The sequence below is a fragment of the Flagellimonas okinawensis genome, from assembly GCF_029194005.1.
Lineage (GTDB): Bacteria > Bacteroidota > Bacteroidia > Flavobacteriales > Flavobacteriaceae > Flagellimonas > Flagellimonas okinawensis.
Window position 1 is genome coordinate 748,959 of record NZ_JARFVA010000002.1, and the last position, 57,671, is coordinate 806,629.

Sequence of the window (57,671 nt, forward strand, 5' to 3'; positions counted from 1 at the left end):
TTGCAAGCTGACATCAAAACTACCGAGCAAGAGGTATTGAAAACCCTATTGGAAGGTGAGTTGACAGAAGCTGTGTCCTTGACCAACTTTGCAAGTTCTTTGTCCGCTCCCAAAACCGCTTATTACGCAGGTGAAAAATATGATGGTAAAGTAATTGTTAGTAAAACTGACAAGACTTCCACTCCTGTAAAAGCTGAATTGACTTTGGACGGAAGACCATTGACAGAAGGTAAGGATTACGAATTGGAAGCTGGTGGTATCAAAATGTTGATCAGTGCCGGTACTCCAGGTGACCACACCATTAAAGGAACCATGACGTTTATGCAGGACGGTGAAGAGGTGCCAGTAGAAGTGAACAATACTTTTGCAACAATCTCCATGCCTAACGCAGCAGTAATTTCTGCTGATAAAATGAACGTGGTTTACCGAGGTGTTTCCAACCCAATGACGATTTCCATTCCTGGTATTCCTGATAATAAGGTAACTGCAAATGCTCCTGGTTTGAGCAGAAGAAGCGGAAGCCAGTACGTTATGAACCCAGGTACAGGAAGATCTGTGACCATTACAGCTTCTGGTACATTGCCAGATGGTAAAGGTATCTCTACCAAGTCTGAGTTCCGTATCAAGGATATTCCAAGACCAAGCGGTACTGTGCGTGGAGAGTCCGGTAGCATTAAAATGCCAAGAAACAACCTAGAGATTTCTACGGTTAGCGCTATGTTGGAAGACTTTGATTTTGACTTGAACCTTGCTGTTAGCGAGTTCAAATTTAAAGTGCCAGGTCAACCTACAGTAGTGGTTAAAGGCAACAAATTGGATGCAAGGGCCAAATCTGCACTTAAAAGAGCAGGTAGAGGAGAGTCCGTACAGATATTCGATATCCAAGCTTACATCACCAACAACAAGAGCTACAAGTTGAAAAAAGTATCTCCTGTAGTGGTTGAGCTTACAAACTAAGAAGTATAAAAAGTATACAAGTGATCATGAATTGGAAAAACGCATTATTAATTGGATTGCTGGGCATACTGCCAGTATCTATGATGGCTCAGGCAAATATTTTAAATGCCAAGTTGCCCGAAGATATCGGTAAGAAAACCCAAGCTCAAATTGAGTCGGATGCCGATGAACCGCTAGAGTACGGTTATGTGGATGATAGGGACATCCTATGGTCCAAGACCGTCTGGGAAATCGTTGATCTTGATGAGAGAGTTAACTTTCCATTATATTACCCGACCGATACCATTGGTATTGGAAAGGACAGAAGGTCGCTGTACCATGTTTTGATGAAAAACATCAAAAATGGAAACCTTACCGAGGTTTATACAGATTCCTACTTTACCGAAAAAAGGAAGTTGGAAGACCTTTCTGCAACCTTGAGCAAAGTCGATACCACAGATTTAGGGTACGAACAATTGAATGCTGGAGAGCAGGTTTCCCCAGAGTTTATCAACAAAAGGGATCTGACTGCAGCTGATATTGAGGAGTACCGTATAAAAGGAATCTGGTATTTCGACAAGCGTCAAGGAGAACTTAAGTATCGTTTATTGGGGATTGCACCTGTTGCTCCTGATGTGAACTTCATCGATGATGAGTCCATTGATCCGGGAGAGAACAAAGTTGAATTGTTCTGGATTTGGTACCCTGCGGCACGTAAAATTTTACACGATGCCAAGGTGTACAACCAACGCAACTCCGCAAGACCAATTTCTTTTGATATGTTATTGAACGCACGTCGATTCAATGGTGTTATCTATAAAGAGGAGAACGTACACGAAGATCGTGAGATAAGCGATTATATTTTCGATAATGCATTGTTCCAATTATTGGAGGCCCAAAGAATAAAAGAGGGTATCCGAGACAGGGAGCAGGATATGTGGGCTTATTAAGAGTTCATAGAATATTTCCAATTCAATAAAGTAAAACGCCGCACTTAGTGCGGCGTTTTTTTTTGTATTTATCCATACACCAGGTAGTCCTAAACTCGGCCAGATGTCTAATTTTGTATTATGTTGGATTATATAGTAGTTGGATTAGGTTTGGCGGGAATCACTTTTAGTGAAGTCCTAGAAAAAAATGGAAAAACTTTCAAGGTGATTTCCGATGGTTCGCAACAGGCGTCACAAGTGGCGGGTGGTTTGTACAATCCTGTTATCCTAAAGCGGTTTACAATGGCGTGGAACGCAAGAAACCAGTTGGAAACAGCTAAGCCATTTTATCAAAGTTTAGAGGAGAAATTAAGCGTAAAACTGGATTATGAACTTCCCGTTTTGCGAAAATTTGCATCCATTGAGGAGCAAAATTCATGGTTCGAAGCCGCTGACCGACCCGATTTGGATTATTTTTTGTCTGCCCGGATAATCCAGAACAACAACGCCGCGATTGATGCTCCATATGGTTTTGGTGAGGTGAAATATACGGGTAGAATTGATACCGGTGCGTTGGTGGATTCGTATAGATCCTACCTTATTGGCAAGGAACAATTTGCTTCCGAATCATTCGATTTTGATGCACTCTCCATTTCTGATGGATACGTAACTTATAAGGATATCACTGCGAAGCACATTGTATTTGCATGTGGTTACGGTCTCAAACAAAACCCTTATTTTGAATATTTGCCCTTAAATGGCACCAAAGGGGAATTGCTTATAATCCATGCTCCTGAGTATAAGGAAGAAAACGTCGTTAAATCTTCCGTTTTTACGATTCCCATGGAAAACGACAAATATCTGGTCGGTGCTACTTACAAATGGAAAGATAAATCTAACGAGCCTACCGAGGAATCCAAGAATGAACTTTTAGAAAAACTAAAAACATTATTAAGATGTGATTTTAATGTTGTGGATCACGTTGCAGGTATCCGACCTACCGTTGTGGACCGCAGACCGCTTTTGGGCAAGCACCCCAAGTATCAAAACCTGTATGTTTTGAATGGATTTGGATCTAGAGGGGTGATGATAGGTCCTTATGCCTCAACACAATTGTTCGATCATATCGAATATCAAAAGGAGTTGGACCCAGAAATGGATATCCAAAGGTTTACTAAAAAGTACTTTCGTGATTAGCCTTTAACGGCTTCATGCTTTTGAACGGAAGTAGGGTCGTATTTCACAAAAAAGTTGATCCAAATATTTCTGGACAACCTAATAATTACCGGCATAAACACAACCAATGTTCCTACAATGGCAATAAAGGTCGTAGGCAAAGAGGTACCCAAAAACAAAAATGAAATTACAAAAGCGGCAACCGCAAAAGCAATGCCCACAGCGTAACTAACGTACATGGCACCATAAAAAAAGGAAGGTTCAATTTTGTATTTCAAACCACAATGCGAGCACCTTTCGTTCATACTGAAAATTTTGGATAACGCATATGGGTTGGACTTTTCGTACATGCTCTCCTCTTGGCATCTTGGACAGTTTCCTGTTAAAATGCTGTACATTTTGGTTCCTTTTTTTAACATTTGCACCTAATTTGATGCAAAAATAAGGATTCGTCCAAATTTGTTGTGTAATTCAGGTCACATATAATGTTAAACATTCATAATCTTTCTGTAGCCTTTGGAGGTGAATATCTGTTCGAGGAAATATCATTTCGACTAAATGGAGGGGACAGGGTTGGTCTTATAGGAAAGAATGGTGCAGGTAAGTCTACCATGCTTAAGATCTTGGCCAAGGAAATGCCTTTGGATGAAGGCGCCATAGCTACCGAAAAGAATATCAAAATCGGATTTTTAAAGCAGGATATAGATTTTGAAGAGGGTCGTACCGTACTGGAAGAATCGTATCAGGCATTTTCCGAAATAAAGGACTTGGAAGAGCAACTGGACCGCATAAATACAGCCCTGGCAGAACGCACGGATTACGAAAGTGACGGATACCATCAATTAATGGTAGACCTGAACGATGTTACTCACCGATACGAAATCCTTGGTGGTTACAATTATCAAGGTGATACGGAAAAGGTATTATTGGGTTTGGGTTTTAAGCGGGAAGATTTCAATAAGCTTACCGATACGTTTTCCGGTGGATGGAGAATGCGTATAGAGTTGGCCAAACTTTTGTTGCAGAGTAACGATGTGCTCCTTTTGGATGAGCCTACCAACCACCTGGATATTGAATCCATTATTTGGTTGGAACAGTTTCTTCGAAACTTCACTGGGGCGGTCGTCATCGTTTCCCACGATAAAATGTTCCTGGATAATGTTACCAATCGTACCATCGAAATTTCATTGGGGAGGATATACGATTACAGTAAACCCTATTCGGAGTTTCTGGTCCATCGCAAGGAAATCAAGGAACAACAGCTCAGTGCCCAAAAGAACCAAGAAAAGCAGATTCAGCAAACAGAGCGATTGATAGAAAAGTTCAGGGCAAAGTCCAGTAAGGCATCCATGGCCCAGTCATTGATCAAGAAGCTGGATAAAATGGAGCGTATTGAGGTGGACGAAGAGGACAACAGTGTAATGAATCTCCGATTTCCTGTTTCTGTAAACCCGGGTAAGGTGGTGGCAGAACTTCAAGAAGTCTCAAAAAGTTATGGTCCCAAGAAAGTGTTGGAATCAATCGATCTAATGGTGGAACGTGGTAGCAAAACCGCGTTTGTGGGCCAAAACGGACAAGGGAAAACTACCTTGGCCAAAATAATGGTCGGTGAACTCGATTATAAGGGTCACCTAAAAATTGGGCATAATGTACAACTGGGCTATTTTGCCCAAAACCAGGCCGAATATTTGGACGGGAACAAGACCATATTGGACACTATGATCGATGCCGCCAACGAAAGCAACCGTAGCAAGGTTAGAGACATTTTGGGTTCATTTTTGTTTAGGGGCGATGACGTGGACAAATATGTAAAAGTACTATCGGGAGGTGAACGGAACCGACTGGCCTTGGCCAAGATGCTTTTACAGCCCTTTAATGTGTTGGTGATGGATGAGCCTACCAACCATTTGGACATTAAATCCAAGAATGTACTTAAACAGGCCCTACAAAATTTTGAGGGTACCTTGATATTGGTTTCTCACGATAGGGACTTTCTTCAAGGATTGACGGATAGGGTCTATGAATTCAAGGATGGAGGCATCAAAGAGTATCTTGGAGATATAGATTTTTATCTGGAACAACGAAAAATGGACGATTTCCGTAGTGTTGAGAAGGGTGACCAAAAGAAAGAGGAAAAACCCCAAGAGAAAAGTAAGGAAAGCGATTACCATACCCAAAAGAAGCAGAAGTCCTTAAAGAACAAATTGAGTGGGGTCGAAAAAAGAATTTCCCAATTGGAAAAGGAAATTGCAGATATAGACCACGATTTATTGATGGACTACGATGCGACCATTGCAAAACCAGACTTTTTCGACAAATATGAAGGAAAAAAGAAGGATTTGGAATCTTTAATGGAAGACTGGGAAAGCCTTTCCCACGACCTTGAGGCGCTCGATTAGGCATTAGTGCAAATTTTACACAACGCTTTTTTGTTAATTCACAACAATATCGAGCGTATTCAACGATTATTTTTGTAGGATGTTTCTTCTTTTTATTACTTTGTAGGTAAATTCCTTACAGTTAAATAAGTAATAAATGATTCGTGTAGCTATATTTTTCTTTTACCTGATGTTCTCCACTGGGGTCACTTTAGCTAGTGGACAGGTATCCCTCAAAGAAAAATCTGCTTTGGTAGATCTTTTCAATAGTACCAAAGGTGAGGATTGGAATACGTCATGGGATTTGAATGCCCCGGTAAACACTTGGAAAGGTGTGGAGGTCAAAAATGGACATGTCGTTGGGATAACGCTTTTTATGAATAACCTAAACGGTTCACTTCCGGAGAGTATCGGAGATCTTAAACATTTGGTCAATCTAAATTTGGCATTTAACCAAATAACCGGAGTTCTGCCTAAAGACATTGTTCAACTGGAAGAGTTAAAAGTATTCCGGTTGGAAATGAACAGAATTAAAGGCAACATACCTCAAGAAGTAGGAAATTTTAAAAAATTGGAGATTTTCTCCATGTTCAACAATTTCTTGACCGGACCTATTCCGGAAACCTTTGGTGAACTCAAAAATTTAAAGGAACTCAACCTTTCGAGCAACAACTTAAAAGGGGCGATTCCAAAGTCCATTGGGAACCTTTCCAATTTAAAGGCACTGGGTTTGTTCGAAAATATGTTGGAAGGTCAAATTCCATCAGAAATAGGGAATTTGGCCCAATTAAAGGAGCTGGTCTTGTCCAATAACAGGTTGGGCGGAGATATTCCCGAGGAGTTTGGGCAATTGGCAAGTTTGGAAATCCTACAACTTCAAAACAACCAGTTCAACTCCTTGAACGCACTTCACAAAATGGATACGAAACAATTTTTGGTTTTTGATACCGACGATAAATCGTTAAATCCAAGATTCAAGGAAATACAATTTGAGCGCACTCGTATGGCAGATACCAAATTCGAGGACGAGAACGAAAACGAGTAGTTAGTTATTACTTTAGTTTGTTTGGTTTGGGGGTACAGGCGTGTATCCCCATTTTTTTTACAACAAAGTTTTTGTTGGATTTTATGAAATATTTAACCATTGCAAAAAATGTAGGGAATAGATTTGCAGTGATTAAACCAACTAACAAATGCGAAAGCTTATTATATCGGCGGTTGCCGGTGGCGTCATAATTTTTGCATCCTTGTATTTTGCAGGGCTTATTGCAGATAGCAAGGACAACAGAAGACCCCCTTCCCAAAAGGTGGTGAAGACCGTTTTTGTGGATACGGTATCCAATACCACTGTTCCGATAATGGTTCCCGCCAATGGTAATCTTCGAGCTAAAAAACGCGTAGAGCTCTATTCCGAAGTACAGGGTGTCTTTAGACCTGGCAGTAAACTTTTCCGAACAGGACAAGAGTATTCCGCAGGGCAAACACTAATTAAAATAGATGCCAATGAGTACTATGCCTCGGTGCAATCTGCGAAGAGTAACCTATACAATCTACTTACTTCCATAATGCCCGATCTTAGACTGGATTATCCCGAAATCTATCCAAAATGGCAATCCTACCTCAATGGGTTCGATTTGGAAAAAACGACCCCAGAGTTACCCAAAATGGAAAGTGAGAAAGAAAACTTCTTTATTACCGGAAGGGAAATAGTTTCCAACTATTACAATGTGAAAAATTTGGAGCAGCGATTGTCCAAATATACCATTACAGCTCCTTTTACCGGAATTTTAACGGAAGCCTTGGTCACCGAAGGAACTTTGATACGGACTGGGCAGAAACTGGGCGAGTTCATCAATACCGGTCTGTACGAGTTGGAAGTTTCCGTAAGTAAAACATATGCCGACTTTTTAAGGGTAGGAAAGAAAGTAGAGCTTTCCAATTTGGAGAAGACCAAGACCTATACCGGGCAAGTAACACGCGTCAATGGACGAGTGGACCAAAATTCGCAGACCATCACCGTTTACATCGAAGTTCAGGGAGAAGATCTTAAAGAAGGGCAATATCTAGAAGCCAACTTGGAAGCCAAGGAAGAAAATGATGCTATAGAAATAGATCGTTCCCTATTGTTGGAAAACAACCAGATTTTTGTGGTCAAGGACTCCATATTGGATTTGATGGATGTATCGCCCATATTCTTCACGGATAAGACCGTAGTGCTTAAAAATGTTCCCGACGGAGAAGTAATAGTGGCCAAGCCCATTACCGGTGCATACGCAGGTATGTTGGTAAAGACTTTTGACGAAAGTAAATCCTAAAAATCCTCAGCCGTGAGAAAGATCATCTCGTATTTTATTAAATACCACATGGCAGTGAATGTCTTTATATTGGCATTCTTTGTTTTTGGGATTGTGGGAATCTTTTCCCTGAAATCATCCTTTTTTCCACTCAATGAAGCTAGGAACATTACCATTGCCATAACTTACCCCGGTGCTTCACCACAAGAAATTGAAGAAGGTATTGTTCTAAAAATCGAGGATAACCTAAAGGGGTTGGAAGGAGTGGAAAGAGTAACATCTACCTCTCGAGAAAACAGCGGAACCATAAATGTTGAAATAGAGAAGGAAAGAAATGTGGATTTCATGCTGTTGGAGGTAAAGAACGCCGTAGACCGGGTACCTACCTTTCCAACGGGAATGGAACCTTTGATCGTGGCAAAACAAGAGCCGGTGCGTCCGACCATCAGTTTTGCAGTTAGCGGTAAGGATGTACCATTGGCCACCTTAAAACAAATTGGAAGACAAATAGAGAACGACCTTAGGGCGATCGATGGTATTTCCCAGATTTCCATAGCGGGGTATCCGGATGAGGAAATCGAAATAGCAGTGGACGAAAATAGTCTACTGGCCTATAACCTTTCCTTTAGCGAGGTGGCCCAGGCAGTTTCCAACGCCAATATCCTGGTCACTGGAGGTAATATAAAGACCGTTACAGAAGAATATTTGATACGGGCCAATAACCGTTCGTATTATGGAGATGAGCTATCCAATATCGTAGTTAGGGGAGATGCCGCTGGCCGTGCTGTCAGGTTGAAGGACGTGGCCGTGATACGTGACAGGTTCTCAGAAACACCCAATGCCTCGTATTTTAACGATAAGCTCGCCGTAAACATTACCATAACCAGTACCAATACTGAAGATTTGATGGGTTCCGCCGAAAATGTACGCCAGTATATTCAGGAATTCAATGAAAAATATACCAACGTACAACTGGATGTTATAGACGATCGATCTACAACCTTGACCCAACGTACGGAACTGTTGACCGAAAATGCGATTGTAGGTATGATCCTGGTATTGGTCTTCCTATCGTTGTTCTTGAATACGCGTTTGGCATTTTGGGTAGCTTTTGGACTTCCCATTGCATTTTTGGGAATGTTTGTGTTCGCACCTATGTTCAATGTGACCATTAATGTGCTTTCATTGTTCGGAATGATCATTGTTATCGGTATTCTGGTGGATGATGGGATTGTGATCGCAGAAAATATATATCAGCACTATGAGGATGGTAAACCTCCGGTAAAAGCAGCTATTGATGGGACCATGGAAGTGATTCCACCTATTATTTCGGCAATAATCACTACCATTCTGGCATTTTCTATTTTCCTTTTCTTGGATAGTAGGATCGGTGAATTCTTTAGTGAGGTTTCCGTAATCGTGATTTTGACCCTTGTTGTTTCCTTGGTGGAGGCCTTGATAATTTTACCGGCTCACTTGGCGCATTCCAAGGCATTGCACAAACAGAGTGATAAACCCAAGACGGGAATAGCAAAAGTGTTTGCCGAACTTAGGGCCATAAATAGGTTAGGGGACAGAATCATGAATTACATGAGGGACAAATGGTACAGTCCGGCCCTTAATTTTATGTTGAATTATAAGTTCCTCACCTTTGCGCTCTTTTTTATGGGACTGGCGCTTACCCTCGGATCTATCGGCGGAGGTGTTATTCGAACCTCTTTTTTCCCCAGGGTGGCCAGTGATCAGGTTTCCATAGAGCTGACCATGCCCAACGGAACCAACGAGAAGGTCACGGATTCCATAATAAGCTTGATACAGGACAAGGCACGTATCGTAAATCAAGAACTTACAGACAAGTATTTACAGGGTATGGATAAAATGCTCTATGTGAATATGATTAAGAATTTAGGACCAGGTTCGTCCTCAGCAAATTTGCAGATCAACCTTTTGCCAGGTGAAGAGAGACCGGATGGAATCAGAGCAGATATGGTGACCAACAGGCTCAGAGAATTGGTTGGACCTGTAATAGGTGTAGAAAGCTTGATCTATGGTTCCGGAGGAAATTTTGGAGGTAATCCCGTTTCCGTTTCCTTATTGGGCAATAATATTGCAGAACTTAAAGCCGCCAAGGAAGAACTTAAAGCTGCCATGGAGGCCAATGCCAATTTAAAGGATGTTGTGGACAACGACCCTGCGGGAATCAAGGAAATCAGATTGCAGCTTAAGGAGAATGCCTATTTGCTTGGATTGGATCTTAGAACGGTAATGAACCAAGTACGAGGTGGGTTCTTTGGGGCACAGGCACAACGATTTCAGAGAGGTCAGGATGAAATAAGGGTATGGGTGCGCTATGATAGAGAAAACCGATCGTCCATATCAGATTTGGATGAAATGAGGATTCTAGCTCCAAGTGGAGACCGTATCCCACTTAAGGAAATCGCTACATATACCATTGAAAGAGGAGATGTGGCCATCAATCACCTGGAAGGAAGAAGGGAAATCCAGGTATCTTCGGATTTGACCGATCCTGAAACAACCAGTGGAACCGATGCCATGTTATGGATAAGAAACGAGGTGTTGCCCGATATTCTTTCAAAATATCCGTCCATTTCACCTTCCTATGAAGGACAGAACAGGGAAGCCAATAAACTCATAGGATCTCTTGGATTTGTGGGGCCTATTGTGATTTTCCTGATTTTTATAACCATTGCCTTTACCTTTAGGAGCATCAGCCAGCCATTGCTTTTGATTTTTATGGTACCGTTCAGTTTAACTGCGGTGGCTTGGGGACATTATCTCCATGGTTTTCCAATCAATATACTCTCCATGTTGGGTATCATTGCCTTAATAGGGATCATGGTTAACGACGGCTTGGTTTTGATTGGTAAGTTCAATATCAATTTGAGGAACGGTATGAAATTCGATGATGCACTTTACGAAGCAGGACGTTCGCGTTTTAGGGCTATCTTTTTGACCTCCGTGACCACTATAGCAGGACTGGCGCCGTTGCTGTTGGAAAAGAGCCGTCAAGCCCAGTTCTTGAAGCCTATGGCCATATCCATCGCCTATGGTATTGCATTTGCTACGATATTGACATTGTTGATGTTGCCATTGCTATTATCCTTTGGTAATAGTGTAAAAGTATTTACCAAAAAATTATGGACAGGAGAAGAAGTGACGCCCGAAGAGGTGGAACGAGCTATTAGAGAGAAGCACGAAGAAGAGGAAATGGAGGCAGAAAGTATGGAGCATTTAAATGGCACGGAGAACACTAATATGTCCCAAAATGGAGAAGAAAATTCAAAAGTTGTAGAAGAAACCACATAATGAAAAACTTTTTTTATACAACAACCCTGATTTTATTGTTTTATGGTCCGGTAATGTTCGCTCAGGACCAGCTACTTTCCAAACAGGAAGCCATAGATATGGTGTTGGAGAACAATCTTGATATCCTGGTTGCAAGGAATACTAGAATTATCGATGAAAATAATGCGGATATCCTAAATTCAGGTTATTTGCCATCGGTAACAGGAAACGCAAGTGGGAGCATAGACAAACAAAATTCGGAAGGTGTCTTGGGAAATGGGGACACTAGGACAGCCGAGGGAGCGGAAACTAGAAGATACAGTGCTTCGGTAAATGTAAATTATACATTGTTCGATGGTCTCGGAAGATACTACAACTACAAAAGTTTTAAAGAAAGGTCCCAACAATCGGAATTGGAGGTGAGGCAGACCATTGAAACAACGATCTTACAGTTGTTCACGGTCTATTACGAAGCAGCGCGCTTAACCGAAAATACAGCAACACTTGAGCAGGCCTTGGCCATTTCAAAGGATAGGCTAAAAAGAGCGGAGTACCAGTTCGAATTCGGACAAAATACCGGATTGGATGTATTGAATGCAGAAGTTGATATCAATACGGATAGTATCAACCTTTTGAATTCCAGGCAGCTATTGCGAAATACCATGAGGGATCTGAACCTTATACTCAACAGGGACCTGTCGTCACAATTTTCAGCGGATACTACGGTAACCTTTGTTCCCGAATTACGTATGGAAAGTATGTACAATGAGGCCAAGATGAACAATGTAAGGCTTCAAATAGTGGAAAAGGACCTTAATATGGGTCTGAACGATATTCGAGTGGCTCGAAGTGGTTATTTGCCGACAATAGGTTTAACAGGTACATATGGTTGGAACGAATCCAACAACAACAGCCCACTGGCGTTCGTTTTACAAAATACCTCCACAGGAGTAACGGGAACGGTGAACTTGACTTGGAACCTATTTGATGGTGGCACCACCATTACGGGAATTAAAAACGCCAAAATTGCCTACAAAAACCAAGAAATAGCTAAAAAACAGATTGAACTGGAGGTAGAACGTGATATCCGAAATGCATGGGACAGTTATACCAATGCACTTTATGTACTAGAGGTACAGGAAAAAAACCTACAGACCAATCAAAATAACTTTAACAGAACTGACGAGCGCTATAAATTGGGTCAGGTGACCTCCATAGAATTTAGACAGGCGCAATTGAATCTGCTCAATGCTGAATTGGCCAAAAGTCAAGCTAAATACACCGCTAAATTGGCCGAATTACAAATGCTCCAAATTAGCGGACAGTTACTTAATGTTGATTTTTAGGCCATGTACGAGCATTTTTTTCAATGCCCGTACTGTTGGGAGGAAATTTCCTTTTTGTTGGATAACTCCATCGCCGAACAGACTTATGTCGAGGATTGTGAAGTATGCTGTAATCCCATAGAGGCGACCGCAGGTTTTAGGAACCAAGAATTGGTGTTGTTCAATGCCAAAGAGCTTGGCCAATAAAAAAGCCGAAGACAAATGCTCCGGCTTTGGTTGGAAATGCTCGATCTAAACCTTTCCAAGATCTTAAATTGATCAAATATCAGTAATCTAACTCTATCGGTCCTTTATTGGACCTTACTACTGATAAATTCGTACATAATCAATCTCAAAGGTATCCTCAGTAAAATTGGTAGGTACGTCACCTCCCAAGTTACCCCCGATGGCTACGTTGAGAATTAAATAGTGTTCTTCGTTAAACGGTTTATTGCTCGTATTCGGCAATTCAAAGACCAAAGTGTCGTCCACATAGGTCTTAATGCTGTTACCGTCCCATTCCATGGAATAGATGTGATATTCTCCGGAAGCATTTGCCACAGCGGTTTCACCTCCATCGTCCATATACTCCTCTGTGTTTAGATCGCCCCAATGAAAATGGGAAATAGTACTGTTCTTGTCCCATCCAGTTTGCTCCATAATATCGATTTCACCACAGAGCGGCCATCCAACGCTTCCGTATTGATCACCGAAGTAATTTCCCGTTTCATTTACATTGGCGCCCAAAGTCCAAATAGCGGGCCATGTACCAGCTGTGCTAGGAAGTTTGGCGCGTACCTCCACACGTCCGTAGGTAAAGGCGAATTTTGTGTTCAACCTTGCGGAAGTATACTCTTTGGTGCTGCCGTTATACGAATACTGTTCTTTTTTGGCCTTAATTTTTAAGGTTCCGTCACTTACAAAAGAATTGTCTTCACGATCGGTATAATGTTGAAGCTCCCCATTGTGCCAGCTTCCATTATTTGGCGGGATTATTTGATAATGCCATTTGTCACCATCTGGCCGCCCGGCACTTTCAAATTCATCGGAAAACACCAAAGTGGCAAATGCCTCATCAGACCTGTAAACCTCTACAGCATAACTTTCGTTTATAAAAGAACCTGATTGTGAATAAGCCCATACCACAATATTGTAGGTATTGGTCCCATTTTGGTAGAAAGTGTGTTCGAGCGTACCCGATTCACTCTCAATTTGATCTCCGTTGCCTATTCGAAAGGCATATCTAACTGCATTGTTTGCCGATGCTGTTATCTCAACCCTTCCAGAGCCGTCGCCATTTGGATTGTTTTCGTTGGCCCCGACAAGTGCAATGTCCACTGTTAAGTTGCTGGGTGTGGTGGCAGTATCGGAATCCCCGGAACTGCATGAAAGTGCAAATAACAAGGATAATAGGGATATATTAAAAATGCTCATTTTAACTATTTGATGAATACTCATTTCGTTTTTCATAGAAAACCTGACTTGGATTTATGCTCCTTTCCGCACAAAGAAAGGAGCTCATCCGTTTGCTTAATTAACTAACTCAAATCAATTTAAGATTTGTTTTTTGTTCACTATTTGTGGAAATAGACGTTGTCCACAAAAATGGTCATTGTTCCGGCCGGTTGTCCTGCATAGATCAGTTGTGCAATATTTGCCTTGGTGGTCAATCCTGCAAATTCCGATAGTGGGATGTCCAAAGAAATCCAAGTGTTTTGTTCGGGATTTGCAATGGTGATCTCGTGCTCAACGTCGTCACCGCCATCATAGGCCCCATCTGCTCCAAAATCTACGAGCTTTATTCTTATTTCCGTGGCATCGGCCGTCCAAACATCGGTATGTAAATGGGTCATTTCCGTTGCATCAATTTGATTGCCCACGGTTTCAACGCCCACAAAGTTCAGGTCACTGTACTTCTTCACATCATCACCTTCCACCAAAATATCCTCGAGGGTCGCAACGGACCAATCGGTTCTCCATGTATCCACAGGAACGTTGGTGTAAGCATTGCTGAAAAGGGATATTACATCTGCTTCGGCAAGGGCAGGGGTTGGAGCAGCCGCTGTTGGTTCCGTTGCAGGTGGTGAGTAGAAGTAGATATTGTCGAAATATATGGTGCCGTTACCATCGAACTTCAACTGAATCACATCGGTTAAATCAACTATATCGGAGAATTCGGTCAATGGAATGTCAACACTTGCCCACTCACCATTTACTATATTAAATGCATATGGGGTTTCTACTGGCCCTGAACTTATTAGTGACAAGTTGAGTGCTGAGGAATCAGCGGTCCAATAATCTACATGAACCATTGTCATTCCAGAAACATCCAATGGAGTCGCGAATTGTGTGCCTTGGTAGTTAAGGTTTTCGTATTTCAAAGTATTGTTGCCAGCAATATCTTCTTGTGTCACTATAGTGGCTTGGCCCCAATTTGGGTTGAAATCTGTTCCGGCCACATCAGCATAGGCATCGCTGAATACGGATATTACATTGGATTCCGGAATGGTTGGGTCGGGTGCTCCTGAAATAGGTGCGTTGGAAACACCCGCTTCGTTGTAGAAGAGTACATTATCCACATAAACAGTGTTAGCTCCTGAAGGTGCTCCCACAAAAATTAATTGAGCTATATGTCCTCTGGTGGTTAAACCTGTAAAGTCTGACAAAGGAATATCCAAGGTCACCCATTCTTGCTGGGCCGGTGCATCGAAAACCAATTCGTGCTCTACATCGTCACCGCCATCAAAAGCGCCATCTGCTCCGAAGTCTACCAATTTTATTCTGAATTCTGTGGCATCACCGGTCCAAATATCGGTTCGGAAATGGGTCATATTGGTCGCATCAATAGGAGCGGATACCGCTTCAACACCCACAAAGCTCAATTCGCTATATTTTTTAGCGGCATTTCCTTGAATATCAACATCCTCCAATGTGGCATTGGACCAATCTGTTCTCCAAGTATCTACGGTTACATCTGTGTAAACATCACTGAACAGGGATATTACTTCCATTGGGTCAATGGTTGGGTCGGGAGCAGGGGAAGTTGGTTCTCCGGTTGCTCCGGGTTCTTCCACCTCGCCACCTTCACTCATCACAATGTCATCAAAATAATGTGTGCTTTCCGCGCTCTTTTCTCCATTAAAATCAAAGAAAAGTACCATTCTGTCAAATTTGTCGGAATCGCTTGGAGAGAATACAAAGGATAATTCTTCCCATTCATTGGCAACTGTTGTTGTAGCTTGTACTTCTTTGGCAATGGAGCCATCTGAGCTATCCTCGAACTTTAAAAGTACGATTTGATCGGCCGCGGGAGCGTAAACTTTTATTTTGATGGTCTGCATCACGGTAAAATCCACTTTACTCGCAAGATCAAAGAAGAAACCGGACCATGGTTCTACACTTGGTGTTTGGGTATATGCTACCACTGTTTCAGAGGTGTTGATGCCCGATGGGTCGGGGTTTTCAATATATTCCAATGTGAACGAACCATCAATCTCACCGAAAAATTCTACTTCCGGTCCGCCGCATTCAAAATCCATTCCTTCGGAGAGTTCAGGAATTATGGTGGAAAAAGTACATCCTTCACCTGGTTCTGGCTCTGGTTCTGGTTCCGGTGCAACGTATGCCGAAGGAGGCGGTATATCGTCTTCCATCTCGCAGGATACAATGGAGCCCAAAATGCCTATGGCCATCAACAGGAACAAGATGGGCAATCTTGTGCTATTGAGGTTCTTATTGTTGTTATGCTTTTTCATCTTTCAATGTTATAAGTTAATTCTAGTTTGTGCCTAATTAGTTGTACCCATCGTTTTGTGGGTAATTTGGGCCTAAAAGGTCCATTTGCTGCTGTGGAATGGGCCAGTTTTGCATGTACTCTCTAAGAATATCTTTAGGATTTCCTTCAGGGTACGATTCGTTCATATTATCGTTGTTCATGTGGTCCAATAGGTAATCGAACAACAATCCGGTACGCTTTAGGGTGAACCAGCGCTGTCCTTCAAAAGCAAGTTCTCTGGCCCTTTCCTCTAAAATCGTCTCAAGGTCAATGCTGTTCACCGGAGCTGCGTTTGCCCTGGTGCGAACGGCATTTAGGTACTCCAAAGCCTTAGCGGAATTGTTCAGCATCATATGTGCTTCGGCACCAATGAGATAGGTTTCTGCCAAGCGATAGATCATAATGTTCTTGAAATGGTTCCTATCGGTAGGTTCCACGGTATCATCAAAAAATTTGAGAATACCTGGGTTCTGTCTTCTATAGTACAGCATAAACTCGTTTTGGTCCGTTTCGCTGTTTTCATAAAGATCTAGAGGGTCACCTAGTTCCTTACCTGCCGGCAAGGCTGTTTCATCGTTGTAGGCGTACTCAAAAATATAGTAGGTGTTGTCCTTTCTGTCATCATTTGGATCTTCATTGAGAAGGTCGATCGTGTATTGGTTCAAAGAAATAAATCCTGCTCCCGCACCTCCGTTTTCAACGGATTGAATCAAACCTGGGGCATCGGCATAGGATGAAACCATGTTCCAGTTCATGATATGTGGGCTACCCCCTCCGATGGTCTGCCTTTCAAAATTGATGGCAAAGAGTGTTTCCGAGTGGTTGAGCTCACCTGCAAATACTTCTGCTGTGGTTGAGGTCAAGCTATGACTTCCACTGGTGATCAATGCATCGGTTTGGGCCGCAGCCTCGGTCCAATCGTTTTCCCACATGGCCACTTTGGCCCTAAGGTGTCTAGCTGCTCCTTGTCCCCATCTTCCAAATTGGGCTGGGGCATAGTCCAAATTGGCTATGGCGAAGTCCAAATCGGAACGAAGTAGTGAGAATATCTCTTCCACAGACGATTTATCCTGAGGTACATCGAATGCATTTTCTGGTGTAGTAGGTTCCGTGGTAATGAAGATATTGTTGAACATACGGTAAAGCGTGAAGAAGGAATTGGCCCTCATACATTTGGCTTCAGCAATAATCTGGTTCCTTCTGCTTTCTTCAATATCCTCCAAGTTCTCTGCGCCTTGGATGATTGCATTGGCCCGGTCAACGATTCTATAGTAGTGTACCCAATGTGCGTTTATACCGGAAGTTGTTCCGTAGTCCCCTAAACTGGCACCCCATAACAGACGGCTATAAAGGGAAACCTCTCCGGTAATTCCAACTCCCAAATCGCTCTTGGCCTGTGGAATAAGTGGGTAAGTACCGTTAAGGCTCAAATCTTGATAAATGTTTCTGTTAAGGGTATACAGGCCGACCACTGCATTTTCCAATCCTTCAGGATTGGTGTACAAAAAGTCCACAGAGGTGTCGGACAATAGTTCGTCTTCCAACAGGTCTTTTTCACACGATGTGAATGTAGCAAGGACAAGGAGTATTGTCAGTGCCTTTTTTGATGTTATGTATTGAAATATATTTTTCATGACAATTTTTTTAGAATCCTAATTTTACACCTAGGGTTATATTTCTGGTCTCTGGGAAGGCCGATCCATTTTGATCGTTCGCCAATGGAGTTTGTTCCGGACTGTACGACCTGAAATCGGTAAAAGTGAACAGGTTGGTTCCCGTAACATATACCTTTGCCCTTTGCAGTCCCAATTTGGAGAATGCATCCTTTGGAATATTATATCCCAGGGTAAGTGTCCTCAACCTCAAATAGGAGGCATCTCTAACCGCAAAAGGAAACAGGTGAAGATGCGTATCCGGTTTTGGCCTTGGATATTCGGTCGATGGATATTCCGGTGTGTAATATTTGGTTCTGATACCGTTTATGGCACCTTTCCAAAGTTCACCGTTGGCAAGTACAGGATTTAACCTGGTAGCTCCCTGAACTATGTAAATATCCGCAAACAGGTCAAAATTCTTATAGGTAATGGTATTGGTGATAGAACCGTACCAATCTGGGTCGGTATTGGTGAACACGTTGTCCCTGTCATCAATCTGTCCGTTGCCATCTTGGTCGATTACACGAACGTCACCAGGTTGTGCCAATGGGTTACCAGATCCAGCGATGTCGTCACCTTCTTGATAGATGCCATCATATTTGGGCAACCAGATATTATTGATGGATTGTCCAATGGACAACCTTCTACCTGATGTATCGGTAATATCGATCGGGTTACCTTGATCGTCGGTCTCTCCGGTAAGGGAAATTACTTTGTTCCTGTTTCTGGAGAAAACCAATCCCAAGGACCAGCTAAAATCATCTTTTCTGATAATATTCGAAGTCAAAGAGGCTTCAATACCTTGGTTTTGTAATTCACCTGAGTTAAAACGAATCACATTGAAACCAGTGGTTCCCGCAATAGATCTATCCAATAAAAGGTCGGTAGTATTTGCTTTGTAGTATTCGAACGTTCCTTGGAAAAAGTTATTGAACAACCTAAAATCAACACCAGCGTTGAGGGTGGTTGTAGTCTCCCATTTTAGGTTCGGGTTGGGCAGACGGGAAGATGCTGTGGCACCTGCAACGGTTTCATCCCCAAATACATAGGGTAAATTGTCCGCTACCCCTAAAGATTCCAACGGATTGATTCCCTGGTTCCCTGTAGCACCATAGCTCACCCTAAATTTCATTTCGTTGATGGCATCTACATTTTCCATGAATGGTTCCATGTGCATTTTCCATGCTAAGGATACCGCGGGAAAGAACCCCCATTTGTTGTTCTCGGCAAATACGGATGCACCATCGGCACGAGCTGTGGCTTCCAAAAGGTATCTGTCCAGGTAGCCGTATCTCACCCTTCCGAGGAATGATAAAAGTCTACGTTGGGATACATTGCGAATATTGTTCAACAGTTCTGTGGCATCCCCATTGAACTTCAACGCATCATTGGTGAAGCCGGATTTATCCAATTGGGTGTATTCAGTTCTTTGCTCATCAAAAGCTTGAACAGCTGTAAGGTCCAGGCTATGGTCGTCGCTGATCTGTGGTGTGTAATTCAAGATGTTTTCCACCAACACCTGTTTAAACAATGTGTTGGACAACACCCCGATTCCATCGATTCCCTCATCACCTGCGGAGTGAAGTGAAGATCTATAAACGCCTTGGTTAGTGTTACGGTTCCTTAAAAAGGTTTTAAGGGTATAGCTTAGGTTCGGTGCAATATCGTAAATCAAGCTCAGGTTAACATCCGTAAGGTTGATTTTGGTCTCGTCCACGGATTCCCTTTGGTCCCATAATGGGTTTACCGCTGTGTTTGATGGGCCCAAATAAAATTTCTGTAGGTCGCCATCGGCAGTATAGGGTTGTGCAAGGGGTGTTATTGTGGTGAAGTTGATTCCTCCCGTTTCTCGGTCTTGTTTTGCATTTTGATAGTTGATGATTCCTCTGAACATCAATTTATCTGAAAGTTTTTGTTCTATGTTTAGTTTGAATGTGCCTCTGTCAAAACCTGAGTTCGGAATAATACCTTCTTGGGAAAAGTAGTTAACACTGGAGAACACCTTTGTTTTTTCGCTACCTGCAGAAAAACTCAAGGAATGGCTCTGGATAATCGCATCTTGAAGGACCAAATCTTCCCAATCCACGAAATTTTGGTTTTCAATGGCTTCCAGTTCAAATGGTGAGAATATGTTCTCATCACTTAAATAATCTCCAGTGAACCTATTTCTGTTCGCCTCTCTTCTAAGATCGATGAATTGTTGGCCGGTGTATTGATTGAAGTTTTTGGTCAACGATTGTACAGTGGTAAAGCCATGGTAATCTATGGTTGCTTTACCTTCTTTACCTCTTTTGGTTGTCACCAAAATTACCCCGTTTGATGCCCGGGAACCATAAATTGCAGTGGATGATGCATCCTTTAGGATTTCGATGTTTGCGATATCGTCAGGTGCAACATCATTAAGGTTGTCAAATGGCAGACCGTCCACAATAATCAAGGGAGAATTCCCTCCCGGAGCAACAGAAACGTTACCCCTGATTACAATGTTAGAGGTACCACCGGGTCGTGCATCTCCCAAATTTACCTGTACACCTGCGGCTCGCCCCCGTAACATTTCCGATACGTTTGTGGTGGGCACGTTGGTAGCTTCTTCAACTTCAACGCTCGCCACGGAGCCAATTACATTACTTTTCTTTTGGGTACCATAACCAACGACAACTACTTCGTCAAGAGCTTGGGTGTCTTCTTGGAGAACAATGTCGATTTGTTCTTGGGTACCAACGGGCACTTCTTGGGTCAGGAACCCAACATAGCTGAATACCAGTGTATCGCTGTTGGAAACATCATCAATGGTGAATTCTCCATCAAAATTGGTGACCACCCCATTGGTGGTTCCCTTTACAAGTACGTTTACACCCGGCATGGGCCCCATATTGTCAGAGACGGTACCGGTAACGGTTTTTCTTTGTGAATATCCATATGCGGTACATAAAAGCACCACTAGGGTTAAAATGCCATATCTCATTTTTGAGTCAATTTAATTTGAGATAAATGTAATCGGCTTAACGTATTCTTAACAAAGGATTCACCTCTATAAAAAATCTACATTGGTAATTTAAAAGTGTTAAAATTGAGTTTTTGCTATTTAAACCCTATAAAATATGAGGATATGTAAATTTTTCCACAGTGTTTATACAACCTTGAAACATGTTGTAAAAGTGGGTTTTTATGCTTTTGTAGTGTTGATGTAGGGGTAATTTTAAGAATTGTAGGGGACTGATGTATAAAAGTAGAGCTACTTAAAAGTTCAATATGTAGTCTATAAGGTTATCGTGGTGTGGAAGGTCGAATTTTTTACGCAGTCTGTAGCGCTTCATTTCCACACTTTTTACCGATATATTGAGCAAAGGTGCTATTTCTTTGGAAGAAAGGTTCAACCTTAAATATGCACATAATCTGAGGTCGTTGTTCGTTAGGCTATCATGTTTAGTCTTGATCCTTTTTAGAAAATCTTTGTCGGCATTGTTAAACGCATCCTCAAAGAACTTCCAATCGTCTTCACTATTGATATTACGATCGATCTCTTTGATTACCGATTTTATGTTTTTGTCTTTGTTGGGTACCTCTTTTAATTGTGATTTTAAGGAAGAAAGGAATTTGTTTTTCTTTACCAAACTCATGGTGGATATGGCCAGCTCACGATTTTTATTGTCAATTTCATTTTGTAGTTTCTCTGTCTGAATTTGAGCAATACGTTCTTTCTCCTCTAGCTCTCGTCGCTCGAGTTCTTTTTGGTTCTTCTTTATTAGTGATTGTTGTTTTCGTTTGTAGTAGGACTTGTAAATTCTGTGCACCAGTATAAATAAAGTGAATAGAATAAGAATGTAGATAACAACAGCAATATTGGAGAGGTACCACGGTCGTGATATGGTGAAAGTATAGGAAGCTTGGTTTTCACAAATATAATTGCCCACCATCGCCCTTACGGTGAACGTATAATCGCCAAAGGTCAAGTTTTTGAATATGGCCTCGGAAGATTCGGACCATTCACTCCATTCATCATAGAGATTTTCCATTTTATACTGGTACCGGACTTCTGTGTATTTATCAAATTCTGGTACACTGAACTCAAATTTGATGTTGTTGTTCGAATATTTGAACGTGCCTGTTGAGGTAATCGGAGTTTTCGCTAAAAATTCTTGATAACCACCATAATAAATGGAATTGATAAATACTTCACTGCTAGATGGTGATACCTTGGTAAGGTCCAATGAAACATATCCGTTCGAACTTCCGATCAAATATTTGTAATCATCTATCTTGGAAATGTTCTCAAATCCGGATACCCCCAAGTTGGTCCTGATATCCTGCGGTATGGAAATATTTGAACTACTCAATTTATTGCTCAAGGTACTTTGGGTAACATATTGAAGACCTGAATTGGTGAAGAACCACAAACGCTGCTCGGATTTTTCAGGAATAACAATACTTACTTGTCCATTGTTGTTGTCGAGCACCATGGAGGTCAAGGTACTGTCCACTGTAATGGTCCTATCATTTTTTATGCGATAAATTCCAGTATTGGTCTTATAGTAAATGTTGTTCTCAAAACTAAAAATATTGGAGCTATGGCCAAATGGATCCTTGTTCACAACTTGTTTTACCTTTGAGTAATCCGGTTCCAATTCAATAAAATACAAGCCTTTTTGTTCGTGGTTCACGACCACTTCCAACCCATCCATTTCAAAAAATCGGCTGGAAATATTGAACCCATCAATGGTGTTCCTGAATTGCCATTTGCCCTGTGATTTTTCAAGTATGCTTAGGCCATTGTAATTGCCCTGCAGCAGTAAGTTGTTTTTACCAGCAATTGGTTTTACAGCCCAAGTTCCGGGGAATGATGAAATTAATTCTGCATTCAAGTTTTCCAAAACAAAAGTACCGCTGTTATGGCCACAGAAGATAGTGTCGTCCACCAGTTGCAGATTCCAAACCTGTCCCTCTGTCCCCTCGATTATGCGAAAGGTGTCCTGCGAATCGATTTTTCGATAAAAAAGACCTTGATTGGTCCCCAAGTATAGTATGCCTTCGTGGCTCAATGCGGCATATACCAGCCCCAGATTTCCCAATTTATCAACATATTCGTTAAAGGGAGAGTATAGGTTTATTACACTGACACCGTTGTCCAGACCTAACCAAAGATTATTTTCTGAATCTTCAAAAAGGGATAAAACAGTATTGTTGTTCAATCCTTTTTCTTGGTCGATATTTTGAATTAAGCTCTTACCATCTGCCGAAATGTGATATAGTCCATTAGAGATACTTCCCAGAGCAAAAGTTCCATCCTTAAGTTGAATGCTACTATATAGTCTTACATTCAAAGAATCCAAAACCGTATTCCACGGTGTAAGGGTGCCCGAATCGAATCTGTAAAATTGTGAGCTTTCCGTTATTACGGCAAGTTCATTGTCCAAGGCATATAGACCAACAACGGATTGATCTTTAAATATGGATTCGTTGCTGACCAGCTCTGCATTTCCGTTTTGAATCGTAAATAGGCCTTCTCCCGCTATTTGGAAATACACATTGTTGTTGACCATACTTAGGTTGGCCTTATCCGAATTGGCTTTGATCATTTTAAAAGATTTCTCTGCCGTATCGTATATATAAATTCTGTCCAATGATTGGAAGAGAACCCATTGGTCAAGAACCAAAATGTCCCAAAACTCCTCATCTTCGGCCATGGATATATCCATTTGCTGTGAAAGGGAGTTATATGCCAAATCCCTATTGTCCGTTTTTGTCCAATAGCCAAATTCCCGATAAGAACCGGTATATATTTTATTCTCTACCGCTTGTACAGATCTAATGATGGGAGATGTTGGAAGTTTATACTGATGCCATCTACTGCCATCAAATTCCAAAAGACTGGTATGGTTTGCAATAAAGATATTCTTGGAGGGAGATTGGGTTATGCCCCAATTTTGGAACTCCCCATTATATTCTTTGGTGGTATAGTTCCGAATAGGGGGAAGTTCTTGGCCCATTAGGGTTGAACAAAAAAACAACAAGCACAATAGTAAATGGGGCTTCAAACTGAACAATTTTTATGGACAAGGCAACTTGCCAAGGATAAAGTTAAGCACTAAAATTAAAATCAGCCTTTTAAATCAAAGTGGGACATAAAAAATCAAGGGGCAGTGGATGCCCCTTGAGTTGTTTTAGGTGTTTTGCTATTTATGTTTTGGTTCCCAAATAAGCCTTAAAAACGAACTGAACCGCTCATTTTCCCTATTTACAGGTATACCGGCTATAATACCGATCATCATGTTGTCGGCAATGCCCAGTCGCATTTGTGGTCGCATGGTCATATCAAAATCGCTGCTTTCCCAGGTTTTATTGAACTCCACACCTATAAAGTTCCGAGTTCCAGGAATCATATAATGGAAACTGGTATTTACATCATAAGCTGTATGGACTTCGCCACTTTGGTATTCGTGACCGATCATGGGCCCTGTGTACACCAAGGAATGGAAATTGTTTCCCCAACGCTTGGCAATCACTAAAAACGGATTATATACATTTCCCGATATCAATGGTTTTCCAAAGTTTCTAAAATCGGAGAGCTCGAACTCATTTATATAGCCGATGGCCATGGATGTTGCCATCCGCTCATTTACAAAAAACGACCACTGTGTGGCGATCTTGATACTGTTCAAGCTGTTCGAAGGTGTTAGAGTATCTCCATTGCCACTTAGGGGAGAGTAAAATGTAAAAGGTAGTTCCACTTCTAACCCCAACCTGTCCATTGGAGCCCATTCGTACTCTATCAACGCTTCATAAGAGTCAAAGGTGAGTTCGTCGGTCAAACCAATCCCCAAGTTCCATTCTCTTTCCCCTTTTCGGGCACCTAGATCGCGTATAAGATCTATGTACAGGGGTTCGGCATGTAATACCTTGGCAGGTTGTTTCTTGTCCTCGACCTGAGCAATATACAGGCTGTCTTTTTCCGTTTTACTGATTTGGGCAAAGGATAGGGTGGATGATGCCAATAGCATGATCGGCATCAAAAAAAATATGTTTTTTTTCATGTGTTTTGATTTATTCGTTGAAAATGTAGCATCCCCGAGCCTTATTTAAATAAGGAAGGGCATTTGTGAAAGGAATAAATCAAACTTCGGGGGGCGGAGTGTCTTTTTGATAATGGTGTTGGATCAGCTCCGATGGGTATTCGGGGAACTTTTTTTTCTTTCTGTATGAGAGCATGATATTTGCTTCCGGACCAGCATCAGTAAAGAAGGTCAGCTGTATTTTAAAACTGCTGCCTCCATTGTGGTCTTCCTTGTCAGGGTCATCGTATTCTACGAAAACATCACCAAGTCCCATTACTTTTTCCACTAAGATCTCTATAACACTCTCTTGATCGTTGATGGATAGGTTTTCAGGAATGTAATCGGGGTACCTGTCCGGGGAGTCCACACTTACGTTCAATAGGTAGAGTCCCATTAAACACCAGAAATATTTTATTAAGGAGCTATTTCGTAAAAAGCGCATCACCATGTAAAACTACGATTCTTTTTTTCTTTTGGAATGTTTGTCCATATAAAGAATTGCAATTCCAATACACGCCCCGATGCAGGCCAGAATGCCTCCGACAACGCTGGCATAATTGAATCCGAGTCCATATACCATGGGAAGGCCACCAAAATAAGCTCCCGATGCATTACCCATGTTAAAGGCACTTTGGTTCATTGATGAGCCTAGTTTTTCTGCTCCTTTAGCCGCTTTTATTATGGCTATTTGGATAGGGGCCGTAATTGAAAAAGTAATTACGCCTACGATAAAGCTCAATATAAAAATAGCAATGTCACTACTGGCAAAAATGGCATTCAGTATTAGAATGGTAGTCATGCAAAGCATGCTTAGAACAACAGATTTTACTGGATTGAGTATTTCCACCATCCGAGCGCCAAGAAAGTTACCGAAGAACATACCAAGTCCAGCAACGATCATTACGTATCCAACATTGGCTTCAGGCAGTTTGGTTACATTGATTACCAGTGGGGCAATGTAGCTATACCAAGCAAAAAAGCCTCCAGTGCCCACAGTGGTCAAAACTATTAGTGCCCATAATTTTTTGTTCCTTAACCCTGGTGAAGCACCTTGGGTCTGAGGACTGTCCGCTTCCTCCAATTCCTTTTTAGGCATCCAAAAATATAAACTTGCCAGTGTGGCTATACCTGCAAAGCCTACAAGTATAAAGGAATAGCTCCAGTGTAATTCCTGACCAATGTACGTGCCCAAAGGAACCCCTAAGATATTGGCAACGGTTAATCCAGAAAACATAATGGCCATGGCCTGTGCTGCCTTATCCGGTTTTGCCAGATAGCCGGAGACAACCGCACCAATGCCAAAAAATGCACCATGTGGCATTCCCGATAAAAATCGGAATAGCATCATGATCCAATAATTTGGTGAAAACGCAGATAGCGTGTTAAAGAGGGTAAACCATAACATTAAGAACAGTAATGTTCTTTTGGGATTGAGGTTGTTTGTGATGCGGGCCATTATTGGAGCGCCCACCACAACGCCAAGTGCATAAATTGCAATGAAATGGCCAGCTTTTGGGATTGATATTTCCAAGGAATTGGCAATATTGGGCAAAATTCCCATGATAACGAATTCCGTAAGTCCAATTCCAAAACCGCCTATGGCGAGGGATAAAAGTGCTTTTTTGTTGGTTGATCGTGAAGTGTTGTTCAAGCTTGTTTTCTTAAGGTGCAAAGGTACATCCTAAAGAATGAAGGGAGCACAAGGATTTTTACTTAATTCTATTATGTATTACCCTGTAAAAATTAAAACAGCCTTGAAGATTGGACTAATTCAAATACACTCAAAAAATGAAACAAATAACTTTTGAAAGGATATTTTCGGGATCAAGGCTGTTTGTAAGAGGATTATGTTTTATATCCACTAAACTACATTGGTCTCCGTATTTTTTGGGAAATCCTCAACTACAAGTACCATTCCCGTTATATTAGAACCATATTTAGTAAAACGTAAAAGGCCCGATCCAATGGATCCGGGCCTTTTATTGAACAATATGTAAAAAAAATCAATTGATACAGGGGGCAGGATTAGGGCCAAACGGACCTAATACCTCACCATCCGGTGTTTCAATCGTGTAGACATGCTCTTCTTCAAAAGCTCCACTGGTGTATGAGATTACTAAAGAGCCCGTACCTTCTGGGACATCCACGTTAAATGTGGCGGCGTCACCTGCGGTAAAGGTATAGTCCGTAGCTACACCATCAATTTCAAACGTTACAAAGGCACCGTCCCATCCATCTCCGAACAGGTCTTGCATTTCTATGACCCAGGTTCCCGGTACCGTAGTTCCGGAAATAGGAGAGCATTTTACCAAAACTATAAAATTGAATGCCTGCAATTGTTCCGGTTGTCCGGTTACAGTGGCGCTATAGTTTTCTGCGGTGGTTTCCCTTCCGTCAACACCAGTGGATTTTCCTAAGAACCTTATAAAATCCCCACCGGAAATGTCATCCACGGTAATCCCGAGCGCACTTGCTATATCGGTGTATGGAATGGAAATATCACTGGGGAAATCTGTTATGGTGGCCAATTGTACCGTGTCGGAAGATACACCGCCCGATTCCAAGGTAACGCTGAGTTCCCATGAAGCCACATTGTCGCTAGGGTCATCCACTGTTCCAGATAAGGATGAGGTGGCCAAATCGCCTTTGGCAACAATAGTTTCGTCCAACAGAATTCGAACGTAAGGAGCCGCGGAATCTTCCAGTTCGAATACATTGAGCGGGTTTTTATCCTTGTCCTCGCATGCCGCAATTCCCAAAGTCAGGAGAACAAGACCGAATATATATTTAAAATTACTTTTCATCTGTATTGTTTTTAATTATGAATCAATCAACGAATCCTTCGGAGTTGGTATCCCAGAACACAGGAGTACTCGGAGCACTTTTCTGTGTAATATTGGTGTTGCTGTCCGCAGCAGTTTGTGAATACCACATTGATCTTAGGAATGGTCCTGGATCACTTGTGGTAAATGCTGGAGTTAGGTTATCCGGTTGACCGGTTCTTCTATAGGTGTTGTATGCCTCGATTCCATTGCACCAAAGGGCTATAAAATATTGCTCTGCAATGATGCGGAGCTTGTCCGTGTCGTCACCGGCATCATAGTTGGCCAATATTTCAGCTACATGATTATCAATGGCCGTTGAAGTCGGTACAAATCCGGAGCCGCTTGCCAAGGATGATCCAAAGTTTGTTACGGTACCAATGGATTGTCTTATTCCTGTTTCCAGATAATCTCTAGCGCTACCTGTGGTATTCAGTGTCAAGGCCGCTTCGGACAACATAAAATAAGTGTAGGAAGACATAAGTATGGGCGAGATGCCAGCTCCTGCCAACCCTTCGCTTACCGCACCGGAACCGGACACGTTTCTATAGGAATTGTCATCGAACGGTCCTCCAACCGGGTAGGTTCCATGTAATGTCCTAAAGGCATCATCTGGCGGAATACCATCGTCATCCAAGTGGTTTCTTCCCCAATAGCCGCTTAAACCATTGGTGGCCGGTACCAGGCAATAAGGCTCGGAGGGATCCCACCAGGCAGGTAGGGAAATTTCGGTGACACATTCCTTGGTGACCACATCGGCACCTGAGAAATCCTCTTGTTGACGGTAAAAGTAATATCTGATCCTAGGATCGGGCTCACTGTATTGATTGGCCATCAGGTTCATGTAATAATTACTGGTGTAGAAATCTGAACTTGGCCCAGCCCCATCATAATTTGCATCAAAATATGGATGTCTACTATCTGGCGAGGCATTGTTGGTGCCCCATTGAAAGAAGAAATCGTCCGATGCGTCCAAAATCAATTGGTTCCCGCTGATCAACTCATTGATACGGGCTGTAGAAACCGATGCGCCAAAACCATCTGCACTGGCCAAGCGGGTTTGCAAGTACAGTTTTAGTCGCATGGTATTGGCTACTTTTCTCCATTGGCTTTCATCACCATTATAAAAAAGATCATCTGTTGGCAGGGCAGTTTCGTTCTTGTTCAAATTGGCGATGGCTTCTATCAATAATTGATCTGCAGCTTGATAAATGGAAGCTCCCGAATCAACGGAAGGGTTAAGGATACCTTCTCCACCCGAAACTGCTTCAGAATACGGAACATCACCAAAGAAGTCCACCATGGACATCATAATATATGCTTCCAAAATCTGCCCTATGGCAATATGGGTGTGCTGTTCAGCTTCTTCCGCCAATGGGTTCATTGTTCTGATATCTATCAACGCCCTTGCATAAACATTGTCCCAAACCCTATCAAAATCCGATGGGTCGTAGTTCTCACGGTAGGTAGGCCCAAATCCGTGTTGCATTCTAACGGGTTCCATTCCAAATTGGCTAAGGCCATTTTCGTTTCGACCTTCTTCGCCAGAATGTATTTGAGCTGTCATAAGCTGAATTTGATTCAGAAAGAAATCAACACTCGCTTGCGACGGGTTTAATGCATTCGGACTCTCCACAACATCCAAGGATGTGGTCTCACAGCCCAACATGATAGTCAGTGCAGCGATTACGAGACTTAGTATATTTGATATTTTTTTCATAATATATTTTTTGATTCTAGTTAGCTGCTATTAAAATGATGCTCTTACGGTAAGTCCATACCTTCTAGTGGACGGTCCGGTAAAGAAATCGATTCCTTGTCCGTTTCCTACCCCTGTACTGGACGAGTTGGTATCGTAACGTACATCATCCGGGAAGTTCACCGCTTTGTACCATAGGTTGGAGCCAGAAACTGTTAATGAAAGACTGCCAAATGGTGTTTTGTCCAACATTTTCTTTGGTAGGGAATACCCTAGTGATGCCTCTTGCAACCTGATTGTGGTTCCGTCAAAAATGTTCACTTCGTTTATACCTCCGGCAAAGAATGTGTTGAATCCGAACTCGGTGGAAGATATGGCAACATCGTTAGGACTGCCATCTGCAAAAACACCGGGCAGCACATAATTGGACTCCCTGTGAATCGGGTCATCGGTGTCCACAACGCCACGACCAATCAGACCTGCAGTGGTAACGGAGTAAACATCTCCTCCATGTCGGTATTGCAAGTTGGCTGAAAGGGTGAAATTCTTGAATGAGATGGTCGGAATCAGTGCAGTAGTCCAGTCAGGGTTGGGGTCACCTATTTCGGTGATGTTGTTGTCGACTAAATAGCGACCGTTGCTTCCCACTACCTTATTTCCATTGTCATCTCTTTGTATAGTGCTCCCCAATAGTACACCAAAGGGTCTTCCTTCCACTGCATAGTTTGCAGCTTCACCGGAAACAGCAAATGTCAGCAGAATATTATTGGTCCCTTCGGCCAAATCGGTTACGGTTGTTTCACTTGCTGTAAAGTTTCCTGCTAGGTTAATACCGATTCCGGCTTCGCTCTCCCTTAATAAGGTAAGGTCATAATCAGCCTCAATACCTTTGGTCTCCACCTCACCAATGTTCACAAAAGTGGAACGGAAACCTGTTGAGCTATCCAAGGTTCTGTTGGTAATAAGGTCGGTGGTTGATTTTTGGTAAAGGCTCAGATTAAAGTTGAGCCTGTTGAACAAGCGTGTGTCCAGACCAACTTCCAATTCCTGTACTCTTTCAGGTGATAGATCACGGTTACCCAATACATCGGAAACTGTATTTCCTGATACTACATTACCATTGGCGTCCACAAAGGTTCTTGCCCCCAAAGAAAGTACATCCCTGGTGTTGAAAGGCGTTGGGAAACCGGCAGATGAACCGTATCCCAGCCTAAGTTTGGCGTAGTTGAGTACATTGCCCTGTAATGCAGGGAACGCTGTTGTGGGAATAAAGGAAAGACTGGCACCAGGATAAAACAAGGAATTGTTCTCTCTTTCCAAGGTGGAAGACCAATCGTTTCTGCCCACCACATTTAGGTAAAGCAAATCTTTATAGGATAACGTGGCATCCAAATACACACCAACCAGGTTTTCCTCAAAGTTCTGGTTCAAATTGGAACCGGAAAAGGAGTTGACCGATGATGGTGTTGTAAAGTTATAGTGCTCCAATACCCCAAAGACCAATTGCCCTTGACTTTCAATACCATCTTGTGCGTAAGTGTCCCTTCGACTGTTGGCTCCCAAAGTTGCCGTTAGGTTTAAATCATCTGAAAGACTTTTTTCTGCACTCAAAATAATATCGTGGTTCCAAATGGAGTTTCTAACGGAAGTTGTTCTCAAGATGCCCAAGGTTGGTCCATCTACACCTCCTTTATTCTGTCCATAGGAATTTAATTCCGTATAGGTGTCCAAACCTACCCGATAGGTAAGGTTCATCCAATCGTTTATAGCATAGCTCATGGAAACGTTTCCGGTAAATCGGTCGGTTTCCTGAGATGTTTTTGAATTGGCCACCGTCCAATAAGGGTTTTGGATATCGTTACCGGAACGATAATACAGACTTCTACCGTCTGCAGCTTGGAACGGAATATTTGTTAGGTCTACACTCCTTGGAGTATAAAGAACATCCCCGAATATAGCCGAACCATTAAAGGCAGCACCACTACCGGTACTAACAGCGTTCGGAGGAGATTTGTAACCAGTTCTTGCAAAATTGAAGACTCCGGACACCGTAAAGTTGTTGGATAAAACCGCATTGCCACCTAAACTAAAATTATTACGTAGTAATCTGTTGCCTGGTGTAACCCCAATATCCTCGGTACGTCCGTAATTGGCATTGAAATTGACTTTTTCCGAACCTCCTCTAACATTAATGGAAGTACTGTAAACGTATCCTGTTCTAAAGAATTCTTCAACGCCGTTATATGGTTTGTACGGGTATTCGTCATCCAATAGGTCTTCGTAGCCTGCAATTAATGAAGGATCTGCAATATAATTGAACGGGTGTCGAAGAAGTGCTACGCCATTGGGTCCTGTTCTAATGAATTGTCCCGCTGTGGCCACACCATCATCATCGGTTCGGTCAAAGCGTGGTCCCCAGTTACTGAAGAAAAATCCGAACCCTTGGTGGAAACCACCACCATAATTATCTTGGAATTTGGGAAGCACTGCATTGGACATAAATACGGATTGTGTTACGGAAACTTCCGTTTTAGATGGTGCATCACCACTGGCCGCTCCTTTTGTTGTTATAAGGATAACACCATTTCTACCTCGGTTACCATATAGTACAGTTGCGCTCAATCCTTTTAATACACTTACACTTTCAATGTTGTTGGGGTCTAGGTCCAAGAATCGACTGGACTCTGTATTCCCATCCAAAAAGTTGGTTTGTGTGTTTGTTCCAGAATCAAACGGAATCCCATCAACAATAAACAAAGGTTGATTGGATTGGGTGGCAGAGGAGTAGCCCCTAATGATAATATTGGTTCCCGAACCGGACATTCCATTGTTGGAGGTGATGTTGACCCCCGCAACTTTTCCGTTCAGAACACGGGCGACATCGGCTTCTGGTCTGGATTCCACTTTTTCGGATTCCACTGTGGTCACGGAATACCCGAGAGAGCGTTTTTCCCTTACAATACCTTGCGCGGTCACTACAACTTCTTCAAGTTGTGAAGCGTCTTCCTCTAATTGTACATTAATTGTACTTGCGGTGCCTACACTTTGTTCCTGTGTTCTTTGGCCCAAATAGGAAAATACAAGGACATCTCCTTGATTGGCTTGAATGGCATAGTTGCCATCAAAATCGGATTGTGTACCGCGAACGGTTCCCTTGACAACGATATTTACACCGGGTAAGGGTACACCTTCTTGGTCGGTGACCGTTCCGGTAACCGTTTTTTCTTGAGCATGGGCATATGCAATCGATAAACACATCGCCAACAGAGCTCCAAACAGTTTCTTTACTTTCATACGAATAAAGTTTTGTTAGTAATTTGAAATGAGTTAGGGCAACTGAGAAAGGTGGACGGAGCTAGGAATATGATAGCTAATTCAAATAATACTTCTGGGAAGTGAACAAAACTCAATGGATTTTGTCTTTTAAAGAAGTAGAGCCTCTCACCGCCCTACCTTTACAATTGCATAGCAAATCAACCAATTAGTGGTGTGTGACAGGTACTCGTTAAACGGCAAGAACCTTAAAATACACGGCGCCCAACGGGAAGTACTGTTTTTAACAGCTGTGAAAGATGACTATAGGACATTAAAAAACCCCCTGATATCCAAGAGGTTTTTGTAAATAGCCTTCACGATTTAATGGGAGTGCTACGCCAGCTGTACTTCGTGTTGCCCTACGAATTCCATATTTGCGGCATTCCGATAATCGTTTGGGCTACACCCAGTAATTTTCTTAAAAGCGCTGTAAAAGCTGTTTTTACTATTGTAACCAACTTCGTACATGATCGCCTTTACACTAAGTGAAGGGTCGGAAACCAAAAGATACTTGGCCTCTTCTATTCTATATTCGTTCAAGAATGAATAGAAGTTCTTGGAGAAGTAAGTGTTGATCACCTGGGAAACCTTATAACGATTGTCCTCGATATGGTCAGAAAGGTCGTCGAGGCCAAGTGTATTGTTCCTGTAAATCTTGTCCTCTTCAAAGGCTTTTCTGATTTTTCCCCGAATAGAGCGTGCTTCGTCCTCCGTTAATCCGGACTTCCTGTACTTTTCATGACTGTTTGTTGGGGCCAATGTCCGTTCTTGCGACCCAACATACTTGAAAACGAATTGTTTTAGTAGTCGTTTCATATGATTGATGATTTTTGATTGATGACTACTAGTTAGCAAGAAAACCTTTGTATATCGGTGTTCCCGATAAGAGTTTACCCTTGTTTTAGGTGGTTCAGGTATTGGCTAGGGGTAAGTTGAGTGTCTTTTTTGAATGCTTTATTGAAAGATACCTTGTTGTTGTAGCCGACCTCGTAAGCGATATCGATAATATTGAGTTCGTTTTCCTTTTCAAGAAGTTCTTTGGCTTCTTGAATGCGGTGCGAGTTCACAAATTCACGAAAACTCATTTTAAAATGTTCATTGATAAGTTGTGAAGCATTGTGTCTTGTTGTGTCCAGTTTCTCCGCGACCATATCAAGGTTAATATCGTTTTTCCGATATAACTTCTCTTTTAGGAACAAGTCGTTCAGATTTTGTTTCAGTTCATGGGATAGGCTTTCTGTTAACCCTGACTTTACATATTTGGGAAATAATCGATTTATGTAAGCATATTGTCCACTGAACACATCGGGCTGAACATTCGCTGCATAGCCTATATATATAACCATTGCACTCATAAGAACAATAGGGGCTTGATAAAATATGCCGCTGTTGATACCGGAAATAATGTAGGCGCCATAAATCATGTAGACCACTACATAGCTCACATGGATCAGATAGATGTTATTCTGCCAGATTCTGGTTTTTTTGTTCAAATCCGATTTATGCTTTTTTAAAATTAAATGCACAAAAAAAGCATAAACGGCCAATGAGATTGCTTTTAAGGATACCAAAAGCAATAGCTTGGTCGAATCACCGGGATTAAGACCCTCTTCCAATCTCTGCAACATTTGGTTTACTTTTTCGGTTCCGGTAAACCCATAGACGGTAAATATGAGATATACCGTTAAGACTATAGTAGGGAAGAAATGCCAAAGGTCTTTTTTGTCCAACTCTGTAGGTTTGGACACTCGTTTAAAGTAAAGGAACAATAAGGGGCCATATAAAAATGAAGACCATGTGGACATAAGGTAGGTGTGGGGAAACTCGAAAACATAATTGGTCTGGTTCACACATATATTCAAAATGAACAAGGAATGTATGAATACAAAAGATGCAATAAGTATCCTTGCCTGTTTGTCAATTTTCTTATTGATCAAAAGCACAAAAGTGACATAAAAGCCTATCAGTGAAACAAAAAAATAAAAAACGGACCAAGCAGTAATTTTAGGAAGTACAGTGCCGGAAAGTTTTGCGAATTTTTCATTCTCCCTGATTAAATCAAAATCCTCGTGTAAAAGAAAGGCGGGATGAAAGTCTATTTTAAAATAGTCATATATATAGTTAATGGACTCCTCGGGCTCTTGTAGCGCTGCCTGGCTCAAAGCCAGTTTTTTTAGGATGTGTATTTTTTCCTCGCGATCAGAGTATTCAAGATTTTTCTTGTATAAGGGTACAGCCTCCTTGAACCGGTGGATGTTATAATAATAGTCTGCCCAGTCCAGAGAGTCTTTAAAGGTTTCCGAATTAGGTAAAGGGAAACCTCCATAGCCAACAATAGAAGTTGTGCTATAGGCCACCGAGAGGTTGAACCATAGAAATAGCAAGACAATATATTTGGTAGATTGTCTCATTTTTGATTGATGATGAATTAGGCATCAACAATTTATGAAAATAAGGTGTTAAAAACGTTAACGAACTATTAAAGTAGGTAAGCCCCGATAAAAGTTTACTCCTTGGAAACGGCTAAAACAGTGTGATTTGGAATTGAAGCATAAAAAAAGCCGAGAAAATTTTCTCGGCTTTTTTTCTTTCTAGTAGCGGGGACTGGACTCGAACCAGCGACCTTCGGGTTATGAGCCCGACGAGCTACCTACTGCTCTACCCCGCGGTTTTATAACTTTTTAACTGACAGTTAGTTAATATTTGCTCTGATTTCATCAATTGCCTGCTCCGTATGCGTTTCCGTATGCGTACAGGACAACAAAAATACCACAAATAGTTGGAATTCAAAAGAGTTTTAGGGTCATTAAATAAACAGCTTGACATTGATTATGGATTTGACTAGGTTTTGTTAATCTGGAAAAGCAATAAGAATGTTGACAACTTGTAACTTTATGCATACAAAGTATTGGTAGTATATATAAGAAAAGGTTTTATTACTGAATTCGTGTAAATCTCCAACCATGAGTGGACCGGACTTGGTCTAAAGATAAGTGATGGTTTTGTTATCTTCAAGGCTAGCCTTGAAGATGGATTCATTAACCTTTTAAATCACTTAAAATGGCAAAGAAGAAGAACACGGAATCAATCGTAAAGGACATCAAGAGAAAGACAAGGCGGAAGTTCTCCGTAGAGGAAAAGATCATTTGTCAATGAACACCAGATAGTGGTGCTGTTTTTTCCCAGTCCCATACAAAAGGCCGTTACCGGGAATGAACGTTTTGTTTTTTCCTATGATAGGGAAGAGACTGGACATCTTGGTCTGTTGCAACGAATGGATGGGGTGGATAGCAATCTTTTGGTCATCACCACCGACGGAAAGATGTATGCCCATATCATTTCATATACAGCGTCCCTTCCCAAGATGAACTACTTTATTAATGAAGGGGAACAATAGGGATAAAGGGTAATGCCAGGAAATGACAGCTTGACAAATGCTCCAACCCTTATAAGGGACTATCTAAGCTGCTTCTGGATAGAGTACCTAAGAATTTGGGTACTGTGCGCAGCGGTGGAATTCGACTTCGATTGGAGGAATTGGTCTACCATTGGGGTGAGGTGTACCTGCTTGTAGGTATTGGAAATCGTTCCGATATCGATTCTCAAATGAAGCGCTTGGACATCCTTCGGGTCAATGGCAGTATGAGGCGAAAGGCCTCCTCCTATTAGGGAATTTACCTTGAGCCAATATATTCAAGTGCCAAGTCTACCTTGATTCATTGTGGGAAGGAGACGAGGTTGGTGTATGTGCTGCCCAAATTTGTATTGGGGAAAGGGGAATCACTAAAGCTGGTTCTTGAGGAAGTGGGAGGGAACAGGCGAGTGGTCCTTGTGAAGTAGTTGGTCATGCGAAATTTTGTAAAAAAAATCAAATCAGGATGGATATGGGTGCAATTAGAAAGCCGATAATTGTTTTTCAAGGTCGTACCTGAAGTGATTTAGTTTTTTACTAAGTGTTTCGACCATGGGTTTTTCCCGGTTTTTCAGGTCTTCCTGGGTACTTTTTTGTTAATTTAAGGATAGGGGGGTGGCTTTGGTCGTTCGCATATTCGATATCTTTGGAATATAGTATCTTAAACACTATATATGTATTCAAAGCACAAATGTCATGGCCTTAATTTATCTTATGGTCAGGACGACTTTAAATTGAAAACTTTTTGCTTAATCGTTCTGTTTCTTTCAATGGGTCAGTTGCTTGCCCAAGCCCAAGTGCAGCAAAGGCCAAAGGTGGCTTTGGTGCTTAGTGGAGGCGGAGCAAAGGGATTGGCCCACATTCCCCTTTTACAGGCACTGGATTCCTTGGGAATCGTTCCGGACATTGTAATCGGAAATAGTATGGGCAGTATTGTTGGGGGGCTTTATGCAATGGGCTATTCCGGTGATAGCATCTCTCGGATTGCCCAAAATGCGGATTGGGATAAGCTCATGGGCGGCACCATTTCTATGCGGAATGTAGGTGTGGAAGAAAAAAGTGAATTCAATCGCTATCTGGTCAATTTTGACCAACAAAATGGTAAAATAAAAATGAGTCCCTATATCCTTAACGATCATTATCTTAGGGTGTTTTTATCGGATTTGACCTATCCCGTAAATAACATTACCGATTTTGATGACTTACCCATTTCATTTCGTGCAGTGGCCACAGATATCGTGAACGGGAAAGAGGTGATTTTGGACCGTGGCAGTCTTACTCAGGCATTGAGGTCCAGCATGTCCATACCCGGTGTGTTTTATCCGGTTCCTTATAAGAACACCTTATTGGTGGATGGGGGGGTGCTCAACAATTTTCCGGCAAATATAGCTCATGAAATGGGTGCGGATATCATTATCGGTAGCGATGTTGGAGGGGGGATGGAACCCAAAGAGAAATTAAACGATATTATGGTGCTTCTTTTTCAAACGGGAATGTTACACAGTAATCTGCGTAATCCAGAGAACAGGGCATTCTGCGATATCCTTTTGGACCACGTTCCAAATCTCACATATTCAACTGGTGATTTTAACGATAGTGATGCCATTTATGAAGAGGGTAAAATTGCTACGCTCACCAATATCGATGGACTGTCGGCACTAGCTAAACGATTGAAACCATTCCATCATGAAAGACCGCATCTGCCCAAAGTGAAGGATAGTATAGTGCTTGATACCATTATTTATAAACGGATCAGTAAGGAGAATATGGCTTTAGTTGAGGCCCGGACCGAACTGGTCGCGCATGAGAAATATGCAAAGAAGGACATACTTGATCGGCTCGACCGTGCCGTGGGGACCACTCTTTTCAGCCATATAACTTTTGATTCGTACCAAGGAAAAAAATCAGGCCTTGTTCTTAGTGGATTTGAACGATCCAAAAATATCGTAAAGGGATCGCTGCATTATGATAGCTATAATGGTGTGGGAATTATTCTGAACCTTACCGGTCGGAATATCCTGGGCCAGGCTTCACGTACTCTTATGACCTTGGATATAGCGGAAGAACCTCGATTTAGATTACAGCACCAAAAGAACTTTGGATGGAGAAAAAATTGGTGGTGGCGCTCCGAGGCCTATGGCCAATTTACAGAAGAAAGTATCTTTATTGAGGGACAGGATGTGGACAAATTCCGCTATCGACATTTTATCTTCGATAACCAGCTCAATTTAAACATAACTCCTTTACGAAGCTATTTCGGAATTGGGGTGAAATATCAAAATGATTATCTGACACCCAGGGTGGACCCCGAAATTGAAGATAACCCCTATGGTGTGGAAGAGTCCAAATTCAATACCATAGAACTTTCGACCCATTATGTATACAATAGCTTGGATACCCCGTTTTATGCAACCTTTGGGTCATATTTCAGAGGTAGGTTGAGTCGTTCATTGTACAGCAGTGCCAATGCATTATTCTACAGACCGGATGCTCCGGACTTCAAAGGGGAGACCAATCTATATAGTAAACTGGAGATGCGGTTTGAAAAAAGGATGTTGATGAATGAAAGGTTGACTACCATTTTGGGCCTCTCCGGGGGATTATTGTGGGAGGACAAGGATGACGGTGAAGACATTTCCGCCAATGATTATGGAATCGGTGCGGCCTACTTCCTTGGCGGTGCCCAAGAACAGCACAGTCCAAGAAATTACGTAATGCCGGGTCTGAAGGAGGGAGAGCTCATCACGAATCAATTTATAAAAGTTAATGTTGGGATCCAATACAAGCTCTTTGGCAAAACGTATATCACACCCCATTTGAATCTGGCAGTTGTAGGTTTTGGAGAGGTCGACACATTTCTACAGAACATTTTTTCAAACAATAACAATTGGGATGACCGACTGGAAACCAGTATGGTGATGTCCTCGGGTGTCATCTTTTCGAACAATTCCCTGTTGGGACCAATAGATATTGATATTTCCTGGATCAATGGTGTCGACAAAATAAGAATGTTTTTAGGGGTAGGCTATCGTTTTAATATTTCCGACTAAAGGCCGGCTTTTCGGAGGAGATGGGCAATAATATTTTTATTTGGTTTCCAAATGTCAGGGTACGTGCAAGAATATGGATTTTTGAATGTCTTACGCTGTGGGGATTTGTTGATATTGGTATATGGGCACCGAAAAATTCAATTCAGAATTCCATGAAGATGTATAGTACCATGAAATGTTCGGCTACATACTTTTCTTCCATTGCTAAATCCTGCATCATGTGAGTTTGGTCTTTTAGGCAGAGGTATTGTTGCCTAGATTGCATTGTTTTATGGTCCACTATATTTTTTGTCGGGGATTTGGACATATGGTTGGGGAACAGAACCGTTACCGAGTTCTTCCAAGGGAAGAAGGTTGTTGGGTTCTATAATCGATTGTTATGATATTCCCTGGTCCGAAAAGTGGACCGTTTGGAAGTCTTGCGTGCCAAAAGATGGGCATCCTATCAGGAAATCCCCTTGGAGCCCGTCCATGGGTATGGTGTTCCTATTGGATTCAGGGATAAGGAGATGGTCCGATTTGTCCATACGCCTTCTCCCGCAATCCTTCCAAGACCTTGGAAGAAAATGTAAGAGGAGCCTATTGCCCAGATTCGTTGAGATGCATTATTTTGGAGTAGGGGACATCTGGTATACGGGACATAAATAATTGGGTTGTTGTTTAAATCGGTTATTTGGAGGTCACACGTCCTATTTGAATGCTGAAAAAGAAAGACGGGTTGAATTTATAAAAATCCAACCCGGTCAGACATTTTATGAGGAGATACACGGAGAATCAGAACATTCTGTCCTTGTTCCAGTTGCCCACCATTTCAACAAGGTTATAGCCTGTTACGGGTTTTCCCCTGAAAGTTCCGGTAATATTGCATAAGCCTTCGTATTTAGGTAAAATGTCAGAAGGTACCTCCTGTTCTTTTTTGATTGCCCTTACGATCAGTTCAGCCTCCAGTTCGGGTATCTTGACGACCCAATTGGTCGGATAGCGTTGCCCCATAGGGCTTATCCAGAACTCGCTTGCAGATTCGGCAAGAGGTTCGACATTTGCAACGATATGGGAACCATCCGGTTCTGCCATGGTCACCCAGCTGGATTGCTTTCCATAAAGATAGATATCCCATAAACCCAATACATCTCCGTTATCGAGTGTAAGGTTCATCCATGTCCAGTACATGTCCTGTTCCTGAAAGGTTCCTTTCATTGGCTTTTCTTTGTTTCCAAAGAAATCATGGCGCCAGAACCATTGCCTGTCATACCATGTTTTGCCAAAAACCTTATGTGTCTCGCCGTTGAAGTTTAAAGTGCCACTGCCCAGTCCTTTGGTTACAGAGTATTGCCCTGTGGGAATATTGCCCACAAAATTAAAGACCCCGGTCCCGCCGTTGTAAATAACCTCACCGGGAAATTGCATGTCGAGTTCCACCGAACCCCAGTCGAAATTGGCAGAGGCCTTGATGGCGTGCAAATCCCCACTTATTTTGCTATTCGGCATTTCAATGTACATGCTGTCTGTTTCGTATGTTACCTCTTCCTCCGAATGTATGATCTCATCACTTTTAAAGGTCCCATTATCGATATCGAACACATTGAAAATACTCAGAAATTTTCGTGGAACCCCAGCAGGTGCCGGTACTTCGAGTTGGTGGATAAGAATGTTGAATTTTCTGCCTTCTTCTGTTTCAACATCGGCAATGGCAAAGAAGGAATTGGTGCCCATCTCGGGTTTAAAGGCCAAATCACGTTCGGCGTCTATCAAATGGGGGATACTTAATTTTCTTGAACCTGTTTTCATTTTTAATGCTTTTAAAGGGTTATGCTCAAAAGTAAAATGCCCAAGTCCCCCTTTTTTTGACATATATCAAAAAAAAGTATTGACCCTGATCCTGCTCAATGTTTCTTGGGTGATGTTCAAAAGATTGGCAATGTGTTGAAGGCTTACCCTTTGAAGAATCTCCGGATACCTTTCGACTAGTATCTTATATTTATTGGAAGCCGTGTTTTCCATGATCCTTATTTTTTCTTCAAGAAAGATGCAATATTCCTCGGCTACTTTTCTTCTGTAAGTTTCCATTTCCGGGTATTTTTCATAGAGCACTGTCAAATCCTTGTTGGGAATGAGTTCAATCGTCGAGTGTTCCAGGAATTGGGCGTTGTCAATGGCCGGTTGATTAAAGAAAACACTGGCGGTGGAACCAAAAATGATGTTTTCCAAAATGATGGAAGTGTTTTTCTCTTTCCCATTTTTATGATAAAATGTCCTCAAGCATCCTTTTGTTATCAAATAAACACTATCGGGAAACTGATTTTCCCTGTATAAAAAATCCCCCTTTCTTTTATGGAGCACTCTTATTTTTGATGAAATTTCCCTTTCTATTTCCAGGGGAACGGGTTTCAATTCATTGAATTTTTTGATAAAGCTTGTCATATCCGGTTGTATATATTTATGGCTCGATCCTCGAAGTTGCCATAAGTTCAATTTTTTATAAAAAAACTCTTTTTTTGAATTTGAAAATGTATCCCTGTTGTTCCATTTGAAATGAATTCGCCATCTGTGTCCGGTTCATGTCGGCAACAGAGGATTCCTTTTGAACGTAAAGTAAAGGGTCTTTTTTGTTTATCGGTTTATTTCACGATCTGATCATGGATAGCCATGACCTCTGTTTACAAGGATCACTTTACAATTTTAGCTTTGAATGTATAAAATAGTCCTTTTTACCGTTAAGGAAAAACCACCTTTTTTAGTGACGGTCCAAGAACTCCGTTCAATGCCCTACCCATTGTCCGGTCACTGGACTTGCCTGTTTCGGTGATTGTGTGGTCTTTCCCATACCTTGCCCCACATGGGTCTCGGTACATCGACTTTTTTCAGGGCTCTAAATTTATGGATAGGACCGGGCATTGATACCATTTGACGAAAAAGGCGCAGCCTACCTGATGAGTACTGCGCCTTATCGCAAATTAAACAAACAAACTAATTCAAATCTTTTCTTCTTTTTGCATCAGAAACTATCCATGTGGATACTTGCTTTTCAAATAATCGATGAGACCTAGTGATGGGGCATCCCCAATGTTAAGGATAGGTTTCACGGTAAATTGAATTTGGTTCAAAAACATAATGGTTGAGGGGGAAGCAAAAAGTAATATTGGACATTGGTTTATTGCGCATTAGGTTTCAAACCGCACTTTAATGGTATTTTTTTATGTTCATTTAAGTCGGCTTTCCCATTTATTATCAATGTACTTCCAAGAGATGCTATCATTTTTCACCCGTATGACCATAAACCCTTCTTCATCATAATGTATACCATCACCCCGATCATCTTTCCTTCTCCAGCTAGGCCTTCCGGCAACGGACCCGCCCGTGATGAAACGTGTCCTGTTCTGAAGGTTGATGTCTTCAACCCAGTGCATATGGCCCTGTAGGACCAATCTCAAATCATGCTTATGGAACAGCTTTAAAATCTCATCCCTATTATGAATCCAAAGTTCGTTGGGTACTTCTTTGATCTTGTTTTTTGGGTACCGTTGATTGTAAGTTGAAATAAGGGGGATGTGGGTGGATATGACTATTGGTGTATTGACATCCAATTGGGAGATGTCTTTTTTTAACCATTCGAGCTGCTCATCATCAATTAAACCAATATATTTTTGATTCTTTTCTTCGATGGAGCACAATGATATAAAATGCCATCCCTTGTGGTCGAAGGAATAAAATCTTTTTCCCAAATAACGCTCATACATTCCATATTTATAATCTGGATGATCTTTTTGGATATCACTTTCCTTATAAATCCCAAACAATTCATGGTTACCAATGGTGTTATGGACAGGTACATTGAACTGTTTTATAGTATTGCTATAGGTGTGGAACAATGAGTCTGAGCGATTGAAATTGCCCCTAAGTACATCATACACCAAATCGCCCCCGGTAATCACAAAATCAATATTGAGTTTGTTGACCGTATCGATCACTTTTTGAAAGGCTTCCTGTGCCCCATGTTCGGGTTGCAGGTGGATATCGGTCACAAAGACAAAGGAAAAATCCTCTTGATCTTTATAAGTTGTGGCGGTTGGCGCAGTGTTTTGGGCATTAATGCCCAATTCAACAAATAGCAGTACTGATAAAAATAGGGCTCTCATGGTTCTACTCTTTTTTTCTTTGAAGATATTTGATTCTATCCGCTTCATAGCTTTTGACCAGTTCCCTATCATAGCGCTTTTCAAAATCCTTGGTGGGAACGAGGGATTCAGCGGGTAGGTTCGGAACTTCTTCAAACTGCAATTCACCATTTGATCTTTTGGTGATGGTAAACGCATCATATACATCACCCAAAACCGTTTTGGATACGTATTTCAATTGGTTTTCGGAAACATGTATTTCCTGATACAGTTGCATTGTGGTACCAGCACGCTCGATCCAATCACTGAACTGTATCGCATTTTGATAGGGACCGGCAACGGACACTGCATAGATTGGAAAATCAGCTCCCATCCTACCCCTTGCGTAGAGATGTTCATGTCCGGTCAATACCATTGGTACCTTATATTTCTCCAACAGTGCCTTGATTTCAGGGAAACGGATATCGGGATTGCGATTTCTTGCCAAACCCGCCATGGCGTGATGAAATGTCACGAATATCCAATCCCCATCGAACTCCTTGAGGACCTTTTCCAACCACACATAGGTTTCCTGTTGCTGGGCAGCTGTTATTTTGGCCGAAGTGTCCAATGAGATGATCCTGATATTGTTATAATCCACATAATAGGTTTGTTCCTCCTGTCCTTTGGGACCATTTTTAGGGAAGGCGAAGTTAAGGTTCCAAAGGGGTGTGATCTCTTTGGTCTCTTTGGCCACCCATGTATGCTCATGGTTCCCTGGTGTGGCCATAATAGGGATATTTTGAAAGGCCCATCCCCCAGCAGGGAAAAATTCATTCCAATTTTCGGTGTTCAGACCTCCCCTATGGATCAAGTCTCCGGCAAAGAGCATAAACTTAGCATCCGGGTTGGCCAAAACCGCTTGTCGCAAGGTTCTGCTTCCCAAGGAGTGGATGTAGCGCTGTACATCACCAAAATATAAAAACTTGAACGGTTCGTTCTGTCCCGTAGCTGTTTTAAATTCTGACCACTCAGACCATAGGTCCTTATTGCCAACACGATAAGAATACGGGGTATTCGGCTTTAAATTCTGAAGATTTACCGAATGATAGTACCATATCCCATCCTCTGATGTATATGATCGGGAAATGGCTTGTACTTTTTTTATGTGCTCTTCAAAAAAAGGAGAGGCTGTGGCTTCCACATATTCAATATAACCTTTTGGTTCATCGGCTCGCGTCCTCCATGTGACCGCTTGACTGGTTTCTGGGGCAGTCTCCCATGACAGTTTGATATGATGGGGCAACTGTTCCAAAAGACTGTTGTTCTCTTTTATCTGTCCTTGACAATGGAAGGCAAGGATTAAAAACGGGATCACTAAAGCAATGCTTTTTTTCATTCTACTATGGGATTAAAAGCCCCTACCTCTATAAGCAAGTAGGGGCATTTGTACTTTAGAAGCCCGGATTTTGAGGCATCTCTTTCTCTAAATTGGAATCTATGACAGACTGTGGAATGGGAAGTAATATATCACGCTTCGGGTCAATGGTACTTGATCCGTGGTTGTTGTACTTCATGGTACGTTCGGCCCATTTGCCGGTTCGCAATAGGGTATACCTTCTGGGCTCTTCGGCCATCAGTTCCCGGGCACGTTCATCCAGTATAAAATCAATGTCAATATCACTTACCGTAATATTGGAAGCATGGCTTCTTGCCCTGAGGATGTTGATGGTATTGGCCGCAGCTCCTACATCCCCCAACTTAAATTCCGCCTCGGCTTTGAGCAGATAGGTGTCGGCGGCCCGAAGATAGATCTGATCGTAAAACGATTCCCTGTTCCCAATGGGATCCACGGGGTCGGCCCAGTCATATTTTCTGCTGAAGGGCCATTCCTCAATACCGTTATGGTCATCGGTGATATCCTCACTCCAATCCAAATAGATTTTATCCCCATAGTTTTTACCCTCGGGTAGGTTGTCGGCCGGGTAGGGGGCATTTCCTGCCGCGTCCCGGTAAGTGAAGGATTTTCGAATGGCATATTCAGAAAAGCGATCATCATTGGGGTCATCAAAATTGTCCAAGGCCCATTTGGTCAAGGAAGAGCGGCCATTTCCATACCCGCCCCGGTCAGCAGTAACGGTCAAGTCCAGGTCACCACTCCTATACCTCGAGGTATGGTGCATTGCCATAATGGGATATTCCCCGCCACCAAGGACATTGTTCTTAAACTGGAAAACCCACAAGGCTTCTGAATTTCCTTCTTCACGATTGGTGTTCCCGGCCTTGAACATATCCATAAAGGCAATACCTGCCTGATCCACTTGCACGCCATAACGTTCGGTGATAAGGGCATAGGCGGGGTTGTTGACCACTTTGTTCGCCCAGAACAGTGTACTGTCCGGTTTGTTCAATGTCAGATAGAGTTCCGCAAGATAGTGTTGCACTGCTCCTTTGGTGATTCTTCCGGTCAAGGAGCCCTCTTCAGGGATGATGGGTTCAGCAAAGAGAAGGTCTTTGACAACCTGCTGGCGTACCTCATTTACAGGGGTCCTTTCCCAATCTGTTCTGATGATTCCATCGCTTGATGGATTCAGGTTCAGTGGAACATCGCCCCAAAGATACGATAGATGGCGGTAGGCGAATGCCCTTGCTACCCTTGCTTCGGCAAGGATCAGGTTCCTGTTCTCAGTTTCACTCAATTCATTGCCACTCCAATCGATATCCTCCCTTTCCTCGACATTTTTTATGATTTCATTGGACGAGTTGACAATTTCATATAGCCATAGAAAGACTCCTTCATATACATCATAATCCGGCCTGTTTCTGGCAGTCCAATCCACCGATACCCGAGAGACCCCGTTGCCGCTGTGGTTGGCGGCAAACATATCGGTGCCGGACATGGTCACATCCGTTATAAGGGAAGAACTGGCATTCAATCCTTCCCGTTCATAGCGCATTAGGGAATAAAGACCATTTATTCCCGCTTCCAGCCCAGATAGATCAGAGTACAAATTCTCTGCATAAATCACATTGGGCGGATTTTCGTTCAACAGATCGTCACTGCAGCTGCTTATAAGCAATATTGAGCTTACAAGGCATGTTATTAGTTTTTTCATTTTGTATTTTTTTCTTAAAATTCTAGTGTTAAACCAAAGGTGATCTCACGTTGGAGCGGTAGAATCCCGGCTTGGCTACTTGGGAGTTCCAGTTCCGGATCTCCGGCCGTCCAATCCGTAATGGTGAGCAGGTTTCTACCGGATGCAAACAATTGAAGTTTTTCCAATTTTATTTTCGACAGAACCTTTTTGGGAAAATTATAGGAGACCGTAATGTCCTTCAACCTGACAAAACTGGCATCCTCATAGATGGAACCCCCCTTTACCTGATCATTGTTCCTGAAATATTCATTGGTGGGATTGTCCGGGGTCCACCAGTTCTTTTTTAGGACATTTCGTCTAATTTCAGCAGCGGTATTGTCCCTCAACAGGTTGTTGTGCCTGGTTGCCCCGTGGGATCCTATAAAAAATACTTCCAAACCAAAGTTCTTATACTGAAATGCATTGCTCAATCCCCAAGTGTATTTAGGGTCTCTCTGCCCAATGATCTGGCGGTCCTTGTCATCCAGCACCCCATTATTGTCCACATCCTCTATCTTGGCATCACCGGGGACCCTGTCATATACAGCGGCCTCTTCCTCTTCCCCCAATTGCCAGACCCCGATCATCTTTTGGTCAAAGTTGACACGTATGGGTTCACCCACGAACCAGGCATTGGCCAAATCATTGATTTCTGACCCGTCTTCCTGTAGATAACCATATAGGGAAACTATCTTATTTTTGTTGGTGGCAAAGTTTCCCGATATCTTCCAATTGAAGTCTTGGGTCACCCAGGGGACAACGGATAGGGATAGTTCCAGTCCCCGGGTTTGTGTTTCGCCGATGTTCTGGGTCACTTGGTTTATTCCATGAACGGATGAGATGGTCCTGTTCAACAATAGATCGGAGGTGTTGGTCTCATACAGGTTCAGATCACCGAAGACCCTGTTGTTGAAAAGTCCAAAATCCAATCCCAAATTATAGGTTTCACTGGACTCCCATCCCAAATCCTTATCACCAATGACACTTGGAACATAACCTACCAAGGATTGTTCGCCGGACAAGGTGTTCCTGTCCCGCAACCTGGTGATCGATGAATAGGGATCGACTGCTTGGTTTCCATTGATGCCCCACGATAACCTTAGTTTTAATTGGTTTATGGTGGTCGAATTTTCCAAGAAAGGTTCCCTCGAAATGTTCCAGCCCAAGGCGACTGAGGGAAAAACACCCCATTTGTTATCCGGTCCAAAACCGGAAAAACCATCCCGTCTTCCGGTCAAGGTCAACAAATAGGTGTTGTTGAACGAATAATTAAGTCGCAACATTTGTGAAATGAGCGCGGTACGTTGGTAGTCGTTTTGGGATTCTATGGAAGAGGCTTGGGAAATTCCAAAATAGGTGAATTCGTCATTGGGAAAATTGATTGCCGTGAGTTCCTCAAAATACTGTTCGTTCTCTTCATAGCTATAGACCCCGGTAAGAAAAACATTGTGCTTGCCAAACTCTTTGTTGAAGGTCAGGATGTTCTCGACTACATTGTTTTTAAATTCCGTACTGGAAAGATATGCCTGGCCGGAGTTGGCTATACCTACCACCGTGTTGCTCCCGGCATAGGTTTTCCGTTCGGACCATCTTCTTCGTATCCCCGTGTTCAATCTATAATTAAGTCCTTTCAAAAATGGGAAGGTTACATTGATATAGTTGTTTGATACGATTTGATTGGAATAATCCTCATCCTAGGGGGTATACTGTATTGGCCTTTTTGATTAAGGGAGCACGTGGGTGGTATGTAACGGATTTGGCCAATGGGCGTAAGTTGCTCTGATAATCGATCGTATGTTATCAGAACAGAATGCTCATGTGGGTAAGCCGTAATGACCAATAGGGTCCCAAGGATTTTGGGTCATGGCCCAAGAGGATCCCGACTTTATGGCTATTGCCAATGATAGGATCGTTCCATATTGGCCTATTTCTCTTCTCCAGTGGGGGGTAGTTCAGTTATCAGGAATTTTTTGATGTTGTTTTCTGTATTTTGACTATATACATGGAATAATTGTCTTTTGTCACACCTTTGGCCTTGTTCACTATATATGATTTGATTTTTTCAACGGAAGCTTGTTCTGTACAGCTCAAGGCGATTATTTCATCGTTGATTGTCTCTAAAATACCATCGGTGCAAAGAAAGAAGAAATCATTTTTCTTGATATCAGTGATGATTTTCTGATCAATTCTTGTGGGATAGGTTCCGTTGACGGCCCTGGTAATAATATTTCGTTTGGGATGGGTCAAGGCCTCCTCTTCGGTAATTTCCCCCATTTCCACCATTCCCTGCACTATACTGTGATCTTTTGTTTGATAAAGGATTTGGCCATCCCGGATGTGGTATGCCCTACTGTCCCCAACCCAACCGATCAATGCCTTTTCATCCTCATCTGAGATTTTCAAAAAAGTGAGCGTAGTGGCCATGCCCTTCGCTTCGGGATGGGTTTCGAGATATGTGCCCAAATTTTGTTCGACACTTTGCAGGGCCAAAGGTAAATATGTTTCATCTTCAATATCCTCCATTGGATTTTCAGAGAGATACTTGGAAAATCCTTGACAGGTCAAGGAAGAGGCCACTTCGCCCTTGGCCTGCCCCCCAACACCATCACATACCATGAACAAACGGGAATCCTCTGTTGGTGTCACGGGGTATATGGCATCCTCGTTTGACTCCCTTAGGCCTATTTCATTACAATGCACTGGTAGGTGGATCTTCATTTTCTTCAATATCGTTTAGCGATAATATCACAGGCATTTTTATACCCCTTCTCACAGGATTTTTGGTACCAAGTTTTTGCCAAATAGGTGTTTTTGACCGTTCCAATGCCACTATGGTAGCAAGAGGCCAGATTGTACATGCCGACACTATCCCCATTGGTTGCGGACTTCTTATATAGTTCAAATGCCTTGTCTAAGTTTTTCGGACCTCCTAGGCCCCTGTCGTACATATAGCCGAGATAACTTTGGGCACTGGCATGATTTCGGTCAGCCGCTATTTGGAACCATTTTTTGGCAGCATAATAATATTTTCCTTTGTAATACATCACGGCCACTCTATATTGGCTGTGCAGGTCCCCTTGTTCTGCTGCTTTCAAATACCACTGTGTAGCCTTTGCTTTTTTGTCCTTGCCCAACTTAAGGTTGTAATAAAGATCGCCCAATTTTTTTTGGGCCTGGAGTTGCCCTTTGGTCGCTGCCTTGAGATACTTTCTTTCGGCTTCCAGATAATCTACCGGTCCAGCTGCCCCGGTTTCCGCCATGTAGCCCAACATATAGTCCGCAGTACTCATGTCTTGGGCCGCTGCCCTGACAAAAAAATCCTTGGCCTTGATGAGATCCTTCTTTTTTCCTTTACCGTCATAATGCAATCTACCCAAAGCGTACAAAGCGGAACTTTGATTTTGTTTTGCTGCAAGCTCATAGTATACTATCGCTTCCGATACGTTCGGGTTCCCATCCGCTTCCCCGTACTCAAGGATCTTTCCGGTCATGTATTGGGAATTTGCATATCCTTTATCAGCGGCCCGTTGGTACCAATCTTTGGCAAGTTTTACATCCTTTTCCACACCCCATCCATCATAGTACAAAAGACCCATATTGTGCATACCAAAGGTGTTTCCTTTATCAGCGGCCAATTGGAACCAGTTTTTGGCCTCTAGGTAGTTCTTCTCATTGAAATATAAAGTGCCCAATTCATTTTGAGCCCCCAAATGTCCTTTATCGGCAGCTTTGGTCAACCACTGAACCGACTTTATACGATCTTTTTTGGCCAATACACCATTTTTATAGAATATCCCTAAGTTGAACTGGGACAGGAGGTCACCGTTCTCGGCAGCAATTGTATATTGTTCCAGGGCCTTAACGGTATCCCTGGGGACGTATTGACCGAACCTGTACATGTTGGCCATGCCCCGATATCCCGAATACCTTCCGATGGACGTGCATTTCTCATATCCTTCAAATGCTTCCTTATAGTTCTTTTCTGATACATTGAGGATCGCCAGGTTTTCGATGGCCGCAGGGTGGCCTTTGCTGGAGGCTTTTTCATAGTACAGTTTTGCCTTGCTTGCGTCCTTTTCCATTACATAGCCGAAATAGTGCATCAATCCCCTTAGGTTGTTTGCCTCTGGGTTGCCGTCATCACTCAAGGCCACAATGCTGCTCTTTGCCTTTTCATAGAATTTCTTGGCCTGGACCGTGTCCCTGTCCACACCAAGATTGTTTTGATAGGCCCATCCATGGTTAAAGTTTGCCAGGTCATATCCATCATCAATGGCCCTATCGGCATATTCAAACCCTTTTTGATAATCCACATCGGTTCCATAACCATTTTGGTTGAACCTTGACAGAAAATAAAAGGCCTCCCCGGATCCATAGCCTGATGCTTTTTCATAGGCCTCATAAGCTTCTTTGAACTTCCCTTCTTTGTAAAGGCTCCAGCCGTCTGCCAACAACACATTTATCTTGGTGGAGCGATAAAAGGCATATCCCCCATATCCGGCACCCAAGATCAAAACAGTGGCCAACAAAACGGGCCAGGCTTTTTTCTTCTTTTTGGGCTTGGGTTGTGGTGCGGAAAATTGTGTTTCATTTCCTCCCAAGAACACGGTGCCACTTTCATTGCTTTCCCCATTCACTTCGCGGATGAAATCGGAAACGGAGGCATACCTATCCGAAGCATTTTTCTGCAAACAAGTCTTTATGCAATTCTTAAATCTTTCGGGCACCCCGGAATAATTGGGCTCTTCCCCAACGATACCATCCCGAATGAGTTCATAGTCCTTCTTGTCATGTCCAAAAGGCAACTTTCCGGTCAATATTTTGTAGAACATGATGCCAAGGGCCCAGATATCGGTACGCTCACTGATATCCCCATTCAGTCCGAATTTCTTTTTAAAGAATTGCTCCGGAGCCATGTAGTGAGGTGTTCCCACACCTTCGGTCATGGACTGTTGTATGGTCTTGTCGGATAGAATATCCTGACTGATCCCAAAATCGGTCACCTTTGAAACGATGTTCCCCTTTCGGTCTTTTGAAAACAGTACATTTCCAGGTTTTAAATCCCTGTGGACAATGCCCTGTTTGTGGAGATAATCCACCGCTTGGGCCACTTCCACAATAATGTTCTTCCCTTCTTCCAAAGAGAGCTTTCGGTGTATCGCTTGGCCCAAGGTTCCTTCACCGGCATACTCTATGATCAACACAGGGTAATTCACGTTTCTGCCCATGGCATCCGTGTGGGTGATATATTCCAGACCATAATAGGTGATAAGATGGGTATGTGACAGCCCATCTATTTTGGAAAACTCCTGTTCCAAGCTGTATTTTTTCTGTCCAGTGCTCCCGGATGTACCTCTTGAAACAGCTTCTTTATAGATTTTGAGGGCCACATATCTTCCTTCGGCATTGAGGTCCTTGGCCCTGAACACTTCGGCGAACCCGCCCTCAGCTATAAGGTCTTTTTCTGGATCCCACTGGTAATGTGATAGTTTCATAATGGTCAGTGTAGTCGAATTTGGTTACTGTTTGGTGTTGATTTTAATTAACTGGCCTGTTGTATATGGGTCACCATTTTGCAGGCATCGGCATGTCCCTGATCACAGGCCTTTTTGTACCAAGCCTCGGCGCTGCCAAGGTCTTTGGTTACTTCACTGCCATTGTAATAGAGGTTTCCCAGTGTTACATTGGCATCAACATATCCTAGTTTGGAGGCTTTTTTCAGAAATTCCATGGCCTTGTCCACATTCTTCTCGGTACCCTGGGCCGAGAGATGCATGACCCCAAGGTTGAACACGGCCGGACCATATTCTTTTTTGGCCGATTTTTCAAAATAGCGCATGGCCTTTGGGTAATTTACCGGAGTGTTCTTGCCGAAATAATATTTACATCCTCGTGCAAAAAGGGCTTCTTTATTCTTTGGGAAGAACCAAATTATGGCCAGAACGGCAAGCAGTATCCATAGGGCATATCCCCATAGCCATTCAGTGAATTCTATTTTATAGGGTGGAAGGGGAGTGGGCAAAGCTCCGCTGGCCTGAAATTTTTTTATCTGCTCTTCATCCAGGTCATAATAGGTATTGATACTTCCTTTTACCCCCAAAACATAACCATCGTCCGTCATGTAGGCCCCCATAAAAATGTACAGGGAAGTTGTTTTGTGGGCAAGATAAAGGTCTTCGCCATTGGCACCTTTAATATCGACGTCAGTAATTTTATGGATTCGTTCGCTTTTTCCAAAAAGTCCTCCGATACGTCTTGCAGATGCAAGGTTGGGAACCAAGGAAAGCAAGGCGATCAGTAGTAGTAATTTTTTCATTTTGTGATGAAGTGTTAAGGTTGAAAGTAATGATATATCTTCTTGTACCTGAACCTATTCGACAGTTAGCATTAAAAATAGGTATATGAAACTTTTTATGCCAACATTTTTAGACCTTGGTGTCAAATATGTTTTGGATTTATGAAATAGCCATATCGTGACTGGGTTATTTACGGATTATTCAGCCTTGGTTGGCAGTCTAACCGCAATGTTGTTTTCTCCCATGGAGGTTACCTGAAAAGGCCCCCTTACATTTTCGGATAACTCTTGCCAAATGCTCCCCACTTTTTCAACGGTTTCCTTGGCACCTTCAATGGTGCTGTCAATACCCTCCACCGTTTGGTCAATGTCTTTGCTGGTTTTCTGGACAGTTTGGTCCACTTGATCTACTTGTTCCGCAGTCTTAGCGATTGTTCCCCGGTCTCTTCTTTTAGTGATTTCTGAACTTTGGGCGCTTACAAAACCGCAAAACAAGCTAATAAGAATAATGGTGTGTACTTTTTTGGATGTCATTTTTAATCGTTTTGGTTATACTTTCTATGGGTATATAACCGCAGATTGGCGATGTCATCTTTTTTTGATGATTTTTTCTAAAAAATTATTTCGTAAACACCTTTCGGAAAGGATGGCCGGTCCATGAACATACGGGTTTCATTGTTTTTGGTGAAATCGATTTCTTCTAGTGAGGTGGTTTCAGTAGTGTCAATGTTTAGGGGATAGAGCTCATTTTTATGAATAAGGTAATAAGAGTTCCCTTCGCTTTTTGAAACAACCATGACCGTAATGGAATCAATATCCATATTGGCATTAATGACCAACTGTTTTTTTTCATTCTGTTCCAAAAAGAAATAATTTTTATCCATGGATGAGTTCTCCGAAACCGATACGGTAAAACCGGAATAGGGCTGCGAATTTGCAATGAGGGGCATTACTTTCACTTGCACGCTCTCATCCTGTATTCCCCCAAAAGTGTAACTTGTCTGGACTTCTTCCAATGGATTTATGGTCGATGAAATGGCCAGATTGAACAATTTATCCCCATATTTTAAGTAATAGTTGCCTTTTTGATCTTTACCCATTTGTAATTGAAGGCCTGAAATCCCTGAATCCCCATATAAGACCAGTTCTTGGCCATTAAAAGTGTGGGTGAGCGATGAGGGCTGCCTAACCTGACGTATGGATTCCGATGGAAGTGATTTTCCATTGGAGAAAGCAAATTGTGTTTCGTCTTGCGGGCTGCCATCCAATTCATCTTCTGGCAGTTCTTCTTTCTCTGTAACTTGTATATTGTTCTTTTTCAAAACGAGGCTATCCGCTGGCTGCGTTCGAACAGAATCCACACCGACCACATTGGGGGCGTCGTTACTAAGGGGACCATCACCCTTTGATTTAAAGACATAGAAAAGTATTCCCAAAACAATGCATGCTGCCGCGGCACCACTGTAAATAATCAGTCTGCGGTACAGACCTTTTGGCTTTTGCTCTCCAGACGCCCTATATTCGGCATACAAAAGGTCTAGCTTGGCCCTTAGTTTTTGGTCCTCCTTTGATTCAATGCCCGTGTAGATCTTTTTATATACCTCAAGCTCCTTTGCAAATTCTTTGTCTTCAGCTAACAGTCGTTCCACCTCACTTTTTTCATCGTCATTAAGATGGCCGGTCAGGTGTTTGTCAATCAAATCAATATGTCTCAATTCTTCCCTCATGGCTATTTTAAACGGATTATGACATCATAGGAGACTTCGCCCCTTAGCTTTTGAAGACACCGTAATTTCTGTTGGCTGGCGGAACGGGCACTGGAGTAATTGAATCTTTTGGCTATGTCCTCCATGCGCATCCCCAAAAATATGGTTGCCTCCAAAACAGATTTACAGGGTTCCCCGACCTTTGCTAGAGCTTTTTCAAGGTATTCCCGGAGGTTTGGGCCCTTTCGGGTGATTTCTGGGTTTATGGATTCATGGTCTCTTTGAGAGATGCCTACCTCACTCTGCCGGTTTTCATATTTTTTTCTTCGATTGAGCTGGTTGAGCCACTGTCGCTTTGAAATTTCGAACAGATAGGTGCTTATTTTGCTTCGGAGTTCATAGTTCCCTGCCATTACATTTTTATAGAACACGATGATGGCTTCCTGAAAAACATCCAAAGCGTCATCTTCATTACCGTTATTCTGTTCCACCCAACTTTTTACCATGCCGATGTGCTGGTACAGTTGCTGCAGACAATTCTCGTTTCCTTTCTTTAATTGATCTATCAGTTCTTGGTCGGTCATCAAGGTTTTTCTGAAATGGCTATAATCCTATTTCCACACGGTCCTTTATGGGCACATTGAATTCGTACTCCTGAATTTTTATTTGGGCCTCGCCTAAAATAGTGAAATTCGCTTTTTGGTCGGTCAGCCAAGAGAACTTCATCTGTTTTAAAATATCAAAATTGCTCAAGGTAACATCAATGGGAATAGTAGTGGATTTTAGTGCTTCTTGGTAAAATGGTTCATCCATGGTCCACTCCGCCACTTTCCCTTTGTTTTCATCCAAATAGAATTCAAGTTTCATGGTATTGATGGTATAGGCAATAGGCAATCTGTTCAGGGTCTCAACACCTAATTTTAACCGGGTTTTGCTCAGTGAGGGCAATTTATTGCTGGAAATGGACCGAATTTTAAAATTATTGCCGTAATCCAAATTTTTGCTGATTTCCTCCAAAATGGCCTTTTTGGTGTTCAGATGTATCTTGTCATCCAGTGCAATGGTGAAGGAATTCAGCAGAAAGCTCACCTTTCCATTGCCCTTGAGGGCGAATTCGGTGGAATCTGATGCCAATAATTCAGGATAAAAGGCATTAAGATTTTTGAGTGCTATTTCGCAGGTTACCGGTATTCGTATGGTATCATTGGCTGCCAGACTCATCTGTTCGTTTAAAAATCCCTTTCCCACCAAAGAATCCTTATAAAAAATCTCCATGCTGGATTGCCTCAGTTTTGTTTTTACATTGTTGGGGTTGTATACAATGTAATCCAATCCCACCACCAATGCATCTTCCGTGAGTCCTTTAATGGTAACATGGTCTATGGCAACAAATTCTGGTTTTTTGCTGCATGAGGTAAAAAAAAGAAGTGCTCCAAATACTAGGGTTATTTTTTTCATAGTGTCGGGTTTAAATACTGTCCTTCTTTTTAAGTGAAACATAGATCAAGACATAAAACATAACATTGAGTGCTACGATGACCACCACGTTCATATCAAAACTGTTGAAGACATCACCGATCAACGTTCCTTCATCCACCAATTTTTCATTGTACAGGTCGAGAAGTTGCACTGCTGAGGTTGAGGCGGTCTGCGTACCCACTTCGGGTGCGGGCAGTGGAACAGTGGTCAAAACAGCCTGAACCGTGTCTGGATTGAATTCAGAGGCGGGGGAGGCATCGTCCTGTAATCGGGCAAAGCCCTCGGTGCCCCATCGGCCCAAAGTGAAAAAGCTCAAGATTTCCACCAAGGTATTGTTGATTTTTGTCATTACCCCGGCCAACATAATCTGTGGCATCAATGCAATGGGCACTACGGTCATTACTTTCTCTGTGGTATTGAAGGCAGATGAAAGCCACAATCCAATCAGGGAGGCAGAAACCGAAATATAGAACATGAACAGCATGCTCTGGCCAAAAGGCCGTAGGTACACTTCTTCAAAACCTTCAAAAGTGTTCAATTTGAAATTGAGGTAGATGATACTCACAAACAATATGGTCTGCACCAGGGCAATCAAGGAAAGTACCAACCATTTGGAAAGAATATAGGTGTTGATATTAAGGTTGAACATACGCTCCCTTTTGTATACCGTAAGCTCACCTACAATCTCCTTTGCAGCATTGCTTACCCCAAACCAAACAGCAGAAATGGCCATCAAGAACATGACCCCAATCTGAAATTTGTTGAATACCAAGCAGACCAATCCCGCAATGATTACGGGTTGTGCCAATAACAAGGCCAAATTTTCCTTGTCATTGAGTTTGATGTTGAAATATCTTGAAACCAACCAATACAATTGCAGCCAGTACGAGTCTGGCTTTTCTTTTTTTACGTCGGGGTTATTAACGGCCTTATACCCAACTTTGCTGGGCTTTTGGTAATAGGAGGTTACCGTGCCGATATCACTCATTTTACTATAGACCTCCACAATGTTTTGGGCTTCAAAATGGGAAGTCAATAGGTTGGCCGGGCCTTGAAATACCAAATGCCCTTGAACGCCCAAAAATATAGCCTGGTCCACATAGTTGAGGTCTTCGGGTTTGTGGGTCACCATTACAATTGTAGTTCCCGAATGGGCCAACTTTTTAAGACTCTTCAGAAAACTTTCAATGGTCTCGGGATCTAGTGGAGAAGTGGGTTCATCCAAAAACAGAATAGTGGGCTCGGTCAAAAGTTCCACCGCAATGGACACGCGTTTGCGCTGTCCACCAGAGAGATTCCCCACTTTTATGGTCCTGATGTCCTTTTCCTTATCTTGGTCCAAATTTAGGTCGTTGATGACCTTATCAATCCTTTGGTTGATCTCTGAAACGGCTGTATCATCGGGTAAGCGGAGCTTTGCTGCGTAGAACAAGGTCTTGTATACCGTCAATTCCTTATGGATGATATCATCTTGGGGAACATAGCCGATTTTTTTCTTGATCAGACTAAAGTTGTCTGCCAATGAAAGTCCGTGAATGAACACTTCTCCAGAAGTAGCCGGATTTTCACCGTTCAAACATTTCAACAAGGTGGATTTTCCACAACCCGAGGGGCCCATCAATGCCACAAAAGTGGAATGGGGAATGTTCAGGGACATATCCTGCAATCCAATCTTGTTGTTGGGATATTCTTTCTGAATGGCCAATGCCTTTATGGCACTACGTTCTTTACGGAGATCCTTAGCCCCATTCTTAAGGGTAATGCTGTAAAATGAAATGGTGACCGTATCGCTGTCCTTGAACTTGGCCTTGGATTTTAACTCCTTTCCATTGAGAT

General features: G+C 42.4%; 40 protein-coding genes, 1 tRNA gene and 1 pseudogene (2 of these 42 cut by a window edge). 13 read left to right on the forward strand and 29 right to left on the reverse strand.

Annotated elements, in window-relative coordinates:
• From porM to PY091_RS09155, 3 genes are all read left to right on the forward strand, one after another.
• Positions 1-957: the 3' portion of a type IX secretion system motor protein PorM/GldM gene (gene porM, locus PY091_RS09145; RefSeq protein WP_275649399.1), read on the forward strand. It extends 615 nt beyond the left edge of the window; only the last 957 of its 1,572 coding nucleotides appear in the window; the start codon falls outside the window, past its left edge; it ends in the stop codon at positions 955-957.
• Between the two features lie 26 nt (positions 958-983).
• Positions 984-1,886, forward strand: coding sequence for a type IX secretion system ring subunit PorN/GldN (gene porN, locus PY091_RS09150; protein WP_275649400.1), 903 nt, complete (start codon positions 984-986; stop codon positions 1,884-1,886).
• A 120-nt stretch (positions 1,887-2,006) separates the two neighbouring features.
• Positions 2,007-3,062: an NAD(P)/FAD-dependent oxidoreductase gene (locus tag PY091_RS09155; RefSeq protein ID WP_275649401.1), complete on the forward strand. Its 1,056-nt coding sequence runs from the start codon at positions 2,007-2,009 to the stop codon at positions 3,060-3,062.
• Here PY091_RS09155 and PY091_RS09160 read toward each other — a convergent pair.
• A complete protein-coding gene (locus tag PY091_RS09160) occupies positions 3,059-3,460 on the reverse strand; it encodes a DUF983 domain-containing protein (RefSeq protein ID WP_275649402.1) in 402 nt (133 codons plus the stop codon). The two genes, PY091_RS09155 and PY091_RS09160, sit on opposite strands and share 4 nt — an antisense overlap.
• A gap of 66 nt (positions 3,461-3,526) precedes the next feature.
• Between PY091_RS09160 and PY091_RS09165 the strand changes: the two genes are divergently transcribed.
• The 6 genes from PY091_RS09165 (at position 3,527) to PY091_RS09190 (ending at position 12,551) form a co-directional block, all read left to right on the forward strand.
• Complete coding sequence (locus PY091_RS09165; RefSeq protein ID WP_275649403.1) at positions 3,527-5,440, forward strand: ABC-F family ATP-binding cassette domain-containing protein; 1,914 nt, start codon at positions 3,527-3,529, stop codon at positions 5,438-5,440.
• A gap of 136 nt (positions 5,441-5,576) precedes the next feature.
• Positions 5,577-6,464: a leucine-rich repeat domain-containing protein gene (locus PY091_RS09170; protein ID WP_275649404.1), complete on the forward strand. Its 888-nt coding sequence runs from the start codon at positions 5,577-5,579 to the stop codon at positions 6,462-6,464.
• A 148-nt stretch (positions 6,465-6,612) separates the two neighbouring features.
• Positions 6,613-7,734: an efflux RND transporter periplasmic adaptor subunit gene (locus tag PY091_RS09175; protein WP_275649405.1), complete on the forward strand. Its 1,122-nt coding sequence runs from the start codon at positions 6,613-6,615 to the stop codon at positions 7,732-7,734.
• A gap of 12 nt (positions 7,735-7,746) precedes the next feature.
• Positions 7,747-11,040: an efflux RND transporter permease subunit gene (locus tag PY091_RS09180; RefSeq protein ID WP_275649406.1), complete on the forward strand. Its 3,294-nt coding sequence runs from the start codon at positions 7,747-7,749 to the stop codon at positions 11,038-11,040.
• On the forward strand, positions 11,040-12,365 hold the full coding sequence (locus PY091_RS09185) for a TolC family protein (protein ID WP_275649407.1): 1,326 nt from the start codon (positions 11,040-11,042) through the stop codon (positions 12,363-12,365). Before PY091_RS09180 ends, PY091_RS09185 begins: the two co-directional genes overlap by 1 nt.
• Positions 12,366-12,368: 3 nt before the next feature.
• The gene (locus PY091_RS09190; protein WP_275649408.1) at positions 12,369-12,551 is read left to right on the forward strand and encodes a CPXCG motif-containing cysteine-rich protein; all 183 of its coding nucleotides are present in this window, start codon (positions 12,369-12,371) and stop codon (positions 12,549-12,551) included.
• Positions 12,552-12,668: 117 nt separating this feature from the next.
• Here the strand turns inward: PY091_RS09190 and PY091_RS09195 are convergent, their stop codons facing one another.
• From PY091_RS09195 to PY091_RS09260, 14 genes are all read right to left on the reverse strand, one after another.
• Positions 12,669-13,778, reverse strand: coding sequence for a glycoside hydrolase family 16 protein (locus PY091_RS09195; protein WP_275649409.1), 1,110 nt, complete (start codon positions 13,776-13,778; stop codon positions 12,669-12,671).
• A gap of 140 nt (positions 13,779-13,918) precedes the next feature.
• The gene (locus tag PY091_RS09200) at positions 13,919-16,099 is read right to left on the reverse strand and encodes a hypothetical protein (protein ID WP_275649410.1); all 2,181 of its coding nucleotides are present in this window, start codon (positions 16,097-16,099) and stop codon (positions 13,919-13,921) included.
• A 37-nt stretch (positions 16,100-16,136) separates the two neighbouring features.
• Positions 16,137-17,753, reverse strand: coding sequence for a RagB/SusD family nutrient uptake outer membrane protein (locus PY091_RS09205; RefSeq protein ID WP_275649411.1), 1,617 nt, complete (start codon positions 17,751-17,753; stop codon positions 16,137-16,139).
• Between the two features lie 10 nt (positions 17,754-17,763).
• A complete protein-coding gene (locus tag PY091_RS09210) occupies positions 17,764-20,739 on the reverse strand; it encodes a SusC/RagA family TonB-linked outer membrane protein (RefSeq protein ID WP_275649412.1) in 2,976 nt (991 codons plus the stop codon).
• A gap of 274 nt (positions 20,740-21,013) precedes the next feature.
• Complete coding sequence (locus tag PY091_RS09215; protein WP_275649413.1) at positions 21,014-23,761, reverse strand: helix-turn-helix and ligand-binding sensor domain-containing protein; 2,748 nt, start codon at positions 23,759-23,761, stop codon at positions 21,014-21,016.
• A 186-nt stretch (positions 23,762-23,947) separates the two neighbouring features.
• The gene (locus PY091_RS09220) at positions 23,948-24,805 is read right to left on the reverse strand and encodes an HAEPLYID family protein (RefSeq protein WP_417956951.1); all 858 of its coding nucleotides are present in this window, start codon (positions 24,803-24,805) and stop codon (positions 23,948-23,950) included.
• Between the two features lie 79 nt (positions 24,806-24,884).
• Positions 24,885-25,220 (reverse strand): hypothetical protein, encoded by a 336-nt coding sequence (locus PY091_RS09225; protein WP_275649414.1) that lies wholly within the window; start codon positions 25,218-25,220, stop codon positions 24,885-24,887.
• A gap of 60 nt (positions 25,221-25,280) precedes the next feature.
• Positions 25,281-26,477 carry an MFS transporter gene (locus tag PY091_RS09230; protein ID WP_275649415.1) on the reverse strand — a complete coding sequence of 399 codons (1,197 nt, stop codon included), beginning with the start codon at positions 26,475-26,477 and terminating at the stop codon, positions 25,281-25,283.
• A gap of 352 nt (positions 26,478-26,829) precedes the next feature.
• On the reverse strand, positions 26,830-27,630 hold the full coding sequence (locus PY091_RS09235; protein ID WP_275649416.1) for a hypothetical protein: 801 nt from the start codon (positions 27,628-27,630) through the stop codon (positions 26,830-26,832).
• Positions 27,631-27,652: 22 nt separating this feature from the next.
• Positions 27,653-29,368 (reverse strand): SusD/RagB family nutrient-binding outer membrane lipoprotein, encoded by a 1,716-nt coding sequence (locus PY091_RS09240; RefSeq protein WP_275649417.1) that lies wholly within the window; start codon positions 29,366-29,368, stop codon positions 27,653-27,655.
• A gap of 30 nt (positions 29,369-29,398) precedes the next feature.
• Positions 29,399-32,641 (reverse strand): SusC/RagA family TonB-linked outer membrane protein, encoded by a 3,243-nt coding sequence (locus PY091_RS09245; protein ID WP_275649418.1) that lies wholly within the window; start codon positions 32,639-32,641, stop codon positions 29,399-29,401.
• A 354-nt stretch (positions 32,642-32,995) separates the two neighbouring features.
• Positions 32,996-33,478: a helix-turn-helix domain-containing protein gene (locus tag PY091_RS09250; RefSeq protein ID WP_275649419.1), complete on the reverse strand. Its 483-nt coding sequence runs from the start codon at positions 33,476-33,478 to the stop codon at positions 32,996-32,998.
• 74 nt (positions 33,479-33,552) lie between these two features.
• Positions 33,553-35,073: a helix-turn-helix domain-containing protein gene (locus tag PY091_RS09255; RefSeq protein ID WP_275649420.1), complete on the reverse strand. Its 1,521-nt coding sequence runs from the start codon at positions 35,071-35,073 to the stop codon at positions 33,553-33,555.
• Positions 35,074-35,257: 184 nt separating this feature from the next.
• Positions 35,258-35,330: transfer RNA gene (locus PY091_RS09260), tRNA-Met, on the reverse strand.
• A 498-nt stretch (positions 35,331-35,828) separates the two neighbouring features.
• On the opposite strand from PY091_RS09260, the gene PY091_RS09265 reads away from it, so the two are divergent.
• The 4 genes from PY091_RS09265 (at position 35,829) to PY091_RS09280 (ending at position 39,696) form a co-directional block, all read left to right on the forward strand.
• Positions 35,829-36,059: a hypothetical protein gene (locus PY091_RS09265; RefSeq protein ID WP_275649421.1), complete on the forward strand. Its 231-nt coding sequence runs from the start codon at positions 35,829-35,831 to the stop codon at positions 36,057-36,059.
• 104 nt (positions 36,060-36,163) lie between these two features.
• Entirely contained in the window at positions 36,164-36,331 is a 168-nt protein-coding gene (locus PY091_RS09270) for a hypothetical protein (RefSeq protein WP_275614562.1), read from the forward strand.
• Positions 36,332-36,748: 417 nt separating this feature from the next.
• Positions 36,749-39,124 carry a patatin-like phospholipase family protein gene (locus PY091_RS09275; RefSeq protein WP_275649422.1) on the forward strand — a complete coding sequence of 792 codons (2,376 nt, stop codon included), beginning with the start codon at positions 36,749-36,751 and terminating at the stop codon, positions 39,122-39,124.
• Between the two features lie 401 nt (positions 39,125-39,525).
• Entirely contained in the window at positions 39,526-39,696 is a 171-nt protein-coding gene (locus PY091_RS09280) for a hypothetical protein (protein WP_275614564.1), read from the forward strand.
• Positions 39,697-39,898: 202 nt separating this feature from the next.
• Here PY091_RS09280 and PY091_RS09285 read toward each other — a convergent pair whose 3' ends face one another.
• From PY091_RS09285 to PY091_RS09350, 14 genes and pseudogenes are all read right to left on the reverse strand, one after another.
• On the reverse strand, positions 39,899-40,912 hold the full coding sequence (locus PY091_RS09285) for a lipocalin family protein (protein WP_275614565.1): 1,014 nt from the start codon (positions 40,910-40,912) through the stop codon (positions 39,899-39,901).
• 66 nt (positions 40,913-40,978) lie between these two features.
• Entirely contained in the window at positions 40,979-41,545 is a 567-nt protein-coding gene (locus tag PY091_RS09290; RefSeq protein WP_275614566.1) for a Crp/Fnr family transcriptional regulator, read from the reverse strand.
• Positions 41,546-42,324: 779 nt separating this feature from the next.
• Complete coding sequence (locus PY091_RS09295) at positions 42,325-43,260, reverse strand: metallophosphoesterase family protein (RefSeq protein WP_275614567.1); 936 nt, start codon at positions 43,258-43,260, stop codon at positions 42,325-42,327.
• Between the two features lie 4 nt (positions 43,261-43,264).
• A complete protein-coding gene (locus PY091_RS09300) occupies positions 43,265-44,617 on the reverse strand; it encodes a purple acid phosphatase family protein (RefSeq protein WP_275614568.1) in 1,353 nt (450 codons plus the stop codon).
• Between the two features lie 55 nt (positions 44,618-44,672).
• Positions 44,673-46,334: a RagB/SusD family nutrient uptake outer membrane protein gene (locus tag PY091_RS09305; RefSeq protein WP_275614569.1), complete on the reverse strand. Its 1,662-nt coding sequence runs from the start codon at positions 46,332-46,334 to the stop codon at positions 44,673-44,675.
• A 14-nt stretch (positions 46,335-46,348) separates the two neighbouring features.
• Positions 46,349-48,034 (reverse strand): annotated as a pseudogene (locus PY091_RS09310) (SusC/RagA family TonB-linked outer membrane protein); the annotation flags it as partial.
• Positions 48,035-48,314: 280 nt separating this feature from the next.
• Positions 48,315-49,073 carry a PP2C family protein-serine/threonine phosphatase gene (locus PY091_RS09315; RefSeq protein ID WP_275614573.1) on the reverse strand — a complete coding sequence of 253 codons (759 nt, stop codon included), beginning with the start codon at positions 49,071-49,073 and terminating at the stop codon, positions 48,315-48,317.
• Between the two features lie 5 nt (positions 49,074-49,078).
• Positions 49,079-51,850: a serine/threonine-protein kinase gene (locus PY091_RS09320; protein WP_275614574.1), complete on the reverse strand. Its 2,772-nt coding sequence runs from the start codon at positions 51,848-51,850 to the stop codon at positions 49,079-49,081.
• Positions 51,851-51,897: 47 nt separating this feature from the next.
• Positions 51,898-52,671 (reverse strand): tetratricopeptide repeat protein, encoded by a 774-nt coding sequence (locus PY091_RS09325; RefSeq protein ID WP_275614575.1) that lies wholly within the window; start codon positions 52,669-52,671, stop codon positions 51,898-51,900.
• A gap of 177 nt (positions 52,672-52,848) precedes the next feature.
• Entirely contained in the window at positions 52,849-53,184 is a 336-nt protein-coding gene (locus PY091_RS09330) for a hypothetical protein (RefSeq protein WP_275614576.1), read from the reverse strand.
• A 77-nt stretch (positions 53,185-53,261) separates the two neighbouring features.
• Positions 53,262-54,377, reverse strand: a complete 1,116-nt coding sequence (locus PY091_RS09335; protein ID WP_275649423.1) for an anti-sigma factor — start codon at positions 54,375-54,377, stop codon at positions 53,262-53,264.
• 2 nt (positions 54,378-54,379) lie between these two features.
• On the reverse strand, positions 54,380-54,940 hold the full coding sequence (locus tag PY091_RS09340; RefSeq protein WP_275614578.1) for an RNA polymerase sigma factor: 561 nt from the start codon (positions 54,938-54,940) through the stop codon (positions 54,380-54,382).
• Between the two features lie 19 nt (positions 54,941-54,959).
• A complete protein-coding gene (locus PY091_RS09345; RefSeq protein ID WP_275614579.1) occupies positions 54,960-55,814 on the reverse strand; it encodes an LEA/WHy family protein in 855 nt (284 codons plus the stop codon).
• Between the two features lie 10 nt (positions 55,815-55,824).
• On the reverse strand, positions 55,825-57,671 hold the 3' portion of the coding sequence (locus tag PY091_RS09350) for an ATP-binding cassette domain-containing protein (protein ID WP_275614580.1). 496 nt of this gene lie beyond the right edge of the window; the window shows 1,847 of its 2,343 coding nt (coding positions 497-2,343); its start codon lies beyond the right edge, outside the window — the gene reads right to left on this strand; it ends in the stop codon at positions 55,825-55,827.

Excerpts from the sequence above, each read along its gene's own strand:
- PY091_RS09190 (WP_275649408.1), top strand. The coding sequence starts at position 12,369 with ATGTACGAGCATTTTTTTCAATGCCCGTACTGTTGGGAGGAAATTTCC.
- PY091_RS09290 (WP_275614566.1), bottom strand. The coding sequence starts at position 41,545 with ATGACAAGCTTTATCAAAAAATTCAATGAATTGAAACCCGTTCCCCTG.
- PY091_RS09245 (WP_275649418.1), bottom strand. The coding sequence starts at position 32,641 with ATGAAAGTAAAGAAACTGTTTGGAGCTCTGTTGGCGATGTGTTTATCG.
- PY091_RS09250 (WP_275649419.1), bottom strand. The coding sequence starts at position 33,478 with ATGAAACGACTACTAAAACAATTCGTTTTCAAGTATGTTGGGTCGCAA.
- PY091_RS09185 (WP_275649407.1), top strand. The coding sequence starts at position 11,040 with ATGAAAAACTTTTTTTATACAACAACCCTGATTTTATTGTTTTATGGT.
- PY091_RS09335 (WP_275649423.1), bottom strand. The coding sequence starts at position 54,377 with ATGAGGGAAGAATTGAGACATATTGATTTGATTGACAAACACCTGACC.
- PY091_RS09345 (WP_275614579.1), bottom strand. The coding sequence starts at position 55,814 with ATGAAAAAAATAACCCTAGTATTTGGAGCACTTCTTTTTTTTACCTCA.
- PY091_RS09255 (WP_275649420.1), bottom strand. The coding sequence starts at position 35,073 with ATGAGACAATCTACCAAATATATTGTCTTGCTATTTCTATGGTTCAAC.
- PY091_RS09175 (WP_275649405.1), top strand. The coding sequence starts at position 6,613 with ATGCGAAAGCTTATTATATCGGCGGTTGCCGGTGGCGTCATAATTTTT.
- PY091_RS09340 (WP_275614578.1), bottom strand. The coding sequence starts at position 54,940 with ATGACCGACCAAGAACTGATAGATCAATTAAAGAAAGGAAACGAGAAT.
- PY091_RS09325 (WP_275614575.1), bottom strand. The coding sequence starts at position 52,671 with ATGAAAAAATTACTACTACTGATCGCCTTGCTTTCCTTGGTTCCCAAC.
- PY091_RS09160 (WP_275649402.1), bottom strand. The coding sequence starts at position 3,460 with ATGTTAAAAAAAGGAACCAAAATGTACAGCATTTTAACAGGAAACTGT.
- PY091_RS09295 (WP_275614567.1), bottom strand. The coding sequence starts at position 43,260 with ATGAGAGCCCTATTTTTATCAGTACTGCTATTTGTTGAATTGGGCATT.
- PY091_RS09315 (WP_275614573.1), bottom strand. The coding sequence starts at position 49,073 with ATGAAGATCCACCTACCAGTGCATTGTAATGAAATAGGCCTAAGGGAG.
- porN (WP_275649400.1), top strand. The coding sequence starts at position 984 with ATGAATTGGAAAAACGCATTATTAATTGGATTGCTGGGCATACTGCCA.
- PY091_RS09195 (WP_275649409.1), bottom strand. The coding sequence starts at position 13,778 with ATGAGCATTTTTAATATATCCCTATTATCCTTGTTATTTGCACTTTCA.
- PY091_RS09200 (WP_275649410.1), bottom strand. The coding sequence starts at position 16,099 with ATGAAAAAGCATAACAACAATAAGAACCTCAATAGCACAAGATTGCCC.
- PY091_RS09155 (WP_275649401.1), top strand. The coding sequence starts at position 2,007 with ATGTTGGATTATATAGTAGTTGGATTAGGTTTGGCGGGAATCACTTTT.
- PY091_RS09330 (WP_275614576.1), bottom strand. The coding sequence starts at position 53,184 with ATGACATCCAAAAAAGTACACACCATTATTCTTATTAGCTTGTTTTGC.
- PY091_RS09205 (WP_275649411.1), bottom strand. The coding sequence starts at position 17,753 with ATGAAAAATATATTTCAATACATAACATCAAAAAAGGCACTGACAATA.
- PY091_RS09285 (WP_275614565.1), bottom strand. The coding sequence starts at position 40,912 with ATGAAAACAGGTTCAAGAAAATTAAGTATCCCCCATTTGATAGACGCC.
- PY091_RS09165 (WP_275649403.1), top strand. The coding sequence starts at position 3,527 with ATGTTAAACATTCATAATCTTTCTGTAGCCTTTGGAGGTGAATATCTG.
- PY091_RS09215 (WP_275649413.1), bottom strand. The coding sequence starts at position 23,761 with ATGGGCCAAGAACTTCCCCCTATTCGGAACTATACCACCAAAGAATAT.
- PY091_RS09235 (WP_275649416.1), bottom strand. The coding sequence starts at position 27,630 with ATGAAAAGTAATTTTAAATATATATTCGGTCTTGTTCTCCTGACTTTG.
- PY091_RS09300 (WP_275614568.1), bottom strand. The coding sequence starts at position 44,617 with ATGAAAAAAAGCATTGCTTTAGTGATCCCGTTTTTAATCCTTGCCTTC.
- PY091_RS09320 (WP_275614574.1), bottom strand. The coding sequence starts at position 51,850 with ATGAAACTATCACATTACCAGTGGGATCCAGAAAAAGACCTTATAGCT.
- PY091_RS09210 (WP_275649412.1), bottom strand. The coding sequence starts at position 20,739 with ATGAGATATGGCATTTTAACCCTAGTGGTGCTTTTATGTACCGCATAT.
- PY091_RS09275 (WP_275649422.1), top strand. The coding sequence starts at position 36,749 with ATGTATTCAAAGCACAAATGTCATGGCCTTAATTTATCTTATGGTCAG.
- PY091_RS09220 (WP_417956951.1), bottom strand. The coding sequence starts at position 24,805 with ATGAAAAAAAACATATTTTTTTTGATGCCGATCATGCTATTGGCATCA.
- PY091_RS09170 (WP_275649404.1), top strand. The coding sequence starts at position 5,577 with ATGATTCGTGTAGCTATATTTTTCTTTTACCTGATGTTCTCCACTGGG.
- PY091_RS09240 (WP_275649417.1), bottom strand. The coding sequence starts at position 29,368 with ATGAAAAAAATATCAAATATACTAAGTCTCGTAATCGCTGCACTGACT.
- PY091_RS09305 (WP_275614569.1), bottom strand. The coding sequence starts at position 46,334 with ATGAAAAAACTAATAACATGCCTTGTAAGCTCAATATTGCTTATAAGC.
- PY091_RS09225 (WP_275649414.1), bottom strand. The coding sequence starts at position 25,220 with ATGGGACTCTACCTATTGAACGTAAGTGTGGACTCCCCGGACAGGTAC.